The sequence below is a fragment of the Streptomyces sp. NPDC057137 genome (genome assembly GCF_042670825.1).
Classification (GTDB): Bacteria; Actinomycetota; Actinomycetes; order Streptomycetales; family Streptomycetaceae; genus Streptomyces.
The window spans coordinates 1-57,671 of the sequence record NZ_JBHUUW010000036.1; the positions used below are offsets into that span (position 1 = coordinate 1).

38 protein-coding genes (1 of these 38 running past the window's edge) are annotated in these 57,671 nt (G+C 70.9%); 22 read left to right on the forward strand and 16 right to left on the reverse strand.

The window, feature by feature from the left end; all coding sequences use genetic code 11:
- Window positions 1-132 precede the first annotated feature (132 nt).
- The 5 genes from ACFT9I_RS25255 to ACFT9I_RS25275 are packed head-to-tail and all read right to left on the reverse strand — an operon-like array spanning window position 133 to window position 5,659.
- Window positions 133-1,443: a DUF58 domain-containing protein gene (locus ACFT9I_RS25255; protein ID WP_382567725.1), complete on the reverse strand. Its 1,311-nt coding sequence runs from the start codon at window positions 1,441-1,443 to the stop codon at window positions 133-135.
- 11 nt (window positions 1,444-1,454) lie between these two features.
- Complete coding sequence (locus ACFT9I_RS25260; RefSeq protein WP_382567727.1) at window positions 1,455-2,438, reverse strand: AAA family ATPase; 984 nt, start codon at window positions 2,436-2,438, stop codon at window positions 1,455-1,457.
- Window positions 2,435-3,703: a DUF4350 domain-containing protein gene (locus tag ACFT9I_RS25265; RefSeq protein WP_382567729.1), complete on the reverse strand. Its 1,269-nt coding sequence runs from the start codon at window positions 3,701-3,703 to the stop codon at window positions 2,435-2,437. Before ACFT9I_RS25265 ends, ACFT9I_RS25260 begins: the two co-directional genes overlap by 4 nt.
- Entirely contained in the window at window positions 3,700-4,392 is a 693-nt protein-coding gene (locus ACFT9I_RS25270; RefSeq protein WP_382567731.1) for a DUF4129 domain-containing protein, read from the reverse strand. Before ACFT9I_RS25270 ends, ACFT9I_RS25265 begins: the two co-directional genes overlap by 4 nt.
- A gap of 4 nt (window positions 4,393-4,396) precedes the next feature.
- Window positions 4,397-5,659 carry a hypothetical protein gene (locus ACFT9I_RS25275; protein WP_382567733.1) on the reverse strand — a complete coding sequence of 421 codons (1,263 nt, stop codon included), beginning with the start codon at window positions 5,657-5,659 and terminating at the stop codon, window positions 4,397-4,399.
- Between the two features lie 183 nt (window positions 5,660-5,842).
- Between ACFT9I_RS25275 and mtnA the strand changes: the two genes are divergently transcribed.
- From mtnA to ACFT9I_RS25310, 7 genes are all read left to right on the forward strand, one after another.
- Window positions 5,843-6,991 (forward strand): S-methyl-5-thioribose-1-phosphate isomerase, encoded by a 1,149-nt coding sequence (gene mtnA / locus ACFT9I_RS25280; protein ID WP_382567735.1) that lies wholly within the window; start codon window positions 5,843-5,845, stop codon window positions 6,989-6,991.
- 234 nt (window positions 6,992-7,225) lie between these two features.
- On the forward strand, window positions 7,226-7,903 hold the full coding sequence (gene mtrA, locus ACFT9I_RS25285; RefSeq protein WP_005486885.1) for a two-component system response regulator MtrA: 678 nt from the start codon (window positions 7,226-7,228) through the stop codon (window positions 7,901-7,903).
- A gap of 1 nt (window position 7,904) precedes the next feature.
- A complete protein-coding gene (gene mtrB, locus ACFT9I_RS25290) occupies window positions 7,905-9,974 on the forward strand; it encodes an MtrAB system histidine kinase MtrB (RefSeq protein ID WP_382567736.1) in 2,070 nt (689 codons plus the stop codon).
- Entirely contained in the window at window positions 9,964-11,826 is a 1,863-nt protein-coding gene (locus ACFT9I_RS25295) for an LpqB family beta-propeller domain-containing protein (protein ID WP_382567738.1), read from the forward strand. Before mtrB ends, ACFT9I_RS25295 begins: the two co-directional genes overlap by 11 nt.
- A gap of 153 nt (window positions 11,827-11,979) precedes the next feature.
- On the forward strand, window positions 11,980-12,702 hold the full coding sequence (locus tag ACFT9I_RS25300) for a ComF family protein (RefSeq protein ID WP_382567740.1): 723 nt from the start codon (window positions 11,980-11,982) through the stop codon (window positions 12,700-12,702).
- Between the two features lie 315 nt (window positions 12,703-13,017).
- A complete protein-coding gene (hpf, locus tag ACFT9I_RS25305; protein ID WP_382567742.1) occupies window positions 13,018-13,707 on the forward strand; it encodes a ribosome hibernation-promoting factor, HPF/YfiA family in 690 nt (229 codons plus the stop codon).
- Window positions 13,708-13,899: 192 nt separating this feature from the next.
- Complete coding sequence (locus tag ACFT9I_RS25310) at window positions 13,900-14,661, forward strand: response regulator (RefSeq protein WP_382567744.1); 762 nt, start codon at window positions 13,900-13,902, stop codon at window positions 14,659-14,661.
- Here ACFT9I_RS25310 and ACFT9I_RS25315 read toward each other — a convergent pair.
- Window positions 14,654-15,844 (reverse strand): winged helix-turn-helix domain-containing protein, encoded by a 1,191-nt coding sequence (locus ACFT9I_RS25315; protein ID WP_382567746.1) that lies wholly within the window; start codon window positions 15,842-15,844, stop codon window positions 14,654-14,656. The two genes, ACFT9I_RS25310 and ACFT9I_RS25315, sit on opposite strands and share 8 nt — an antisense overlap.
- Window positions 15,845-15,900: 56 nt before the next feature.
- Window positions 15,901-16,506 (reverse strand): GNAT family N-acetyltransferase, encoded by a 606-nt coding sequence (locus ACFT9I_RS25320; RefSeq protein WP_382567748.1) that lies wholly within the window; start codon window positions 16,504-16,506, stop codon window positions 15,901-15,903.
- 239 nt (window positions 16,507-16,745) lie between these two features.
- On the opposite strand from ACFT9I_RS25320, the gene secA reads away from it, so the two are divergent.
- The gene (secA, locus tag ACFT9I_RS25325; RefSeq protein ID WP_382567750.1) at window positions 16,746-19,571 is read left to right on the forward strand and encodes a preprotein translocase subunit SecA; all 2,826 of its coding nucleotides are present in this window, start codon (window positions 16,746-16,748) and stop codon (window positions 19,569-19,571) included.
- A 431-nt stretch (window positions 19,572-20,002) separates the two neighbouring features.
- Here secA and ACFT9I_RS25330 read toward each other — a convergent pair whose 3' ends face one another.
- Entirely contained in the window at window positions 20,003-20,458 is a 456-nt protein-coding gene (locus tag ACFT9I_RS25330) for an Rv3235 family protein (RefSeq protein ID WP_382567752.1), read from the reverse strand.
- Window positions 20,459-20,752: 294 nt separating this feature from the next.
- Here ACFT9I_RS25330 and ACFT9I_RS25335 point away from each other — a divergent pair, with 294 nt between their 5' ends.
- From ACFT9I_RS25335 to ACFT9I_RS25345, 3 genes are all read left to right on the forward strand, one after another.
- Entirely contained in the window at window positions 20,753-21,259 is a 507-nt protein-coding gene (locus ACFT9I_RS25335) for a DUF6912 family protein (RefSeq protein ID WP_382567754.1), read from the forward strand.
- A gap of 89 nt (window positions 21,260-21,348) precedes the next feature.
- A complete protein-coding gene (locus ACFT9I_RS25340) occupies window positions 21,349-22,020 on the forward strand; it encodes an HAD family hydrolase (protein ID WP_382567756.1) in 672 nt (223 codons plus the stop codon).
- A 364-nt stretch (window positions 22,021-22,384) separates the two neighbouring features.
- Window positions 22,385-27,466, forward strand: a complete 5,082-nt coding sequence (locus ACFT9I_RS25345) for an NAD-glutamate dehydrogenase (protein ID WP_382567758.1) — start codon at window positions 22,385-22,387, stop codon at window positions 27,464-27,466.
- A gap of 324 nt (window positions 27,467-27,790) precedes the next feature.
- Here the strand turns inward: ACFT9I_RS25345 and ACFT9I_RS25350 are convergent, their stop codons facing one another.
- A complete protein-coding gene (locus ACFT9I_RS25350; protein WP_382567760.1) occupies window positions 27,791-28,579 on the reverse strand; it encodes an ABC transporter ATP-binding protein in 789 nt (262 codons plus the stop codon).
- The gene (locus tag ACFT9I_RS25355; protein WP_382567762.1) at window positions 28,572-29,516 is read right to left on the reverse strand and encodes an ABC transporter permease; all 945 of its coding nucleotides are present in this window, start codon (window positions 29,514-29,516) and stop codon (window positions 28,572-28,574) included. The genes ACFT9I_RS25350 and ACFT9I_RS25355 overlap by 8 nt, the downstream gene beginning before the upstream one ends.
- A gap of 160 nt (window positions 29,517-29,676) precedes the next feature.
- On the opposite strand from ACFT9I_RS25355, the gene ACFT9I_RS25360 reads away from it, so the two are divergent.
- The 7 genes from ACFT9I_RS25360 to ACFT9I_RS25390 all read left to right on the forward strand — a co-directional run bounded on the left by ACFT9I_RS25360 (window position 29,677) and on the right by ACFT9I_RS25390 (window position 41,717).
- Entirely contained in the window at window positions 29,677-30,306 is a 630-nt protein-coding gene (locus ACFT9I_RS25360; protein WP_382567825.1) for a TetR/AcrR family transcriptional regulator, read from the forward strand.
- Window positions 30,307-30,548: 242 nt separating this feature from the next.
- Window positions 30,549-32,114 carry a glycosyltransferase family 4 protein gene (locus ACFT9I_RS25365; RefSeq protein ID WP_382567764.1) on the forward strand — a complete coding sequence of 522 codons (1,566 nt, stop codon included), beginning with the start codon at window positions 30,549-30,551 and terminating at the stop codon, window positions 32,112-32,114.
- Between the two features lie 125 nt (window positions 32,115-32,239).
- Window positions 32,240-33,028 carry a methyltransferase domain-containing protein gene (locus ACFT9I_RS25370; RefSeq protein ID WP_382567766.1) on the forward strand — a complete coding sequence of 263 codons (789 nt, stop codon included), beginning with the start codon at window positions 32,240-32,242 and terminating at the stop codon, window positions 33,026-33,028.
- A gap of 59 nt (window positions 33,029-33,087) precedes the next feature.
- Window positions 33,088-33,945: a TylF/MycF/NovP-related O-methyltransferase gene (locus ACFT9I_RS25375; protein WP_382567768.1), complete on the forward strand. Its 858-nt coding sequence runs from the start codon at window positions 33,088-33,090 to the stop codon at window positions 33,943-33,945.
- Between the two features lie 61 nt (window positions 33,946-34,006).
- Complete coding sequence (locus ACFT9I_RS25380) at window positions 34,007-37,591, forward strand: CDP-glycerol glycerophosphotransferase family protein (RefSeq protein ID WP_382567771.1); 3,585 nt, start codon at window positions 34,007-34,009, stop codon at window positions 37,589-37,591.
- Window positions 37,588-40,548: a CDP-glycerol glycerophosphotransferase family protein gene (locus ACFT9I_RS25385; protein WP_382567773.1), complete on the forward strand. Its 2,961-nt coding sequence runs from the start codon at window positions 37,588-37,590 to the stop codon at window positions 40,546-40,548. Before ACFT9I_RS25380 ends, ACFT9I_RS25385 begins: the two co-directional genes overlap by 4 nt.
- Complete coding sequence (locus ACFT9I_RS25390; protein WP_382567775.1) at window positions 40,545-41,717, forward strand: glycosyltransferase; 1,173 nt, start codon at window positions 40,545-40,547, stop codon at window positions 41,715-41,717. Before ACFT9I_RS25385 ends, ACFT9I_RS25390 begins: the two co-directional genes overlap by 4 nt.
- Window positions 41,718-41,722: 5 nt before the next feature.
- On the opposite strand, the gene ACFT9I_RS25395 is transcribed toward ACFT9I_RS25390, so the two are convergent.
- Window positions 41,723-42,472, reverse strand: a complete 750-nt coding sequence (locus ACFT9I_RS25395) for a dienelactone hydrolase family protein (RefSeq protein ID WP_382567827.1) — start codon at window positions 42,470-42,472, stop codon at window positions 41,723-41,725.
- Between the two features lie 112 nt (window positions 42,473-42,584).
- Between ACFT9I_RS25395 and ACFT9I_RS25400 the strand changes: the two genes are divergently transcribed.
- Complete coding sequence (locus ACFT9I_RS25400) at window positions 42,585-43,070, forward strand: MarR family winged helix-turn-helix transcriptional regulator (RefSeq protein ID WP_382567778.1); 486 nt, start codon at window positions 42,585-42,587, stop codon at window positions 43,068-43,070.
- 12 nt (window positions 43,071-43,082) lie between these two features.
- Here ACFT9I_RS25400 and ACFT9I_RS25405 read toward each other — a convergent pair whose 3' ends face one another.
- The 5 genes from ACFT9I_RS25405 to ACFT9I_RS25425 all read right to left on the reverse strand — a co-directional run bounded on the left by ACFT9I_RS25405 (window position 43,083) and on the right by ACFT9I_RS25425 (window position 52,936).
- Entirely contained in the window at window positions 43,083-45,326 is a 2,244-nt protein-coding gene (locus ACFT9I_RS25405) for a CDP-glycerol glycerophosphotransferase family protein (RefSeq protein WP_382567780.1), read from the reverse strand.
- Window positions 45,327-45,464: 138 nt separating this feature from the next.
- Window positions 45,465-46,382, reverse strand: a complete 918-nt coding sequence (locus ACFT9I_RS25410) for a carbohydrate ABC transporter permease (protein WP_382567782.1) — start codon at window positions 46,380-46,382, stop codon at window positions 45,465-45,467.
- Window positions 46,379-47,746: a carbohydrate ABC transporter permease gene (locus tag ACFT9I_RS25415; RefSeq protein ID WP_382567784.1), complete on the reverse strand. Its 1,368-nt coding sequence runs from the start codon at window positions 47,744-47,746 to the stop codon at window positions 46,379-46,381. Before ACFT9I_RS25415 ends, ACFT9I_RS25410 begins: the two co-directional genes overlap by 4 nt.
- A 4-nt stretch (window positions 47,747-47,750) precedes the next feature.
- Window positions 47,751-49,151 carry an ABC transporter substrate-binding protein gene (locus tag ACFT9I_RS25420; RefSeq protein WP_382567786.1) on the reverse strand — a complete coding sequence of 467 codons (1,401 nt, stop codon included), beginning with the start codon at window positions 49,149-49,151 and terminating at the stop codon, window positions 47,751-47,753.
- Between the two features lie 365 nt (window positions 49,152-49,516).
- On the reverse strand, window positions 49,517-52,936 hold the full coding sequence (locus ACFT9I_RS25425) for an FHA domain-containing protein (protein WP_382567828.1): 3,420 nt from the start codon (window positions 52,934-52,936) through the stop codon (window positions 49,517-49,519).
- A 415-nt stretch (window positions 52,937-53,351) separates the two neighbouring features.
- On the opposite strand from ACFT9I_RS25425, the gene ACFT9I_RS25430 reads away from it, so the two are divergent.
- From ACFT9I_RS25430 to prfB, 3 genes are all read left to right on the forward strand, one after another.
- Entirely contained in the window at window positions 53,352-55,046 is a 1,695-nt protein-coding gene (locus ACFT9I_RS25430; protein ID WP_382567788.1) for a serine/threonine-protein kinase, read from the forward strand.
- Window positions 55,047-55,246: 200 nt separating this feature from the next.
- Window positions 55,247-56,500: a serine/threonine-protein kinase gene (locus ACFT9I_RS25435; RefSeq protein WP_382567791.1), complete on the forward strand. Its 1,254-nt coding sequence runs from the start codon at window positions 55,247-55,249 to the stop codon at window positions 56,498-56,500.
- A 205-nt stretch (window positions 56,501-56,705) separates the two neighbouring features.
- Window positions 56,706-57,671 carry the 5' portion of a peptide chain release factor 2 gene (prfB, locus tag ACFT9I_RS25440; protein ID WP_382567793.1) on the forward strand. The gene runs 141 nt beyond the window's last position, so the window shows 966 of its 1,107 coding nt (coding positions 1-966); the start codon lies at window positions 56,706-56,708; its stop codon lies beyond the right edge, outside the window.

Consider the following 57,671-nt stretch of genomic DNA (forward strand, 5'->3'; position numbering starts at 1 on the left):
GGGGACCCTGTGGGAGAGTAGGACGCCGCCGAACAATTTTTGGGGAATGCCCCGCACCTTTTGGTGCGGGGCATTTCTGCGTTCAAAACCCTTTCGCGTACGGGGCAGTTCATCTTCCCCGTACGCGTCCGCTCAGAGGCGGCCCGCCGCCTTCAGTGCCAGATAGGCATCCGCCAGTGCCGGCGCCAGTGAGTCAGGAACGGCGTCAACGACTGCGACTCCGTAGCGCTGGAGCTTTTCTGACGTACGGCGTCGTTGGGATTGTGCTTGGGAGCCCGCGGCGGCTTCGTAGACCGCGTCCACCGAACCGCGTGCCGTGGTCATGGTCCGGGCGTGCGGGTCAGCCACCGAGGCGACGAGCACGGTGTGGCGCTGGGTGAGTTGAGGGAGGACGGGCAGGAGCCCTTCCTCCACCGGAGCCGTTTCGAGACTGGTCAGCAGCACGACGAGGGACCGGCGTGGGGCGCTTTTCAGGACGGTGGCGGCCAGGCCGCGTGCGTCCGTCTCCACGAGTTCGGGCTCCAGCGTGGACAGTGCGTTCACCATCGCGGGCAGTACGTCGCTCGCTGAGCGGCCTCGGACCTGGGTGCGTGTCCGGCGGTCGTACGCCAGCAGGTCGACCCGGTCGCCGGCGCGGGTGGCGAGTGCGGTGAGGAGCAGCGTGGCGTCCATCGCGGCGTCGAGGCGAGGGACGTCGCCCACCCGACCGGCCGAGGTACGGCCGGTGTCGAGGACGACGAGGATGTGGCGGTCACGCTCGGGCCGCCACGTACGGATCGCCACCGCCGACTGGCGCGCGGTGGCGCGCCAGTCGATGGACCGGGTGTCGTCTCCCGGTACGTAGGGCCGGAGGCTGTCGAATTCGGTGCCCTCGCCGCGGGTGAGCACGCTTGTCCGGCCGTCGAGTTCGCGCAGGCGCGCGAGTCTGGACGGGAGGTGCTTGCGGCTGGTGAAGGGCGGCAGGACGCGCACCGTCCACGGCACGTCGTGGTTTCCCTGGCGGGCCGCCAGGCCGAGCGGGCCGAAGGAGCGTACGGTCACTCGCTCCGCCCGCCTGTCGCCGCGGCGCGTCGGGCGGAGAAGTGTGGTGAGGCGACGACGCTCTTCGGCCGGGACGGTCAACTCGTGACGGGAGGCGGCTTGTTCGGTGCCGGCCGGCCAGCTGCTCGGGGGCCATGCGTCGCGGATGTGGGCGCGCAGCGTGCGGCGTGCGGGGTTGGTGACCGTGAGCTGGACCTCGGCACTTTCGCCGAGTCGAACTGAGGTATCACCACTTCGAGTGAACTGGAGCTTTCGCACTGGCGCGGCCAGGCAGTAGTCGCACAGAATTGCGAGTGAGAGGGGCGCGTTGACCGCCAGCATCCCCGCCCAACTGGGGGCGAGGAGGCCGACGGGAAGCGAGCCGAGAGCGGCGAGGAGTGCCGCTCGTCCGGTGAGGGCCACGGTTCATCGCCTCATCGGGGTACGGGGACATGGGCGAGGATCGCGGTGATGACGGAGTCCGCGGTGACTCCCTCCATCTCCGCCTCGGGACGGAGCTGGACGCGGTGACGCAGGGTGGGTAGTGCCAGGGCCTTCACGTCGTCCGGCGTGACGTAGTCGCGGCCGGTGAGCCAGGCCCAGGCACGGGCGGTGGAGAGCAGAGCGGTGGCGCCTCGCGGGGAGACGCCGAGGGAGAGCGAGGGGGAATCACGAGTGGCACGGCAGATATCGACGACGTAGCCCGCTATCTCCGGGGAGACAGAGGTCTTGGCGACCGCGGCGCGTGCCGCTTCGAGGTCGGCCGGGCCGGCGACGGGGCGTACCCCGGCCGCCTGGAGGTCGCGAGGGTTGAAGCCGTCCGCGTGGCGGGTCAGGACGCTGATCTCGTCGTCGCGTGACGGGAGGGGGACCGTCAGCTTCAGGAGGAAGCGGTCGAGCTGTGCTTCGGGGAGGGGATAGGTCCCCTCGTACTCGACCGGGTTCTGCGTGGCGGCGACCAGGAAAGGATCGGGGAGCATCCGGGGTGTTCCGTCGATGGTGACCTGGCGCTCCTCCATCGCTTCGAGCAGCGACGACTGGGTCTTGGGCGGAGTGCGGTTGATCTCGTCGGCGAGCAGCAGGTTGGTGAAGACGGGGCCGGGCTGGAAGGAGAACTCCGCTGTTCGCGCGTCGTAGACGAGGGAGCCTGTCACGTCGCTCGGCATCAGGTCTGGGGTGAACTGGACGCGCTTGGTGTCGAGTTCGAGAGAGGCGGCGAGGGCCCGTACCAGGAGTGTCTTCGCGACGCCGGGGACTCCTTCGAGGAGGACGTGGCCCCGGCAGAGCAGGGCGACGACGAGTCCGGTCACGGCGGGGTCCTGGCCGACCACGGCCTTCGCGATCTCGGTGCGCAGGGCCTCCAGGGAGGCGCGTGCGCTGTCCGAGTTCTCAGCGGTCTCGGGGGTCGGGGCACTCATGAGGTGCGTACCTCTCTTTCGAGGGCGTCGAGTTGGTCCGTCAGGCGGATGAGAGCGGCATCGTCGGCCGGCGCCGGGCCGAAGAGCAGCGTGCGGGGATCCCGCGAGTCGTCGGGGAGTTGAGCGGAGACGGCGGGGACGAGGGCCTCCGGGGTGTGGGCCTCGGACGGTGGGACACCGAGGAGGGAAGCGAGGCGGGTGCGGGTCTCCGTACGGAGGACCGAGGCGGCGCGGTCGCGGGCGTTGGCCTTGCGGTAGAGACGGGCGCGGCCTTCGGTGGCCTCGGAGGCGCGGATGACGACCGGGAGCCGTTCGGCCACGACGGGGCCGAGTCGGCGGGAGCGCCACACGGCGGCGAGTACGGCGGCGAGGGCGAGTTGGAGAGTGGCCCAGAGCCAGCCGGAGGGGATCAGGTCGAGGAAGCCTGACTCGTCCCCTTCGCCGTCCTCGCCCTCCTGGCCGCCGGTGCCGTCACCACCACCACTGCCGCTGCCGGATTCGGTGGCGGAGGGATCACTGAGCGAGGGGAGGTACCAGACAACATGAGGCCGGGAGCCGAGGAGTTGAAGGGCCAGCGAGGCGTTGCCCTGTTTGGCGAGGCGCTCGTTGTAGAGGAGATCGGGGGAGCCGAGCAGGACGGTGTCGCCGCCGGCCGGGGTGTCGACCCTGAGGAGGGACGGCAGCCCGTCGGTCGGGTAACAGGCGTCGCTGTTCGGCGAGTCGGTGGCGTAGCGGTACCCGCCGATGTCGACGGAACCGGCGTCGCGGGCGGCAGGAAGGGCGCAGCGGGGGTCTCGCGCGGCCACCGGCGTCTCGGTGGCCGCGGTGACGCCCGGGGCCAGGAGGTCGAGGGAGGGCGGGCCCGGCGACAGGAGGACGGTGCGACCGCCGGAGGGCTCCGTCGCGCTCTGCAGGGTGCGTTGCTGATGGAACGTCAGCAGGTTGGGCGCGGTGACGACCAGGGTGGTGTCCGGGCCTGTCCCCTCGGTCGCTTCGGCGAGCGTGGTGACGACGCGGGTGGAGACGCCGCGGTCCTTGAGCAGTTCGGCGACGGCGCGGCTGCCCAGCGGGTCGGCGGAGCGGGGGTCGAGGCGGCCGTGCTGGTCGCCGGAGCGTACGGCTGCCAGGGCGATGCCGGCCACGAGGAGGATCGCGAGTGCGATCAGCAGTCCTCGGACGCGCGTCCAGACCTGCTGGGCGCTGGGCGACATCGAGGTGGTGCTGGTCGCCGGCCGGGGCGGGGCGCCGGTCTTGGTGGCGGTCATTCGGCAGCTCCCTGGGTGGCGCTGCTGAGTTGGGGTTTGCTGCTCTCCAGGCCGAGGTCCAGTTCGCGAAGCCGCAGGTATGTCTGCCGGTCCGCCGTGCGTCCGCCGTATGTGACGTCGTCGAAGGCCCTGGCGGCGGCGCGCAGGGCCGTCGCGTGCTCGGGAAGTGCCCGGCCGGCGTCGGCGGCGGCTTCGTCGGCGGTACGACCCGGGCGCGGGTCGAGGATCGTGCGCTCCTCCAAGGAGCGGACGACGGCGCGCATCCGTTCCTGGACGGCCTGGTTCCAGCGTTCGGCCGTCGCGTGTTCCTCGGCGTTGGCGCGGTGTTCGGCGGCGCCGCGTGGGCCGGATTCGAAGAGTGCGTCCTTGGGGCGGGTGGTGCGTCGGGGACTGCCGAGCCGCCACCAGAGGGCGGCGGCGAGGGCCACGACGAGCGCCGCGATGACGGCGAGGCCGATCGGGCTCGCCACTCCGGAGCCGGCCACGGAGTTGAAGAGGTCGCCGATCCACTCCCAGAAGCGGTCCATCGCGCGCTCGAGCGGATTCGGGTCGTTCTCGTGGTACATCGGCTTGGACAGTTCGTCCTCGGCCGCCTCACGAGCGGGGACACGCGGGGTGTCCACCGGTATGTCGCCGCTCGTGCGCGCCGTCGTCAGCCACGCCGTTGCCGTGCCCCCCGTGCCGAACACCGCATCAGCCCCTGGGGGCGTCGTTGCCAGGCCGCTCGGAGCCGTAACCCGGTACGCCGGCGGCGCGTGCGAGTTCGAGGTCCAGGGCTTCGCGCCGGATGCGCTGGTCCACGTAGAGGAGTACCGAGACACCCGCGGAGATCGGCAGGGTGATGGAGGTGCTGATCACCGTGCCGATGCCGGTGATGATCAGGAAGGGCCAGCCGAAGTCCGGGCCGGACCCGGAGAACAGACCACTGAGGCCCTCGCCGTCGACTGCCATGGCGACGAGGCTGAACGGCACGGCGATGATCATGGAGACCACGAACGTCAGCAGCATCGTCAGCAGCAGGATGCCGAAGATCCGCCACCAGGTGCCCTTCACGAGCTTGGCGGAGCGGCGCATGGATGCCACGATCCCCTGCCGTTCGAGCATCAGGGCGGGCGAGGCGAGGCTGAAGCTGACCATCAGCCAGATCACCACGACGGCGGCGGCCAGTCCGCCGAGCATCGTCAGCGCGACTCCGGCACCGGAGCCGATCAGCAGTCCCGGCACGATGCCGACGGCCACGATGGCGGCGCCCATGACGGGCAACAGCAGGGTCAGGCCGAGGAGTTGGAGCAGCCGGGGCCGGGCCTCGTTCCAGGCGTCGGACAGCGTGACGCCGCGGCCGAGCACGGAGCGGCTGATGACCACGGTCAGAACGGCCGTGGTGAAGAGCGTGCCGATGATGGTGATGAAGAGGGACGGTGCCAGTGCGAGGAGGGTGGACTGCATCGCGTCGACGGCCTGGTTCAGCGCTTCCGTCGGGCTCGCGTTCGGGTCGACGTCCACCGGATCCGGCAGCAGATAGCGCTGGACGAGTATGTCGCCGATCTGCGAGATCACCGCGACGACGATGGTGACACCGAGGACGGTGCGCCAATGGGCGCGCAGCGTGGACACGGCACCGTCGAGGATCTCCCCCACACCCAGGGGGCGCAGCGGGATGACACCGGGCTTGGCGGCGAGGGGCGGCTGTCCCCAGCCGGGGTGCGGTCCGCCGCCGGGGCCGGGGCCGCCCCAGCCCGGTGCGGGCCTGGGAGCTGGGGGAACGGGGCCGGGACCCGCGCCGGGGGCGCTGGGCGCGGACCACTGTCCGGGCGGCGGCTGGGTCTTGGACCACTTCGAGGGGGAGTCCGAGGGCGTGCCGGCGTCGTCGGCGGGCTGGGCGGGTCGGGGCACGCCCGCGTTCTGGCCGTCGGACGGGGCAGATCCGGGCGAGGCCCAGCCCGGAGTGTCGTTCACGGTTGTCCACCTCGTGGATTGGTTAAGGAGGCAGGCTCGGGGAGCCGGCGCTTCAACGGTGCCTGTCTGCGAAGCAGAGCGGGAGGCTGGCAGCCATCGTGCCACGCGTGGCCCGCCGGTGGGCGTGGTGCTCCATGTCCTTCTCGCCTTCATAGTCCGAGCGGTACCGGGCAGACTGGGCGGATGACTGATCAGTACGCACCATCCCCGCTCCCGGCCGAGCCGCCCATGTCCCCGGCACTGCGCTGGGACGAGCTGCCGGAAGGGCCCGTACTGGTCCTCCTCGACCAGACGAGACTCCCGGTCGAGGAGGCAGAGCTGGTCTGCACCGATGTGCCGGCCCTGGTCCAGTCGATACGGACGCTCGCCGTGCGCGGGGCGCCTCTCCTGGGCATCGCCGGTGCCTACGGGGTCGCTCTCGCCGCCGCACGCGGATACGACGTGGACGAGGCGGCGGCGCTGCTGGAGAGTGCCCGGCCCACCGCCGTGAACCTCGGGTACGGGGTGCGGCGGGCGCTGGAGGTGCACCGGGCGGCCGTCGCCGGGGGCGCAGATCAGGAGCAGGCGGCCGCGGCCACGCTGGCGGAGGCCAGGAAGCTGCACCGCGAGGACGCCGTGGCCAGCGCCCGGATGGCGGCATCCGGGCTGGCTCTTCTCGACGAGTTGCTGCCCGGCGGAAGTCACCGGATCCTGACCCACTGCAACAGCGGGGCACTGGTCTCGGGCGGTGAGGGCACCGCGTTCGCCGTGGCGCTGTCGGCGCACCGGGCGGGGCGGCTCCGGCGGCTGTGGGTGGACGAGACACGTCCGCTGCTCCAGGGGGCGCGGCTGACGGCGTACGAAGCGGCTCGCAACGGGATGGCGTACACGCTGCTCACGGACAATGCCGCCGGTTCGCTGTTCGCGGCGGGCGAGGTGGACGCCGTACTCATCGGGGCGGACCGGATCGCGGCCGACGGCTCGGTGGCGAACAAGGTGGGCAGCTATCCGCTCGCGGTGCAGGCGAAGTACCACCATGTGCCGTTCATCGTGGTCGCGCCGACCACGACGCTCGACCTGGACACCGCGGACGGTGCGTCGATCGAGGTGGAGCAGCGGCCGGGGCAGGAGGTGACCGAGCTGACCGCCCCGCAGGCGGCCGGGGCGGGCGTCGAGGTGGGTGGCGGGATGCCGGTCGCGCCGCTGGGCACGCAGGCGTACAACCCGGCCTTCGACGTGACACCTCCGGAGCTGGTGACGGCGCTGGTCACCGAGTACGGAGCGTTGTCGCCGGTGACCCGGGACGGGATCGCGGAGCTGTGCGCCCAGGCGCGACAGGAGGCGCGGAGCTGACGGGACACGTGCGCGAGGAGTCGGGAGAGGCGCTGTCGGGGTTCGAAGGGCGGGTGGCTCGCTATGGTTCCTGTCGGAGGGCCAGGTCGACGAGACAGGGTGTGACATCTGTGGTTGACGTCAACAGCAACGAACCGCGACGGTCCACGGAGGACACACGTCCACGTCGTCCCAGGTCAGTGAGCTGGATCACGCAAGTCTACGTAACGGAAATGAAAATGGGATGATGTCGATATGAAGGGACGCGTCCTTGTCGTCGATGACGACACCGCACTGGCCGAGATGCTCGGCATCGTGCTGCGAGGTGAAGGGTTCGAGCCGTCGTTCGTAGCGGACGGCGACAAGGCTCTCGCCGCTTTCCGTGAGGCCAAGCCGGATCTGGTGCTGCTGGATCTCATGCTGCCCGGCCGCGACGGTATCGAGGTGTGCCGGCTCATCAGGGCCGAGTCCGGTGTGCCGATCGTCATGCTGACAGCCAAGAGCGACACGGTCGACGTGGTGGTGGGGCTCGAATCGGGCGCCGACGACTACATCGTCAAGCCGTTCAAGCCCAAGGAGCTGGTCGCCAGGATCAGGGCGCGGCTGCGCAGGTCCGAGGAACCGGCGCCGGAGCAGTTGGCCATCGGCGATCTGGTCATCGACGTGGCCGGTCACTCCGTGAAGCGTGAAGGGCAGTCCATCGCCCTGACGCCCCTGGAGTTCGACCTGCTCGTCGCGCTGGCCCGCAAGCCGTGGCAGGTCTTCACCCGTGAGGTACTCCTGGAGCAGGTGTGGGGCTACCGGCACGCGGCGGACACCCGCCTGGTCAATGTGCATGTGCAGCGGCTCCGCTCCAAGGTCGAGAAGGACCCGGAGCGCCCGGAGATCGTCGTGACCGTCCGCGGTGTCGGCTACAAGGCCGGACCGAGCTGACATGTCCAGCGGCAGTACTGCCCCGAAGCCCGGGGAGCCGGGAGTCCGTACGGGGCGGACTGCCGACCAGGGCCGTGGGGCCTCACGCCTCGGCAGGCTCCTGCACCGTGGCCGGCTGCTCCAGGACGGGGCGGCGGGCAGTCCCGCGCTGCGCCTCGTCGTGCGCTGGCTCAGGCGGCCGGTGCTGCCCGCCGTGCGGCTGTGGCGGCGGAACATCCAGCTCAGGGTGGTCACCACCACCCTGCTGATGTCGCTGGGCGTGGTGCTGCTGCTGGGTTTCGTCGTGATCGGCCAGGTCCGTAACGGTCTGTTGGACGCCAAGGAGAAGGCGGCCCAGAGCCAGGCGGCCGGTGGGTTCACCGTCGCCAAGGAGAAGGCCGACGCGCCGGTCGAGCCAGGTGGGCAGGAGGGCGGCGCCGGGGACGGCAGGTCGAGCCGTAACTCCGTCAACTGGCGTTCCGACCTGGTCGTACAGCTGGCCAGTGGGGGACAGAGCGCGTTCAACGTGGTGGCGCTGAGCGCCGACGCGAACGGCGCGGGCTCCAGCAGTCGCTTCCCGCGCGCTTCCGGCGGCGTGGACCACATCGCGAGCGTTCCGGCGAATCTGCGGTCGGACGTCGCCAAGGGCACCGGGACGTTCCAGAAGTACACCCTGATCCAGTACACGGACGGCCGAGAGCCCGAGTCCGGACTGGTGATCGGCAAGCGGCTGACCGATGTCGACGGCAATTCCTACGAGCTGTACTACCTGTTCCCGCTGACCCAGGAAGAACAGTCGCTCAATCTGGTCAAGGGCACGCTCGCCACGGCGGGGCTGTTCGTCGTCGTACTGCTCGGGGCCATCGCCTGGCTCGTCGTACGGCAGGTCGTGACGCCCGTACGGATGGCCGCGGGGATCGCCGAACGGCTCTCCACCGGCCGGCTCCAGGAACGTATGAAGGTCACCGGCGAGGACGACATCGCCCGGCTCGGCGAGGCCTTCAACAAGATGGCCCAGAACCTGCACCTCAAGATCCAGCAGCTGGAGGAGCTCTCCAGGATGCAGCGCCGTTTCGTGTCGGACGTCTCGCACGAGCTGCGCACCCCGCTGACCACCGTCCGGATGGCCGCCGACGTCATCCATGAGGCCCGTGTCGACTTCGACCCCGTCACGGCGCGGTCGGCGGAGCTGCTGGGCGACCAGCTCGACCGTTTCGAGTCCCTGCTCTCGGATCTCCTGGAGATCAGCAGGTTCGACGCCGGTGCCGCGGCGCTGGAGGCCGAACCCATAGACCTGCGGGTGGTCGTACGCCGGGTGATCGGCGGAGCCGAACCGCTCGCCGAGCGCAAGGGCACCCGGATCCGTGTCATGGGGGACGAACAGCCGGTCGTCGCCGAGGCCGATGCCCGGCGCGTGGAGCGGGTGCTGCGCAATCTGGTCGTCAACGCCGTCGAGCACGGCGAGGGGCGCGACGTGGTCGTGCGGATGGCGGTGGCGGGCGGCGCCGTCGCCGTGGCCGTACGCGACTACGGAGTGGGCCTCAAGCCCGGTGAGGCGACCCGGGTCTTCAACCGGTTCTGGCGGGCGGATCCGGCGCGGGCGCGTACCACCGGCGGTACGGGCCTCGGCCTGTCGATCGCCGTCGAGGACGCGCGCCTGCACGGTGGTTGGCTCCAGGCCTGGGGCGAGCCGGGCGGCGGGTCGCAGTTCCGGCTGACGCTGCCGCGTACCGCCGACGAGCCGCTGCGGGGCTCGCCCATACCGCTGGAGCCCGAGGACTCGCGGCGCAGCCGGGAGCGTTCCGCGTTCGGAGACGCGAAGGAGAGCGCCCACCGGTTGGCGAGCGTGCCTTCCCAGTCGGCGACGGGATCGTCGCTTCCGGTGCCGCCCAGGCCGCCGGTCCTGCCGCCCGCGGGCCTGGTCGACCCGACGGCGCTGCCGGGCAACGGCGCCCGGGTGGTGCCGCGTTCCGCCGGGGAGCCCGCGGAACGGGATCCCGGCACCTCATCGACATCGACGTCGTCATCTGCCGCCACGGCCGCCCCCGCGGCTCGGGCACCTGAGCGGGAGGACACAACTCGTGGGCGCTGACCGCCTTCGTCTCGGCCGAGGGCGCGCGGTGCGGCTGCCCGTCGTTTTCGGGTGCGGTGCCCTGCTGCTGGCGGGCTGTGCGTCGATCCCCAACAGCGGCGACGTCGAGCCGGTCAAGGCGTCCCCGCGCGGTGACTCCCAGGTGCGGGTGTATCCCGTCGCTCCCGCCGAGGGCGCCGATCCCAACGAGATCGTCGACGGCTTCCTGGAGGCGATGACCAGCGACGACCCCGACTTCGCGGTGGCCAGGAAGTATCTGACGAAGCAGGCGTCGCAGAGCTGGCAGCCGGCGGACCGTACGACGGTGCTGGCGGCCGCGCCCGACCCGGCCGACCCTCAGGGGCCGTCCGGTCCCGACGGCCCCGGCCTCACCTACCCGCTGTACGGCGAGCAGATCGCCGCGGTCGACGCCGGGCACGCCTATACGCCGGTGGCGCCCGAGCCGTACAACCGCGCCATCCATCTCGTCCAGGAGAAGGTGCTGGACGGCAACGAATGGCGCAAGGAATGGCGGATCGACGACCTCCCCCAGGGGCTGGTGCTCGGCGAGTCCGACTTCCAGCGCAACTACCGCGCGGTGAACAAGTATTACTTCGCCTCCGGACAGGGCTGGCTCGTCGCCGACCCCGTCTACATCCGCCAGCGCATAGACCCCGTGACGCGGATGGACCCGGTCACCCAGGCCGTCAAGGTGCTCCTCGAAGGGCCGACGGACTGGATACGGCCCGTGGTCGACTCGCCCTTCCCGACCGGTACGGAGCTGAAGCGCGGCACCCGGACTCTTGAGTTTGACGACCGCAACTCGCTGAAGGTGCCGCTCAACGCGAAGGTCGACAACGTCGGGCGGGAGCAGTGCCGCAAGATGGCGGCGCAACTTCTCTTCACCCTCCGCGACTTGACCTCCACCCGAGGCGAACAGGTCGAGCTGCTGCGGCAGGACGGCTCCTCGCTGTGCGTGCTGAGCGGCGACCAGGCCGAGGAGTTCGCCGCCGACCGTACGTCGGGCAGCTCGGACAGTCCGTACTTCATCGACGCGAAGGGCCGGCTCTCGCAACTGTCGGCGAGCAGCAAGGAACCGATCGACCCGCCACGTGTGCGGGGCCCGTTCGGCGACGGCACGATGCCGTTGGGCCAGGTCGCCGTGGCGCGTGACGAGAAGCACGCGGCGGGCGTCTCGCAGGACGGCAAGTCCCTGTACGTCGGGTCGATCATCTCGACGGGCGAGGTGGGCGACGCCCTGGTCGTCAGCAAGGCCACGAAGAAGGAGGACCGGCTGTCGGCGCCGAGTTGGGACGGGAACGGCGATCTGTGGATAGCTGATCGCGACCCGAAGCAGTCCCGGCTGCTGCGTCTCGCCGACGGCGCCGACGCGCCCCGCGAGGTCACGGTCGACGGACTCGGCGACGCGCGGATCGAGGCGCTGCGGGTGTCCGCCGACGGCGTACGGGTGGCGCTGCTGCTCTCCGAGGACGGACGGACGACCCTCCAGATCGGCCGGGTGGAGCGTCGGGGACCGGCCGGGGAGCAGACGGTGTCCGTGACGGAGCTGAAGGCCGTGGCGCCGCGTATGGAGACGGTGACCGCCGTGTCGTGGGCCGGGCCGAGCCGGCTCGTCGTGGTCGGCAAGGAGGCCGGCGGGGTGCAGCAGGTGAGCTACATCCAGACGGACGGTTCGACGTCGGCGGCGGGTGTGCTGCCGGGGCTGAACCAGGTCACCGGGATCGCCGCGGCCGACGACGAACGGCAGCCGCTGGTCGCCGACTCGGGCGACGCGGGCATCGTGCGGCTGCCGACCGGCGCGAACTGGCAGACGATGGTGGAAGAGGGCTCCTCGCCGGTCTATCCGGGCTAGGGCCCCTGGATCGGGCCCTCGGTCCTGTCCGGCGGTCAGGACCTGGGCCGACGGGGCCGCGACGTGCCTTGTGCACGTGCATTTGGGCCGGATCTGAATCAGGGTTATCCACAGGGGTGGCCGGAGGTCCGAGTCATTGGCACAGTGGGTGACATGCGGGTGTGGTGGCGAGAAATCACCGGGCTGGTGCTGCCGGTCGCCTGCGGCGGCTGCGGGAGTCCCAGGACGCCGTTGTGCGACGCGTGCGGAAGGGCGTTGTACGGGACGTGGCCGTGCCGGGTGCGGCCGGTTCCCGAGCCCGTCGGGCTGCCCGTGGTGCATGCCGCAGCGCCGTACGAGGACGCCGTACGGGCCGTGCTGCTGGCGCACAAGGAGCGTGGCGCGCTCGGGCTGGCCGCGCCCCTGGGCAGGGCGCTGGCCGGGGCGGTCCAGGCCGCTGTCCCGCCGGGCACCGGTGTCGGCCCGCTGATCCTGGTGCCGGTTCCGTCGACGAGACGCGCCGTCGGTGCGCGCGGACATGACGCCGCCCGGCGTATCGCCCTGGCCGCGGCGGGGGAGCTGCGGGGTGCGGGGCGGTCGGCCCGGGTGCTTCCGGTGCTGCGGCAGCGACGGATGGTGGCCGACCAGTCGGGCCTGGGCGCCCGTCAGAGGCTCGCCAATCTGGCCGGAGCCCTGGAGGTCGCCGTCGGGGGCGCGGGGCTCCTGGAGGGCGGCAGGGTGGTGCTGGTGGACGATCTCATGACGACCGGTGCCTCGCTCGTGGAGGCGTCACGTGCGATGCATGCCGCGATGAAACCGGGGTACCCCGCATTCGTACAGGTGAGTGCGGCTGTGGTGGCCGCGCCTCCGCTCTCTTTCGAAATAAACCGGAACTGATCGCGAGTTTGCTTCGTTGCAGGTGGTGAGGGTCGTAAAACACCGGAACGGACGTACGCGGTGGTAGCGGGTGCCGATACCCGTCCAAGAGAGCTATGTTCGGTTGTGAGGAAAGCGAAAGCTCTACCTCACTGATATGCAGCGGTGCGTTGGAGCGTTTTCCAGAACCTCGAAGTCAGAGGGAATGGGGATCTTGCCCACGGGGGAGGAGGAGGTGAAAGTCGCCAAGTCCGAGGCCTCGGTGCCCATCGAGGTCGGGTGCAAGAGGGAGAAGCTCCGCAACGCGGCGGAGCGAATCCGGGAACGGAGTTCTGCGTGGACATCGTCGTCAAGGGCCGCAAGACAGAGGTACCCGAGCGGTTCCGCAAGCACGTGGCCGAGAAGCTGAAGCTGGAGAAGATCCAGAAGCTCGACGGCAAGGTGATCAGCCTCGACGTCGAGGTGTCCAAGGAGCACAACCCGCGTCAGGCGGACCGTTGCGACCGGGTGGAGATCACACTCCACTCCCGCGGTCCCGTCATCAGGGCGGAAGCCGCTGCCGCCGACCCGTACGCAGCGCTTGACCTGGCCACCGGCAAGCTGGAGGCGCGGCTGCGCAGGCAGCACGAGAAGCGTCACAACCGCCGTGGCACCGGCAGGCTTTCGGCCGCCGAGGTCGTCGATGTCGTTCCTGGCGTCGCCCAGTTGAACGGCGCGGGCCCGGCTCCCGTGACCGAGTCGTCGAACGGCGTTCCCACCACCAGGATCGGCTCGCTCGAGGTGCAGGGCGAAGGACCGCTGGTGGTCCGCGAGAAGACGCACACCGCGGCCCTGATGACCCTCGACCAGGCGCTCTACGAGATGGAGTTGGTCGGACACGACTTCTATCTGTTCGTGGATTCCGAGACCAAGGAGCCCAGCGTCGTCTACCGGCGCCACGCCTACGACTACGGCGTCATTCACCTGAGGACCGACCAACTGGCCGAGTCCGAGGCGGCGGGCGCGGGCGGCGCGCTCGGCGGCTGAGAGAAAAACGACCCCTCGGTGGTGCCCCCGCAGTGCCATATCAGGCCGCGGGGGCACCACCGTGCGGCTACTGGATCACCGCTCTGTCGGCCAGGCATGAAATCATGGCCACGCACGTCAACCCCCGGTCCCCGACCTGGGGTTGGTGTAGCTCGCATGTACTTCGGCCCATGGCCTTCAGGGGGAGGAACGATGGCGGACAGCTTCGGGCCGGTGCATCACGCGCGCGGTGCCGGCGGTACGACCGGCGGTACCGGACCGGACAGCGGCGCGGACCCGGACGACCCCGGCAAGGAACCGATCAGGGTCCTTGTCGTGGACGATCACGCTCTCTTCCGCCGGGGGCTGGAGATCGTCCTCGCCCAGGAGGAGGACATCCAGGTCGTGGGGGAGGCCGGGGACGGCGCGGAGGCCGTCGACAAGGCCGCCGACCTGCTTCCCGACATCGTGCTGATGGATGTCCGGATGCCCAAGCGCGGCGGCATCGAGGCCTGCACCTCCATCAAGGAGGTGGCCCCCAGTGCCAAGATCATCATGCTGACGATCAGCGACGAGGAGGCCGACCTCTACGACGCGATCAAGGCGGGCGCCACCGGCTATCTCCTCAAGGAGATTTCGACGGACGAGGTGGCCACCGCGATTCGCGCCGTCGCCGACGGGCAGTCGCAAATCAGCCCTTCCATGGCCTCCAAGCTTCTGACCGAGTTCAAGTCGATGATTCAGCGCACCGACGAGCGCAGACTCGTGCCGGCGCCGAGGCTCACCGAGCGCGAGCTCGAAGTCCTCAAGCTGGTCGCCACGGGAATGAACAACCGTGATATCGCCAAGGAGTTGTTCATCTCCGAGAACACCGTGAAGAACCATGTCCGCAACATCCTGGAGAAGTTGCAGCTGCACTCCCGGATGGAGGCCGTGGTCTACGCGATGCGGGAGAAGATCCTCGAAATCAGATGACGGCCCGCGTCAGTGCCGCCGCCAGCTCGGGGCGGTCGACGCGCTCGATCCGCACCGAGTCGCAGCCCACCCACTCGGCGGCCTCCCGCAGTGCCCGCGCCATCGGCTCGACAGCGGCGGGCGTGTCCAGCGAGACCTGGCGGGCGACGAGCGTGCTGCCCTCGCGCGCCGGGTCCACACGGCCGAGCAGCTTCCCGCCCGACAGCAGTGGCATCGCGAAGTACCCGTAGATCCGCTTGGGCTTGGGGACGTACGCCTCCAGGCGGTGGGTGAAGCCGAAGATCCGCTCGGTGCGGGCCCGCTCCCAGATGAGTGAGTCGAACGGCGAGAGCAGAGTCGTACGGTGCCGTCCGCGCGGGACGCTCGCCAGCGCCTCGGGGTCGGCCCAGGCGGGCTTCGCCCAGCCCTCGACCGTCACCGGCACCAGCCCGGAGTCCGCGATCACCGCGTCGACCTGCTCGCCCTTGATGCGGTGGTAGTCCCCGATGTCCGAGCGCGTGCCCACCCCGAGCGACTGGCCCGCGAGCCGTACGAGCCGGCGCAGGCACTCGGTGTCGTCCAGGTCGTCGTGCAGCACCTCGTCGGGAATGGCGCGCTCCGCCAGGTCGTACACCCGCTTCCAGCTCCGGCGCTCCGTGCACACCACCTCGCCGTGCATCAGCGCCCGCTCGACCGCGACCTTCGCCTCGGACCAGTCCCACCACTCGCCGCCGTTCTTGGCGCCGCCCAACTCGGTGGCCGTGAGCGGGCCCTCGGCGCGCAACTGCTTGATCACCGCGTCGTACGCCCCGTCGGACAGCTCGTGGTGCCAGTGCGGGCGGGCGCGGTAGGCGCGACGGCGGAAGGCGAAATGCGGCCATTCCTCGACCGGGAGGATGCAGGCGGCGTGCGACCAGTACTCGAAGGCGTGCGGCCGGGGCGGGGCGTCGGCGGTCGCCGCCGGTGTCCAGTACGACTCCTCGACCGTCCGGCGGCCCACCGCGCCCAGCCGCGCGTACGGAATCAGCTCGTGCGAGCGCGCCAGCACCGAGATCGTGTCCAGCTGTACGGCCCCGAGATGGCGCAGCACACCGCGCACGCCGCCCCGGCGGTCGGGGGCGCCGAGGAACCCCTGGGCGCGCAGGGCGATGCGGCGGGCTTCGTCGGCGGACAGCGCGGCGGCGGCGGGCGGCACAGTGGTCATGCCCCGAACGATAGACGGCGGCACTGACAGTCGGCCGGGGCCGGTGATCGCCGCGGTCAGGGACGCGCGGGCAGATACGGGTGCCTGGACGGCAGGCCGAGATCGGACGGCAGGAGCGCGCCGATCCAGGCGTCCCTCGTCGTCTCCCGCATGAGCAGGGCGCCGCGCAGGGTGCCCTCCAGCAGGAAACCGGCCTTCAGCGCGACGGCCCGCGAAGCCTCGTTGCCGGCCTCGGCGCGCCACTCGACGCGGTCGGCGCCCAGCTCGGTGAACATCCAGCGGGTCAGGGCACGCAACGCCTCCGTCGTGTAGCCCCGGCCCCGGTGCTCCTTGACCGTCCAGAAGCCGACCGCCCACACACCGGACTCGCTGTGGGCGTTGACCGAGGCCAGCAGCGGGCCGCCGCCGACCGGCTCGACCGCGAAGACGAAGTTGCTCCCGGCCCGCCACATGTCCGGGACGATCCGCTCGATGAAGTGCTCGGCGTGCTGCCTTTCGTACGGAGAGGGGATCGTGGTCCACCGCTGGACGTCGGGATCCTGGCAGGCCGCGTACACCGCGTCGATGTCGTCCGGGCCAAGGGGGCGCAGCCGCAGACGCTCGGTGATCAAGGAGGTGGTCGAGGCCTCCGGAGGGGCGGACCGGGGGGTGAGTGGCTCCATGGGGGGAGTGTGCTGACCGGGGTTCCCCGGCGCGAGCGCTTTTCGTACCTCACCGGCACCTTCCGCACGTCCCGCGCGTTCTCATTGCGGGTGACAGGAGGCAGGCGTCACGTGGACCTCCCGAGGCGGCCGGGTCCTCGCTTACGATGGCCGTTGCGGTGGGGTCGGCCCGCCGCGCCCGCGCCAGTGTCCGTTACCAGACCCAGTGCCAGGCCCGACCGGCAAGGAGACCAACCTCAGTGTCCGTCTTCAACAAGCTCATGCGTGCAGGCGAAGGCAAGATCCTGCGCAAACTGCACCGCATCGCGGACCAGGTCAACTCCATCGAAGAGGACTTCATCACCCTCTCCGACGCCGAGTTGCAGGCCCTCACCAAGGAGTACAAGCAGCGGTACGCCGACGGTGAGACCCTTGACGACCTGCTCCCCGAGGCCTTCGCGACCGTCCGTGAGGCGGCCAAGCGAGTTCTCGGCCAGCGCCCTTACGACGTCCAGCTGATGGGCGGCGCCGCGCTGCACCTCGGCCATGTCGCCGAGATGAAGACCGGTGAGGGCAAGACCCTCGTCGGCACGCTGCCCTGTTACCTGAACGCGCTGTCCGGCGACGGCGTCCACGTGATCACGGTCAACGACTACCTGGCTGAGCGCGACTCCGAGATGATGGGCCGGGTCCACAAGTTCCTGGGCCTCTCCGTCGGCTGCATCCTCGCCAACATGTCGCCCGCGCAGCGCCGTGAGCAGTACGGCTGCGACATCACGTACGGCACGAACAACGAGTTCGGGTTCGACTACCTCCGCGACAACATGGCGTGGTCCCAGGAGGAGCTCGTCCAGCGCGGTCACAACTTCGCCGTCGTGGACGAGGTCGACTCGATCCTGGTCGACGAGGCCCGTACGCCGCTGATCATCTCCGGTCCCGCCGACCAGGCCACGAAGTGGTACGGCGACTTCGCCAAGCTGGTGACCCGGCTCACCAAGGGCGAGGCGGGCAACCAGCTCAAGGGCATCGAGGAGACCGGCGACTACGAGGTCGACGAGAAGAAGCGCACCGTCGCGATCCACGAGTCCGGGGTCGCGAAGGTCGAGGACTGGCTGGGCATCGACAACCTCTACGAGTCGGTGAACACCCCGCTCGTCGGTTATCTGAACAACGCCATCAAGGCCAAGGAGCTTTTCAAGAACGACAAGGACTACGTCGTCATCGACGGCGAAGTCATGATCGTCGACGAGCACACCGGCCGTATCCTCGCGGGCCGCCGCTACAACGAGGGCATGCACCAGGCGATCGAGGCGAAGGAAGGGGTGGACATCAAGGACGAGAACCAGACGCTCGCCACGATCACCCTGCAGAACTTCTTCCGCCTCTACGACAAGCTGTCCGGCATGACCGGTACGGCCATGACCGAGGCCGCCGAGTTCCAGCAGATCTACAAGCTGGGCGTCGTGCCGATCCCGACGAACCGGCCGATGGTCCGGGTCAACCAGCCCGACCTGATCTACCGCACCGAGGTCGCGAAGTTCGCGGCGGTCGTCGACGACATCGCCGAGAAGCACGAGAAGGGTCAGCCGATCCTGGTCGGCACGACCTCCGTGGAGAAGTCCGAGTACCTGTCGCAGCAGCTCTCGAAGCGGGGTGTGCAGCACGAGGTGCTGAACGCCAAGCAGCACGACCGTGAGGCGCCGATCATCGCCCAGGCCGGGCGCAAGGGCGCGGTGACCGTCGCCACGAACATGGCCGGCCGTGGTACGGACATCAAGCTCGGCGGCAACCCCGACGACCTCGCCGAGGCGGAGCTGCGCCAGCGCGGGCTCGACCCCGTGGAGCACGTCGAGGAGTGGGCCGCCGCGCTGCCCGCGGCGATGGAGAAGGCCGAGCAGGCGGTGCGGGCGGAGTTCGAGGAGGTCGTGGACCTCGGCGGGCTGTACGTCCTCGGTACGGAGCGTCACGAGTCGCGCCGGATCGACAACCAGCTGCGTGGTCGTTCCGGCCGTCAGGGCGACCCGGGCGAGTCCCGGTTCTACCTGTCGCTGGGCGACGACCTGATGCGGCTGTTCAAGGCGCAGATGGTCGAGCGCGTCATGTCGATGGCGAACGTCCCGGACGACGTGCCGATCGAGAACAAGATGGTCACCCGCGCGATCGCCTCGGCGCAGTCGCAGGTGGAGCAGCAGAACTTCGAGACGCGTAAGAACGTCCTGAAGTACGACGAGGTGCTCAACCGGCAGCGTCAGGTCATCTACGGCGAGCGCCGCCGGGTCCTGGAGGGCGAGGACCTCCAGGAGCAGATCCGGCACTTCATGGGCGACACCATCGACGACTACATCGGCCAGGAGACGGCCGAGGGCTTCGCCGAGGAGTGGGACCTGGACCGGCTGTGGGGCGCGTTCAAGCAGCTCTACCCGGTGAAGGTCACCGTCGAGGACCTGGAAGAGGCGACGGGGGACCGCGCGGGCATCACGGCGGAGTTCATCGCCGAGTCCATCAAGGAAGACGCGCACGAGCAGTACAGCGAGCGCGAGAAGTCGCTGGGCCCGGACGTGATGCGTGAGCTGGAGCGGCGCGTCGTGCTGTCCGTGCTGGACCGCAAGTGGCGTGAGCACCTCTACGAGATGGACTATCTCCAGGAGGGCATCGGCCTGCGCGCGATGGCGCAGAAGGACCCGCTGGTCGAGTACCAGCGCGAGGGCTTCGACATGTTCACCGCCATGATGGAGGGCATCAAGGAGGAGTCCGTCGGCTACCTGTTCAACCTGGAGGTTCAGGTCGAGCAGCAGGTCGAGGAGGTCCCGGTGCAGGACGCGGCGGAGCGTACGTCGCTGGAGAAGGCGGACGCGGGCGCCCGTGCGGGCGGTGCGCGTCCGGAGATCCGGGCCAAGGGCCTGGAGGCTCCGCAGCGGCGGGACCGGCTGCACTTCTCCGCGCCGACGGTGGACGGTGAGGGCGGCGTCGTCGAGGGCGACTTCGAGAGCAACGGCGGGGCGGACCGTACGGAGGCGGGTGCGGGGACGACCCGCGCGGAGCGCCGTAAGGCGCAGAAGGGTGGGGGGCGGCGCCGCAAGAAGTAGGCGGGCGCGCGTTTTCCTCGCCGCGTAGCGGATGAGCGGACGAGCGGGTGAACGGCGGCCGGGTTCGGACACGAGGTGTCCGGGCCCGGCCGCCGTTTGCGTGGGCCGGGGCGGGATGCCCGGGTCCGTCCGGTGGCCGGTTCGTCCTCAAACGCCGGACGGGCTGGGGTGTGGTCGGCCGGTGGTGGGGTTGTCCTCAGGCGCCGGACGGGCTGGTGGGGCGCTGGGTGGGTTGGGACGGGTCCCCCGGTGGTCGGGTTGTCCTCAAGCGCCGGAGGGGGTCGGGTGGGTGTCGGGTGGGTTGGAGTGTGGCCGGCCGGTGGGTGGGGTGTCCTCAAGCGCCGGACCGGCTGAGTGCTCGCCCGCTGCCCGGTGGGGGCGTCGGGCGGGTGCACGGAGCCTGCCCGGCGCTTGAGGGCGGAACCGCCCCGTTACGTCGGGCGGCGGCGGGGGGACACCTCCACCGCCGTGCAGCGCCAGCGGAGGTCCGGGGACTGTTCCAGGCGGAACGCCATCGCGCGGACCTGGTCTCCCGCCGCGATGACCGCCCACGCCTCGACCACTCCCGGGCGGGGGTGGAAGCCCCGGCAGGTGCGGATCACCGGGGTTGTGTTGCGGGCGCGGAGTGGGGTTTTCGGGGCCAGGTGGACGAGTTGGTCGTATGCCTCGCCGATCGTCTGGCCCAGCATCGAGTGGACCGGGCGCAGGCCGCTGAGGACGGCGAGCAGTTGTTCCGCGAAGCGCTCGTGCGGTTGGAGCCAGGGTTGGCGGCGCTGGGAGACCACTCGGCCCGGCCTGCGCGGGTCTCGCCTGGCCGGTGGCCGGGTGGTCGCGACCGTCCGCGCCGCCGCCCTGTCGTACGTCCTGCTGGTCTCTGTGTCGCTCACGCAGATCGCCCCCGTTCCACAGGCCCGGCCGCATTCGCGTTACCGGGCGGTAACTTGTGTTGGGGATCTTCTACGGGTCATCCGCGACCCCCGCAAGGGCCGGATTCCGGGATGCCGCGTGTGTCGGGTGTCACCTGTCCGAGTGGCCGGGCAGGCCGGACCAGGGCGGGAGGCGTCACTCTGTGTATTCGAGTGGACGTTGAACGGCTCCGCAGTGTCACCCCGACGAGGGACCGGCCGGATACGGCGCACGTATCCTGGAACCGCTCTCCCGACTACGAAAGCGGTCATCGCATGCGCGTCTACGTCCCTCTGACCCTTCCCGGTCTCGCCGAGGCGCACAAGACGGGCGAGTTGGGTCCTGGGCCGCTGACCGCCTACGCCGTGACGCCCGGCCTGCGCGAGTGGTATCTCTCCGACGACATCGAGGAGTTGGAGTACGCGGCCCTCAACCGCGCCGCCGCCGCCTCGCTCCGGCTGATCGCCGGTGATCCGTCCGCCGCGCGGCGCCGGGTCGTGGTCGCCGTCGACGTACCGGACAAGGACGCCGCCGCCGACCCCGACCGCGGGGTGGACTCCGCCGGGCTCGGCGAGGTGCGGATCGCCGCGGGCGTCCCTCTCGCCAAGGCCGCCGCCGTGCACATCGACGCGGACGACGCCGAGGACGACGTGTCCGCCGCCGCCACGGCGCTGGGCGCCGCCGACCACGGCGACGACGACGCGCAGTTCACGGTGGACGGCGCCGAGGACCACGAGCTGCTCTGGTTCGGGGTCCAGGAGATCCCGGGCATCGTGGCGTAACGCGTCGTCGCGCAAGGCAGCGGCGCGCAAGCCGTCGGCGCGCGGAATTCCGAGGCGCGTTGTCAGACCCGGCCGGTAACGTTTCCGGCATGGGGAAGCACGACGCACATCTGGTCTGGGACTGGAACGGGACTCTGCTCGACGACTTCGGCGCGGTCATCGGGGCGACCAACGCCTGCTTCGCGGAGATCGGTCTGGAGCCGATCACCGCCGAGCGGTACCGGGATCTGTACTGCATGCCGATCCCGGTCTTCTACGAGCGTCTGATGGGCCGCCTCCCCACGGACGCCGAGTGGCTGATCATGGACGAGACCTTCCACCGGCACTACGTCGAGCGGCGCGTCGGGTGCGTGCTGACCGAGGGTGCCGAGGAGCTGCTGGCGCAGTGGACGCTGGCCGGCCGCAGCCAGTCCATTCTCAGCATGTACGCGCACGACCAACTGGTCCCTGTCGTACGGGACTACGGGATCCACCAGCACTTCGTCCGGGTCGACGGGCGGACGGGCCCTTCCGGCGGTACGAAGGCCGTGCACATGGAGCGCCATCTGGCCGCGCTGGCCAAGGAGGGCCGGATAGACCCGGCCCGCACGGTGGTGATCGGTGACGCGGTCGACGACGCCCTGGCCGCCGCTCATGTCGGCGCCCGCGCGGTGCTCTACACCGGCGGATCGCACAGCCGTAAGAGCCTGGAGGAGGTGGGGGTCCCCGTCGTGGACAGTCTCGCCGAGGCCGTCGATCTCGCGCAGAGCATCGCGCGCTGACCGTCGTCTTCCCGGCGCCCCCGCCACGGGCCACTTGTCACTGGCCGGACCGGCAAATTTCTCGCCCTTCTTTTGTACATTTGCGGTTCATGACGGGTCCGGGGTGCGGCGGGATAGCCTGGGGCCGTGATCAGTGCGATATGCCGTGGGAGCAGCGAAGCTCCCGGCCCGCGCCCGGAGTGCCACAGCGCCCCGGGCCTCGCTGATCTCCACAATCCGGCGCGGCCGTCAAGTTTGGCCAATAACGTCCCGGACATCTCTCATCGCGGCATAGCGTCGACTCAGACCGGAGACCCCGCGTCGTGGCGTTGTGTCGCTTCTTTCATCGACGTCACGCAATGGCGCGCGACAGGAGCCAGAGGACATGCAGACCAAGCTGGACGAAGCCAAGGCCGAGCTGCTCGCACGGGCGGCCCGGGTCGCTGAGAACAGCCCAGCCGGGGGGGCTGAGGGTCTGGGGGGCACCTCCCGGAACAACTCGGCCGCGACGGCGACCGACGACGAGACGTACGACGAGAAGCGTCCTGACAAAGAGACGCTGCTCGCCTTCCTCCACAAGTACTACCTGCACACCGCCCCGGACGACCTCGCCGACCGCGATCCGGTCGACATCTACGGTGCGGCGCTCTCCCACTACCGGCTGGCGGAGGACCGTCCGCAGGGCACGGCCAGCGTGCGGGTCCACACGCCGTCCGTCGAGGAGAACGGCTGGACCTGCACCCACACGGTCGTCGAGGTCGTCACCGACGACATGCCGTTCCTGGTCGACTCGGTCACCAACGAACTCTCCCGGCAGAACCGCGGCATCCACGCCGTCATCCACCCGCAGATCCTGGTACGCCGCGATGTCACCGGCAAGCTCATCGAGGTCCTTCCCGAGAGCCGGGTCGACGGCGCCGAGCTGACGCACGACACCCTGATCGAGTCCTGGATCCACGTCGAGATCGACCGCGAGACCGACCGGTCCGATCTCAAGCAGATCACCTCCGACCTGCTGCGCGTCCTGTCCGACGCCCGCGAGGCCGTCGAGGACTGGGACAAGATGCGCGAGTCCGCGCTGCGCATCGCCGACGAGCTGCCCAGCGAGCCGACCGCCGACGACCTGCGCGACCAGGAGGTCGAGGAGGCGCGCGAGCTGCTGCGCTGGCTCGCCGAGAACCACTTCACCTTCCTCGGCTACCGCGAGTACGAGCTGACGGGCGACGACGCCCTGACCGCCGTGCCCGGCACCGGCCTCGGCATCCTGCGCTCCGACCCGCGGCACACCGACGACGAGGCCCACCCGGTGAGTCCGTCGTTCAACCGGCTGCCGGCCGACGCGCGCGCCAAGGCCCGCGAGCACAAGCTGCTCATCCTGACGAAGGCCAACAGCCGCTCCACCGTGCACCGCCCGAGCTATCTCGACTACGTCGGTGTGAAGAAGTTCGACGACAAGGGCAACGTCGTCGGCGAGCGCCGCTTCCTGGGCCTCTTCTCCTCGGCGGCGTACACCGAGTCCGTACGCCGCGTGCCCGTCGTACGCCGCAAGGTCGCCGAGGTCCTGGAGGGCGCCGGCTTCTCGCCGAACAGCCACGACGGCCGCGACCTGATGCAGATCCTGGAGACGTACCCGCGCGACGAGCTGTTCCAGACGCCCGTCGAGCAGCTGCGCTCCATCGTCACCAGCGTCCTGTACCTCCAGGAGCGGCGCCGGCTGCGCCTCTACCTCCGTCAGGACGAGTACGGGCGCTACTACTCCGCCCTCATCTACCTGCCGCGCGACCGCTACACCACCGGCGTCCGGCTGCGGCTGATCGACATCCTCAAGGAGGAACTCGGCGGCACCAGCGTCGACTTCACGGCCTGGAACACCGAATCCATCCTCTCCCGGCTCCACTTCGTCGTACGCGTGCCGCAGGGCACCGAGCTGGCCGGGCTCACCGACCCGGACGTCGACCGCATCGAGGCGCGGCTCGTCGAGGCCGCCCGCTCCTGGGCCGATGGCTTCGGTGAGGCGCTCAACGCCGAGCTGGGCGAGGAGCGCGCCGCCGAACTGCTGCGCCGCTACGGCAACGCCTTCCCCGAGGGCTACAAGGCCGACCACTCGCCGCGCGCCGCCGTCGCCGACCTCGTACGCGTCGAGGAACTGAGCCGCGAGGAGAAGGACTTCGCGCTCTCCCTCTACGAGCCGGTCGGCGCCGGCCCCGGCGAGCGCCGCTTCAAGATCTACCGCACGGGCGAGCAGGTCTCCCTCTCCGCCGTCCTGCCGGTGCTCCAGCAGCTCGGCGTCGAGGTCGTGGACGAGCGCCCGTACGAGCTGCGCTGCGCGGACCGCGCCCACGCCTGGATCTACGACTTCGGACTGCGCATGCCGCGCGGCGAGAACGGCCACACCAAGGACGACCATCTCGCCGAGGACGCCCGCGAGCGCTTCCAGGACGCCTTCGCGGCCGTCTGGACGGGGGAGGCGGAGAACGACGGCTTCAACTCCCTCGTGCTGCGCGCCGGGCTCAACTGGCGCGAGGCGATGGTGCTGCGCGCCTACGCGAAGTATCTGCGCCAGGCCGGGGCGACCTTCAGCCAGGACTACATGGAGGACACCCTCCGTAACAACGTTCACACCACCCGGCTGCTGGTCTCCCTCTTCGAGGCCCGGATGGCGCCCAACCGCCAGCGCGCCGGTACGGAGCTGATCGAAGGGCTCCTCGAAGAGCTGACCGGGGCCCTGGACCAGGTCGCCAGCCTCGACGAGGACCGCATCCTGCGGTCGTTCCTCACCGTCATCAGGGCCACGCTGCGGACGAACTTCTTCCAGAGCGCCGGCGAGGGAAGGGCCACGAGGGGCCGGAGCGCGGGCAAGGGGCACGACCGGAAGGTCGGGACGGGCCGGGAGAGCACGGTCGACAAGCACCACAGCTACGTGTCGATGAAGTTCGACCCGCAGGCCATCCCCGACCTGCCCGCGCCCCGCCCGGCGTACGAGATCTGGGTCTACTCGCCGCAGGTCGAGGGCGTGCACCTGCGCTTCGGCAAGGTCGCGCGCGGCGGTCTGCGCTGGTCCGACCGGCGCGAGGACTTCCGTACGGAGATCCTCGGCCTGGTCAAGGCGCAGATGGTCAAGAACACGGTGATCGTGCCCGTCGGCGCCAAGGGCGGCTTCGTCGCCAAGCACCTCCCGGACCCGGCCGTCGACCGTGACGCCTGGCTCGCCGAGGGCATCGCCTCCTACAAGACGTTCATCTCGGCCCTGCTCGACATCACCGACAACATGGTGGCGGGCGAGGTCGTGCACCCGGCGGACGTGGTGCGGCACGACGAGGACGACACGTACCTGGTCGTCGCCGCCGACAAGGGCACCGCCAGCTTCTCCGACATCGCCAACGAGGTCGCGATCGCCTACGACTTCTGGCTCGGCGACGCCTTCGCCTCCGGCGGCTCCGCCGGTTACGACCACAAGGGCATGGGCATCACGGCGCGCGGCGCCTGGGAGTCCGTCAAGCGGCACTTCCGCGAGCTGGGCCACGACACCCAGACCGAGGACTTCACGGTCGCCGGGGTCGGCGACATGTCGGGCGACGTCTTCGGCAACGGCATGCTGCTCTCCGAGCACATCCGGCTGGTCGCCGCCTTCGACCACCGGCACATCTTCATCGACCCGGACCCGGACGCGGCCACCTCGTTCGCCGAGCGCCGCCGCCTCTTCGACCTGCCGCGCAGCTCCTGGGCCGACTACGACAAGTCGCTGCTGTCCCAGGGCGGCGGGATCCATCCCCGTAGCGCGAAGTCGATCCCGGTCAACGCGCACGTGCGCCAGGCGCTGGGGATCGACGCGGGCGTGGCCAAGCTGACGCCGGCCGATCTGATGCGGGCGATCCTCAAGGCCCCGGTCGACCTGATGTGGAACGGCGGCATCGGTACGTACATCAAGTCGTCCGGCGAGTCGAACGCGGACGTGGGCGACAAGGCCAACGACGCCATCCGTATCAACGGCGAGGACCTGCGGGCCAAGGTCGTCGGCGAGGGCGGAAACCTGGGCGCGACGCAGCTCGGCCGTATCGAGTTCGCGCGGCGCGGGGCCGACGGCCAGGGCGGCAAGATCAACACCGACGCCATCGACAACAGCGCCGGCGTGGACACCTCCGACCACGAGGTGAACATCAAGATCCTGCTCAACAGCCTGGTGAAGGAAGGCGACATGACCGTCAAGCAGCGCAACAAGCTGCTGGCGGCCATGACCGACGAGATCGGCACGCTGGTCCTGCGCAACAACTACGCGCAGAACACCGCACTCGCCAACGCGGTCCTCCAGGCCCCCTCCCTGCTCCACGCCCACCAGCGGTTCATGCGCCGCCTGGAGCGGGACGGCAACCTCGACAGGGCGCTCGAATTCCTGCCGACCGACCGCCAGATCCGGGAGCTGCTCAACTCGGGCAAGGGGCTGTCACAGCCCGAACTCGCCGTCCTGCTCGCGTACACGAAGATCACCGTCGCCGACGAGCTGATCTCCACCGAGCTGCCCGACGACCCGTATCTGCGCAAGCTGCTGTACGCGTACTTCCCCGCACAGCTCCGCGAGAAGTTCGCCGAGCAGATCGAGGGGCACGCGCTGCGCCGCGAGATCATCACGACGGTGCTGGTCAACGACACCGTGAACGCGGGAGGTTCGACCTTCCTGCACCGGCTGCGCGAGGAGACCGGGGCGTCGATCGAGGAGATCGTACGGGCGCAGACGGCCGCCCGGGAGATCTTCGGTCTCGGCGCGGTCTGGGACGCGGTCGAGGCGCTGGACAACACCGTCGGCGCCGACGTCCAGACCCGGATCCGGCTCCACTCGCGTCGCCTGGTCGAGCGCGGCACCCGCTGGCTGCTCGGCAACCGGCCGCAGCCGGTGGAGATCGCGGGGACGGTCGAGTTCTTCGCCGAAGGCGTGGAGCAGGTGTGGCAGCAACTGCCGCAACTGCTGCGCGGCGCGGACCTGGAGTGGTACCAGAACATCGTGGAGGAGCTCTCCGCGGTGGGCGTGCCCGATGTGCTGGCGCTGCGGGTCGCCGGATTCTCCGCGGCGTTCCCGGCGCTCGACATCGTGCAGATCGCCGACCGTACGGGCAAGGAGCCGCTGGCCGTCGCCGAGGTGTACTACGACCTCGGGGACCGGCTGCGGATCACGCAGCTGATGGACCGGATCATCGAGCTGCCGAGGGCCGACCGCTGGCAGTCCATGGCCCGCGCGTCGATCCGCGAGGACCTGTACGCGGCGCACGCCGCCCTGACGTCGGACGTGCTGTCCGTCGGCAACGGCACGTCGACGCCGGAGGAGCGCTTCAAGGCGTGGGAGCAGAAGAACGCGGCGATTCTGGGGCGTTCACGGGCCACGCTGGAGGAGATCCAGAGCTCGGACTCCTTCGACCTGGCGAATCTGTCGGTGGCGATGCGGACGATGCGGACGCTGCTGCGGACGCACGCGTAGGCCGTCCCCGGCGGGGGCTGTCCTCAAGCGCCGGACGGGCTTGAGTGGGCCGGCCCGGTCGGAAGGGCGGGTCCTGGTGGTGAGGCCGGGGCGGTTGGCCGGGGTTCGTCCGGCGGCCGGTTCGTCCTCAAGCGCCGGACGGGCTGGAAATGCCCGCCGGGCGGGCTGAAGGTGCCGGGCGGGCGGGCTGAACGTGCCGGGCGGGCTGCGTATGCGGCCCGCCCGGCGGGGTCCGGACAACCCGTCCTGGTGCTGTGGCGGATTGGTTTCACCGGGTCCGTCCGGCAGCCGGTTCGTCCACAGACACCGGACGGGCTGAATCGCCTAGCCCTTGCGCTTCTTCGGGGCCGCCGTGAACTCCTCGTATGCCGCTACTACTTCCGCCGCCGGGCCGTCCATGCGGAGCGTTCCCGACTCCAGCCAGATCGCCCGGTCGCAGGTCTCGGTGATCGTCTTGTTGCTGTGGCTGACCAGGAAGACCGTGCCCGCCTCCTCGCGCAGCTCGGCGATGCGTTCCTTGCTGCGTTTCTGGAACTTCGCGTCCCCCGTGGACAGCGCCTCGTCGATGAGCAGCACGTCGTGCGTCTTGGCCGCCGCGATCGAGAAGCGGAGCCGTGCGCCCATGCCGGAGGAGTACGTGCGCATCGGCAGGGTGATGAAGTCGCCCTTCTCGTTGATCCCGGAGAACTCCACGATGTCGGCGTAACGGCTCTTGACCTGCGCGCGCGTCATGCCCATCGCGAGCCCGCCGAGTATCACGTTGCGCTCGCCGGTCAGATCGCTCATCAGCGCCGCGTTGACGCCGAGGAGCGAGGGCTGGCCCCGTGTGTAGACCTTGCCCTCGCTCGGCGGCAGCAGTCCGGCGACCGCCTTGAGCAGCGTCGACTTCCCGGAGCCGTTGGAGCCGATGAGACCGATGGCCTCGCCCTTGTACGCGACGAAGCTCACGCCCCGTACGGCGTGCACCTCGCGCACGCCGGGGCTCTGCCGGCGCGAGACGATCCGGCTGAGCGCCGAGGTGGCGCTGCCTTTGCCGCCCTTGGTGCCGTGCACCTTGTAGGTGATGTGGACGCCGTCGACGACGACGGTCGGAACACTCTCGGTCTCAGCCACGGCCGTACTTCTCCTCCGCCTGCCAGAAGAACAGGAATCCGCCGGCCCCGACGAGTACCGCCCAGCCGGTGGCGACCAGCCAGGCGTGGGGCGGGAGTTGACCGGCGGTGAAGCTGTCGATGAGCGCGAAGCGCATCAGGTCGATGTAGACGGCCGCCGGATTGCATTCGAGCGCCAGCCGGACCAGGTGCGGGACGTCCTGGTTCTTGAAGACCGTGTCGAGGCTCCACATCACGCCGGACGCGTACATCCAGGTGCGGAGCAGGAACGGCATCAGCTGCGCGATGTCCGGCGTCGACGCGGTCAGCCTCGCGACGATCATCGCGAGCCCGGTGTTGAACACGGTCTGGAGCGCGAGGGCGGGCACGGCCAGCAGCCAGGCCGGCCTCGGGTACTGCTCGAAGACGGCCAGGATCACGGCCAGCGCGCCCAGGGAGAACAGCAGCTGTTGCAGCTGCTGGAGGGCGAAGGCGAGCGGCAGCGAGGCGCGCGGGAAGTGCAGGGCGCGTACGAGGCCGAGATTGCCGGAGATGGCACGGGTCCCGGCGTTGATGGTCCCGGCGGTGAACGTCCAGATGAAGACGCCGGTGACCAGGAACGGTACGAAGTCCGGCACCCCGTGCTTGGTGTTGAGCAGGACGCCGAAGATGAAGTAGTAGACCGTCGCGTTGAGCAGCGGCGTCATGATCTGCCAGAGCTGGCCGAGCTTCGCCTTGCTGTACTGCGAGGTGAGCCGGGCGGTGGCGAAGGCCGTGACGAAGTGGCGGCGGGAGTGCAGCCCGCGCAGATACGCGGGGAGCGAGGGCCGGGCGCCGCTCTCGGTCAGACCGTGCCGGGCGGCGAAGGCGCGCAGGTCCTGCGGGAGGGGGGCCGGCCGGACCGAGGGGGCTGTTTCGGGGGCCCGGACCGGGGCGGGGGGTGCGGTCGTCTGGCTCACAGAGGTCGCTTTCGACGAGGGACATCGAACGGAGGCGGCGGGGAGGCGGCGAGGCGGGTGAGGCGGATGAGCGACGGAACGGGACCGTTTCGTCGTAACGAAGAGGTTAGAACGGAAGTACGTCGCAACGCAACCGTTTCGTCGTGACGTGCATGACGCTATGCTCGGCGCCATGCCCACGGACCCCCGCCTCTCACGCCGCGCCCCAGCGGGAGCCGCAGTGCTCCGTGAGGACGTGACCGACGCCATCCGCTCCGCCGTCTTCGAGGAACTGGCCGCCGTCGGCTTCGCGCGGATGTCCATCGAGGGCATCGCCCGCCGGGCCGGTGTCGGCAAGACCGCCGTCTACCGGCGCTGGAAGTCCAAACTGGCGCTGGTGCTCGACCTGGTCTCCGCCGTCGCGGCCCAGGGGCTGCCCGTACCGGCGACCGGTTCGCTGTACGGAGACGTACGCGCCCTGCTCGAAGTGGCGTCGCACGCCCTGCGCCACCCGCTGGCCTCCCGCGTCATCCCCGACCTGCTGGTGGAGGCCGCCCGGCACCCGGAGATCTCCGAGGCGATCAAGTCCGCGCTGCTGGACCGGGAGCACGGCATCGCGGCCGTGGTCGTACGCGAGGCCGTCGCCCGCGGCGAACTGCCCGAGGGCACCGACCCCGACCGGGCGCTCGACCTCATCGCGGGCCCGCTCTACTGGCGTCTCGTCGTCGTACGGGGCGACCTGCCCGCCGGCTATCTCGACGACCTCGCCGCCACGGCGGTCACCGCGCTGACCCGCGACCGCACCGCCTGACCTGACCTGACCCGGCCGACCGTCCCTCGTATCCACGGGCACCGTCCCGGCATCTCGCAGCCGCCGTACGGGTGACATGACCCCGGTCTCCGTAGCCCTGGTGGATGAATCTTCGTTGCCCGTGTGGGGGAGACCAGGGCAGGTCCTTCCGCGAAGACGAGCCAAAGGACGGGCGCCCCATGAGTGTCGCTTCCACACCAGATTCAGGGCGGCACCCAGGACGCGGCCGAGGCCGGGTCGTCATGCTGGTCGACAACGCCGTCAACGGCGACTCCCGCGTACAGAAGGCCGCCCGCTCCATGGCCGACGCCGGCTGGGACGTGGTGCTGCTGGGCCAGTCCCCGGACCGCGACCGGCACCGCTGGACCATCGGCGACGCCGAAGTCCGGCTGGTCCCCGTCGTGATGACCCTCGCCAAACGCCGCCGGGACTACCGCAGAGTCGTCCTGCCGCGCCTCTTCGCCTACCGGCGCGGCGGCATCGCGCACCATCGCAAGCAGTGGGTGAAGGCCTGGCGCGCCGATCTGCTGGCCCGCAGGTCCGCCGAGGGCCGGCGGTTCCTGATCCGGCGTACGGCGGCTCGCATCCTGGCCCGCTGGGTCGGCTTCCGGCACCGCCAACTCGCCCTCGTGGAGGGCAGACGCAATCCGGACTCGCTGCCCGAGCGACTCCGTACGGCCATGTGGCGCGCCCTGCTCGGCGACCGCTGCTGGCGCAGGCTGGAGCCGTACCTGTGGGACTACGAGTTCGCCTTCGGCCCCGTCGTCGACGCCCTCGAACCTGATCTCATCCACGCCAACGACTTCCGGATGATCGGCGTCGGCGCCCGCGCCGTGCACCGCGCGCGGGGCAAGGGCCGGAGCGTGAAGCTGGTCTGGGACGCCCACGAGTATCTGCCGGGCATCAAGCCCCGTGCCGGGTACCGGCGTTGGATGCCCGCCCATGTCGCGCACGAACGGGAGTACGGGCGGTGTGCGGACGCCGTCGTCACGGTCTCCCAGACCCTGGCCGAGCTGCTGCACAAGGAGCACCGGCTGCCCCGGGTGCCCGCCGTCGTGCTCAACGCCCCCGGCGGTGGCCCGCCCGCCGACCGCGCCCATGAACCCGTGCCGGATCTGCGGCAGTTGTGCGGCATCGACGCCGCCACGCCGCTCCTCGTCTACAGCGGCGCCCTCGCCCCGCAGCGCGGGCTCGCCACGCTCATCGAGTCGCTGCCCCAACTGCCGGGCGCGCACGCGGCGCTGGTCGTCCCCGCGCCCGACGGATGGGTCGTACGCAGGGTGCTCGACCACGCCGCCGAACTCGGGGTCGCCGACCGCGTCCACCCGCTGCCGTACGTCCCGCACTGGCAGATCGTGCCCTTCCTGGCCGCCGCCGACATCGGCGTCATCCCGATCCACCACTGGCCGAACCATGAACTCGCCCTGATCACCAAGTTCATGGAGTACGCGCACGCCAAGCTGCCCATCGTCGTCAGCGACGTGCGCACCATGGCGGCGAAGGTGCGCGAGACCGGGCAGGGCGAGGTGTTCCGCGCGGAGGACACTGCCGACTTCGTACGGGCGGCGCGTGCCGTGCTCGCCGATCCGGCCGCCTACCGCAAGGCGTACGACAGCCCCGGACTGCTGGAGCAGTGGACCTGGGACGCACAGGCCGACATCCTCGACTCGGTCTATCAGGGGCTGTTGGCGGTCCCGGCGGAGGCGACCGCAACCGCGACCGCCGCCGCGACGGTCCCCCAGGGCGAACCGGCCACCGAGGACGAGGAGCCGGAGCCGGGCGACCCGGCGGGTGCCACGGCCACCTGACCGGAGGCGCGGGTGACCACGTGACCATACGGCCGTACGGGCGTTGATGTCCTCGAACGTCGGGAGACGTCACCGGCGTCGGGGGAGCGCCGCACCCAACGAGCCGGATTGGAAAGTGAGTCACCGTGCACAGGTCCGCGTACGAGCAGATGGAGCTCTGCGTCAAGGAGTACATGCCCGCGTCCGGCCGCCACCGGGTGGTCGACCTGGGGTCGCGCGTCTCGCCCAAGCAGTCCCTCACCCACCGCGGTCTGCTCGACGGTCGCGATGTCGAGTACATCGGCGTCGACGTGCTCGACGGTCCGAACGTCGACATCGTGATGCCCAAGCCGTACCGCATTCCGGTACGGTCGCGCACCGCCGACTTCGTGCTGTCGGGGCAGGCGTTCGAGCACATCCCGTTCTTCTGGGCGTCGATGATGGAGATCGCCCGCGTCCTGCGGCCCGGCGGCCTGGCGTTCGTCACCGCCCCCTCGCGCGGCCATGTGCACGACGCGCAGGACTGCTGGCGGTACTACCCCGACGGGTTCCGGGCCATGGCCGCCTTCACCGGGCTCGAACTGGCCGAGGCGTACACGGACTTCCCGCCGATGAAGGGGATCCGCTTCGACTACGCCGCCATCGACGGCAAGCGCGCCTACTGGGGCGACTCGGTCGGCGTGTTCCGCAGGCCGAGTCGGCCGAGGCGGCGGCTGTGGGAGTACGCCGTACGGGAGTTGACCGTCCGTTACGCGAACCGGGTGGGCGGCGTCGAGGGCATTCCGCTGCCCGAGCCGGTCGAAGGGCGTGACGGGTGCGGCAGAGGGGCACCCGTCACCGCGCCCGCCGCCCCTGTCGTGCCTGCTCCGGCCACGGAGGCACAGCCCGGAGCCGTACAGCCCGTAACGGCTGAGTTGCACACGAAAGAGGCATAAACCAACGTGAGTTGACGAAAGGTGACATCGGCGGAGTTCTCCGCGTACCGTCCGTCGGCATGGCATGGCGAAGCGCAGTGAACGGCGCACTCGAAAAGCTCACCGGATATCAGCTCAGGCGGATCCCCGTCCCCGCCCCGCGGTCGGCGACGCCGACAACGCCGGCGCCCCCCGTCGTACCGACGCCGGAACCGCCGGCCGCGGAGCCGACGCCCAAGCCCAAGCCGAAACCGAAGCCGGCGGCGCTCCCCGCCGACTACGACGACGAGGCGAAGGAGATCATCCGCGTGGTCAAGCCGTTCACGATGACCTCCCCGGAGCGGCTCAACGCCTTCATCCTGGCGACCCGCCATGTCGTACGGCACAACATCCCCGGTGACATCGTCGAGTGCGGAGTCTGGCGCGGCGGCTCGATGCAGGCCTGCGCCAAGACGCTGCTCGCGCTCGGCGAGACCGACCGCGACCTGCACCTCTTCGACACCTTCGAGGGCATGCCGCCGCCCACCGCCGAGGACCTGCGGCGCGACGGCAAGTCCGCCGAGGACCTGCTCGCGGCGCAGGGCAAGGACCGGCCGATCTGGGCGATCGCCTCGCTGGAGGACGTACAGGCGGGCTTCGAGCAGGTGCCGTACCCCGGCGAGCGGGTGCACTACGTGCAGGGCATGGTCGAGGACACCGTGCCGCAGCAGGCGCCCGAGCAGATCTCCATCCTGCGCCTCGACACCGACTGGTACGCCTCCACCAAGCACGAACTGGAGTTCCTCTACCCCCGGTTGGTGAGCGGCGGTGTGCTGCTCATCGACGACTACGGCTACTGGCAGGGCTCCCGCCAGGCCGTGGACGAGTTCCTGGAGAAGACGGGCGAACGGCTGCTCATGCTGCGCATGGACGAGGGCCGGATCGCGGTCAAGCCCTGAATCCACCCCCGCTGTTCAGTAGTTCAGAAGTTCAGAAGTTCGGAAGGACCGTGCACCGCGCATGACCCCCCGCCTCACCGTCGTCGTGCCCATCTACAACGTGGAGGACTATCTCGACGACTGCCTACGCTCACTGGCCGGACAGACCATGGCCGACTCCGAGATCGTCATGGTGAACGACGGTTCCACGGACGGGAGCGCACGGATCGCGAGACGGTTCGCCGAACGGGACGAACGGTTCCGGCTGGTCGAGCAGGAGAACGCCGGGCTCGGCGCGGCGCGCAACACCGGAGTCCGTTACGCCCGGGGGGAGTTCCTCACCTTCGTCGACAGCGACGACGTGGTGCCGGACGACGCGTACGAGCGGATGCTCGCCGCGCTCGACGCCTCGGGCTCCGACTTCGCCACCGGCAATGTGCTCAGGCTCGGTCCCGGCGGCGCGCTCGTGCAGGCGCCGATGTTCCGCAAGCCGATGGCGACGGAGCGCTCCGGGACCAGGATCACCCGCGACTGGGTGCTGCTCGGGGACCGTATCGCCTGCAACAAGGTCTTCCGGAAGGCCTTCTGGGACCGGCACTCCTTCGCCTTCCCGTCCGGGGTGCTGTACGAGGACATCGCCGTCGTGCTGCCCGCGTACTTCCTGGCGGGCGGCGTGGACGTGCTGTCCGGCCCCGTCTACCACTGGCGGACCAGGGACGGCTCGATCACCGCGAAGCGCGCCGTGCCGAAGGGGATCCGGGACCGGGTCACCGCCGTGTCGTCCGTCAGCGACTTCCTCACCGAGAAGCAGCGGGAGCGACAGCAAGGGCAGGCGCGTGCGGGCGGCGACAGCGATGTCAACTGGGCCGACGCGCAACGCCGTTACCACCAGCACGTCCTGTCCGGCGATCTGTGGCTGTTCATCGAGGCGCTGCCCGACGGGGACGCCGACTTCCACGCCGCCTTCCTCGACCACGCCAACACCTTCGCCACGACGGTCGACCAGAGCGTCTTCGACGCCCTGCCGCTGCATCTGCGCGTCAAGTGGCATCTGATCCGTGAGCGCCGGATGCCCGAACTCCTCGCGCTGCTCGCCCACGAGAAGGCCGACCCCGGCGCCTTCGGCGTCCGTGGACTGCGCAGGTCCCGCGCCGAGTACCCGGTGCTCACCGGCGGTCTGCCCCGGGCCGTCGCCACCCTCAAGCCCAAGGAACTGCCGGTGACCTCGCATCTCACCGAGGCCGTATGGCGCGACGGGCGACTGCACCTCAAGGGCTACGCGTACGTACGCAACGTGCCGGCCGACGCGCGCCGCAGGTCCGTCAAGGCGGCATGGCTGCGCACCGGGAAGCGGCGCGTGCTGCCGCTGCGGACGCGCACCGTGCGGATGCCGGCGGCGACGTACGAGTCCAAGCAGGGCCTGCACATCTACGACTGGGCCGGGTTCGAGACCGTCGTCGACCCGCGTCGGCTGGTGAAGGCGCGGGCCGCCGGCTCCGTCCGTACCGTCTGGAAACTGGAGATGGGGGTGTTCGGAGCGGGACGGCTGCGCCGGGCGCCGCTGCGGCTGACGGGCGCGGCCGCGGCACCCGCCGTGCCCGCCGTGCACTACGTGGACGACACCACGCGCGTCGTCCCCACGCTCTCCGGCAACAAGCTCGAACTGCGCGTCGAGCCCGTACGCGCGCTGCTCACCGGCCACTTGGGGACCGAGGGCGCCGTGCGGACCGACGGCGCCGTGCGGACCGAGGGCGCCGTACGGATCGAGGGTCTGCTCCATGCCACGGGCAGCTCCACGAGCAGCCCGCCGAGCGCGCTGGCCGTCCAGAACTGGTACACCAAGGACGTCCACGAGGTCCCTCTGAAGCTCGTGGACGGCACGTTCAGCGCCGACATCCCGCTCGCCGTCTTCGACGACCCCACGGCGCGCCGGCGATCCACCGTGCCGTGGGGTGTCCATCTCGTACGGGCCAACGGCAGCCGCTTCGCCGTGGCGGCCCGTGGTGCGGTCCGGCCGGGACACTACGGCCTGGGCGACGGGCGGGAGTTGTACGTCACCGCCAACGCGGCGGGCGATCTGGTCCTCAGCGACCAGACCGAGCAGCCGGTGGTCGACGCGCTCGACTGGACGGCGGACGGCGAGCTGATCCTGGAGGGCAGCCAACCCGCCCTCCAGGCGACCGAGTTGGTGTTGCAGCACAGCGGCCACCGGGAGGAGAACGTCTTTCCGGTCGTCACGCTCGCCGACGGCCGGTTCCGTACGGCCCTGCTGCCCGCCGCCGTCGAGGGACTGAACGGCACCCGCCAACTCGCCGAGGGCCGCTGGCTGTTGTACGTCCGTGAGCCGGGGGAGACCGACCCGGAGCGCTACACCGCCGTACGCGTCCAGCCCTCGCGGCACCAGACGCTGCCGCTCGTACGGACCCTGGACGGACGGGAGTTCACCCTCGACCGGCACCGCCAGGACATGCTCCAGCTGCACTCCGGATCCGTGCTCCCGGAGCACGACCGCGGCGCCTACCGGCAACAGCGCCTGCGCCGCGTCTACGCGAGCGCCCGCACCGCCGGGCCGCTGCGCGACGCCGTGCTCTACAACAGCTTCGACGGCAGGCAGTACTCCGACTCGCCGCGCGCCGTCCACGAGGAACTGGTGCGCCGCCAGGCCCCGGTGGAGCATCTGTGGGTCGTGCGCGACCGGCAGGTGACGCTGCCGCGCGGCGTCCGAGCCGTCGAACTGCACAGCGCCGACTGGTACGAGGCACTGGCCCGCAGCCGATGCGTCGTCAGCAACACACATCTGCCGGAGTGGTTCGAGCGCGCGGACGGTCAGTACGTCGTCCAGACCTGGCACGGCACCCCGCTCAAGCGCATCGGCCGCGACCTGACGGGCAGCGCCCACGCGGACGAGGCGTACATCGCGACCCTGCCCGGCCGGGCCGCGCAGTGGAGCGTCCTCGTCTCGCCCAACAGCTTCTCCACACCGATCATGCGCCGCGCCTTCGGCTACGAGGGCACGGTCCTGGAGTCCGGCTATCCGCGCAACGACCTGCTGCACGCGCCCGACCGGGACAAGGTCGCCGACGCGCTGCGCGAACACCTGGAGATTCCCGAGGGCAAGCGCGTGATCCTGTACGCGCCGACCTGGCGCGAGGACCAGCCCAAGAAGGGCGGCAGGTACGGGCTCGACCTCCAACTCGACCTGGAACAGGCGGCGGAGGAGCTGGCGGACGACCATGTCCTGCTGGTCCGTCGGCACTACCTGGTCGGCGGTACGGTCCCGGGCGCCGGGCGCGGCGCGACCGGCTTCGTACGGGACGTGTCCCGCTACCCGGACGTCGCCGAGCTGATGCTGATCAGCGACGCCCTGGTCACGGACTACTCGTCGCTGATGTTCGACTTCGCGCAGACGGGCCGCCCGATGTACTTCCACGCGTACGACCTGGAGCACTACCGGGACACGCTGCGCGGCTTCTACTTCGACTTCGAGTCGGCGGCGCCCGGGCCGCTCGTCGCCGACACCGCCGCGCTGGTGGCGGCGCTGCGGGCGCCGAGATCCCGGGTGCCCAGCCCTGCGTACGACCGATTCCGGGAGAGTTTCTGCGACCTGGACGACGGCACCGCCGCCGGCCGGGTCGCGGACCTCATGCCCGTGGGGGGCGGCGCATGAGCGCGGTGGAGATCAGCTGCGTCGTCACCGCGGGACCGGATCCCCAGGCGCTGCGCAGGTCCGTCGAGTCCGTCGTCGCGCAGACCATGCGCGCCACCGAGGCGGTGGTGGTGCTCGGCCTGACCGTCACGAAGCCGGTCAGCGGCGCGGAGGTCGTCACGGGACCGGCGGCCGAGGGCGGGCGGGCCGAGGAGGGCTCCGCCGACGAGGGCTCCGCCGACGCCGAGTCGGCCGCCGACGACGTACGCGCCGTGGCCGACGAACTCGCCGCGCTCGATCCGGCGCGCGTCAGGATCGTCACGTCGGGCGCCGAGACCCCCACCACGGCCGTGCTGCGCAACCACGGCCTGGACCAGGCGCGCGGCCGGTACGTCATCGTGCTCGGCGAGGGCGAACGTCTCCAGCGGGACGCCTGCCGCAATCTGTGGGAGGCCGCCGAACGCTCCGGCGCCGAACTCGCCGCGGGCCGCTGGACCCGGCGCGTCGGCCGCCGCGCCAAGGAGCAGCCCCCGGCCCGGCTCGTCGAGACCGAGTTGTACGCGCGCTCCCGCACCCTCGACGAGCCGGCCGACGCCCCCGAACTCGTCGTCGCCGACGCCCTGGTGACCGGATTCTGTGTACGCACCGCCCTCCTTGAGCGGGTGGGTCTGCGCTACGCCGAGGACCTGGACCGCAGCGAGATCCTGTTCGGCGCCGAAGTGGCCGCCGCCGCACACCGGATCGCGCTCGTCCCCAACCTGATCGTCAGCGGCCGGGCAGCCGACGACCCGGCCGGCACGCTGGAGGGGCAGCTCGCCGCACACGTACGGGTCGCCGAACTGCCGCTGTTCCAGAGCGATACGGCGCTGCGCGCGGCCCGCGACCGCGCGTTGCTGTCCGACCAACTCGTGCCACTCGCGCGGCAGTTTCCGAAGCTGGACCCGGACGAGCGCGCCCGCGCCGCCGCCCTGGTCGCCGCGCTGCCCGCCGCCCGGACCGACCTGGACCTACGGCTCGACCTGCCGCCCCTGGAACGGGTCTGCCTCCAACTCCTCGCGGACGGCGACGCGGAGGGCGTACTGGCCGCCGGTTACGCGCTCGGCAGGCCGGGCACCGTCGCCTCGGCGCTGAGCGAGCGGGACGGCCGGGTGTACTGGCGGGCGACGCTGTCCGACGACCCGAGGGAACGGGTGGCGCTCGACGTCACGGAGCTGGGCCACCAGTACCAGTCGCCGGCGGACACCCCGTTGCTCAACCACCTCACCCACTGCGGGCAGGAGGGCGACCGGCTCGTCCTCGAAGGACGGCTCCCCGCGCCTCTCCAACTGCACGACCCCGAAGCTCCGTTGACGGCCACCCTGGAGTTCCTGGCACGCGGCAGCGACGGGCGGCTCGTCTTCCGTACCCCCGTGGACGAGGTGTGGCGCGAGGCGGACACCGTCCGCTGGCGCGCCTCCGTCGAGATCGGCGCGCTGCTGCGCGTCGGCGGCGCCCGGGACCGCGTGTGCGACCCCCGCTTCGCCCTGCACACCCCGACCGGCACCACCACCGGACCGCTGTTCCTGGAGCGGCACCGGGTCGACGCGGCGGGCAGCTACCCGGCGCGTCCGCGCCGGGGCCGGCTGTTCGGCGACAGCTGGAAGCCGTACGTCACGGTGAAGCACCACCTGGCGCTGCAACTTGAGGCGCGGCGCCGCCCCGGCCGCCTCGCGGCGGCGGCCGTCCACTACCTCACCCACTTCCGTCCGGCCCGCAAGGCGAAGAGGCTGGCCAAGGGCCTGCGCCGGCGCTTCGACCGGCTCTCCGCCCGCTCCGTCAAGACGCGCGTCTACAACCGGCTGCTCATCCGGCTTCCCGTCCGCAAGGGCTCGGTGGTCTTCGAGAGCCACATGGGCAAGTGCTACGGCGACAGCCCCCGCGCCATCCACGAGGAACTGCGCGCGCAGGGCCGGCGTATCGGCCGCCGCAGGGTGCGCAGCACCTGGTCGTACGCGACGTCCGCCGACGGCTTCCCGGCGGACGCGCGGCTGGTCCGGCGGCTGTCCTGGCGCTATCTGTGGGCGCTGGCCCGCGCCCAGTACTGGGTCGACAACCAGGGTTTCCCGCTGGACCTGAAGAAGCCCCCCGGCACCACCTACCTCCAGACCTGGCACGGCTCCGCGTACAAGCGCATGGGCTTCGCCGAGAGCCGGATCAAGGCACAGAACGCCCCCGAGCGCGACAAGTTGAGCGCCGCACTCGCCCGCTTCGACCACTTCCTCGTACGGTCCGAACACGACGTGCGGACCCTGGCACGGGACTACCGGCAGCCCGCTCAGTCCCTCGTGGCCAGCGGCTATCCGCGCAACGACCGGCTCGTGCGCGCCCGCGCCACCGACGAGAGCCAGGGGCGCTTCCCGCGCCCGGCGCTCGCGGCGGACCTCGGGATTCCCGACCACCGCAAGGTGGTGCTGTACGCGCCGACCTTCCGGGGGATGCCGAAGAAGGGCCGTACGACGCGACTGCCGCTCGACGTACGGCAGTTCGCGGAGCGGTTCGGCGACGAGTACGTCCTGCTCGTACGGGCCCACTATCTGGAGTCCGCCGTCCTGCCCGTGTGCCCGCCCGGCACGGTGATCGATGTGTCCGGCCACCACGACGTCAGCGAACTGCTCTGCCTCGCCGACGCGTTGATCACGGACTACTCCTCCATCATGTTCGACTACGCCCTGCTGGACCGGCCGATGGTCTTCTTCGCACCGGACCTGGACGCGTACGTGGCGGAGCGCGGCAGCTACTTCGACCTGCGTGCGGAGGCACCCGGCCCGGTGGTCGAGACGGAGGACGAACTCCTGCGTGCGCTCGATGAGTTGAAGCTGTCCGACACCGCGCACCGGGCAGACCGCGCCCGCTTCGCCGAGAGGTTCGGCGGCTACGAGAGCGGCCAGGCCGCACGCACCGCCGTGGACGTGCTCTTCGCAGGAAGGCCCCGCCGATGACCACTGCCACCATGACCACTGCCACCATTCCCCGAGAACTGATCCTGCTCGCCAACGCCACCGACGTCCTCGGCGGCGTCACCGCCTGGACGCACCAGATGGCCCGCCTCTTCGGCGACCACGGCCACCGCGTCCAGGTCGTCGGCATCCACGAGGCCGAGCTGAAGCTCACCCTCCCCGAGCCGCCCGCCTACCCGGTGACCGCGCTCTACCCCTCCCACCCGCCGACCCCCTGGCGGGCGCGCCCGCCCTTCGGCTACTTCGACCTCGCCGCGCGCCGCCGCGAGGCGGTCAGGGTCAAGGACAAGCGGCTGGCCGTCGCCCGCCTCTCGGAGATCTTCCGGGCGGCCGGGCCCGGCGCGCTGGTGATCGTCACCCAGGTGTGGCCCATGGAGTGGGTCCTGGAGGCCGACACCACAGGTCTGCGCCTGATCGGGATGAGCCATGAGTCGTACGAGTACAGCAAGCGGTGCCACCGCTTCCGCTGGATCAAGAACAGCTATCCGCTGGTCGACCGCTGGCTCACCCTCACCCAGGAGGACGCGGACGCCTGGATCGCCGAGGGCTTCGACAACGTCGGCGCCATGCCCAACGCGCTCGGCGCCCTGCCCGAACTCCCCTCCCCCCGCACGGAGAAGACCGTCGCCAGCATCGGCCGCCTGGACGACCAGAAAGGCATCGACCTGCTCCTGGAGACCTGGTCCCTGATGACCGGTGAACGCCCCGACTGGCGACTGCGGATCTACGGCGCCGGCCAGGACGGCGCCGCCCTGAAGAAGCGGTGCACCGCGCTGGGACTGGACGGCTCGGTCGAGTGGATGGGCAGCACCGACGACGTGGCGGGCGCGCTGGCCGACAGCTCGGTCTTCGTCCAGTCCTCGCGGGGCGAAGGGTTCCCGCTGGCCCTCATGGAGGCCATGGCGAGCGGCGTACCGTGCGCCGCGTTCGACTGCGCGCCGGGCGTCCGGGAGATCGTCACGGACGGCGAGGACGGCCTCCTCGCACCCCCGGGCGACACGGACGCGCTCGCTGACCGGCTGCTGCGGCTGACGGGCAACCCCCGGCTGCGGGACACCCTGGGGGACCGGGCGCGGGTGAACGTCCAGCGGTACTCGGAGGCCGAGATCCTGCGCCGCTGGCACGAGTTGTTCGCGCTGCTGGACCGCTGAGGGCGTCAGCCGTCGGCCAGGGCGCCGTCGAGCAGAGGGATCAGACGGTCCCAGTGGCGCCGCAGCCCGGGGGCGCTGAACGCGTCGGTGTCGGTCATGGTGAAGCCGTGGACCGTGCCGGGGTAGATCTCGGTGGTGTAGCCGACACCCGCCGCGTCCAGGGCCCGGTTGAGTTCGCCGATGTCCTCGGGTGGCATGTCGTTCTCGGAGAGGCCGACATGTACGTGGGCCGTGAGCGCGTCGAAGTGGCGGTGCGGGCTGTCGGGCGCGTCGGTGACCAGGAAGCCGGGGTGGAAGACGGCGACGGCGGCCACCCGGTCGGGGTGGGCCGTCGCGGTGCGCATCGCCCAGAGGCCGCCCATGCAGTAGCCGGTCACGGCGACCGGTCCCGCGGCGACCTCGGGCCGGGCGGTGAGGAACGCGAGGTAGGCGTCGGCGTCGCGCAGGACCCGTTCGGTGGTGTGCGCGAGCATGAAGGGCATCAACCGCTCGATGATCGCGGGCCGGACGTCCTCCCCGATGTGCGCGGGGAGTTCGACCACCGGTCCCGGGCCGTGCCGGTAGTAGACGTTGGGGACGAGTACGTAGTACCCGTGCCCGGCCAGTTCGCGGGCCATCTCCTCCAGCACGGGCCGCATGCCGAAAGCGTCCATGTACAGCAGCACCCCCGGGTGCCGCTCGCCGCCGTCGGGGAAGGCGGCGAAAGCGTCGGCGTGGCCGTCCGGGGTGGGAATCTGCACTGACGTGGTGGGAATGGCGGATCTTCCTTCCGTGGAGTTCACTCAACTGGTGTTGGTGGCGCTAACGTTTTCGGCGCGAGTGAACGTACATCGTTAGTTGGACTAACGCAACGACAGGATGGGCGCCATGACCGGAGCCGAAGCCGTGGACATGCCCGACGACGGCGCGACCGGGACGCCCGACAGACTGCGCCGACGAGCGAGCCGGCTGTTGTCGCAGGTGTCCACGCGGTCGGACCGGCTGATCAACGAAGGGCTGGCCCGGTCCGACGCCCGCAAGTGGCACTACGCCGTGCTCGCCTCGCTGGAGGACCGCGGACCGGCCAGCCAGTCGACGCTGAGCAGGCGCACCGGCATCTACCGCAGCGACATGGTCGGCGTGCTCAACGAACTGACCGGGCGTCACCTCGTCGAGCGGGCGCCGGACCCCGACGACCAGCGCCGCAACATCATCACGATCTCCGCCGACGGCCGCCGTCAACTACGCCGCCTGGACAAGGTCCTGGACGTCCTCCACGACGAACTGCTCGCACCACTGAGCCCGGCCGAACGCGACCAACTCGTGCGGCTGCTCACCCGCCTGCTCGACCACCACGACTCGCCGGGGAGCTGAAGGCCGGCCCGCTCAGCGCCCCACCTCCGACATGTTCCGCCCGTGCCGCTGCTGTGGCAGCGTCAGTGGGGACGGTGCCGGGGTGCGGTCCTCCAGGGGGACCGGGGTCGGGAGGCCCGTCGTTTCGCCCAGGAAGACGCGGCGGACCACACGCTCGGCCGCCAGGCCGTCGTCGTACGGGCAGAAGCGTGCCCGGAAGGCCGCGCGGAGTTGGGCCGAGCGGGAGCCGCGCCAGTGGTCCGTCGTGAAGATGTCGATCAGGTCGTCCTCGTCGCGCGCCACCGCGCCCGGGGGGAAGGCGCGGACGTCGAAGTAGGTGCCGCGGGCCGCCTCGTACGCGTCCCAGTCGTCGATGTGGATGACCACGGGCCGGTCCAGATTCACGTAGTCGAACATCAGCGACGAGTAGTCCGTGATGAGCGCGTCGGCGGCCAGGCACAGCGACTCGACCCGGTGGTGGCCCGAGACGTCGATGATGCGCGGGTGCGGGGTGTGCGGCAGGGGGGCCTCGTACGTGTGGTGGGCGCGGGTCAGCACCACGAAGCGCGGGCCCAGCGCCTGGGCGAGCCGTTCCAGGTCCAGCGGGACGTACGGGGTGCGCCGGTAGTCGCGCTGGGTGGGCGCGTACAGCACGGCCGTGAAGCCCTCGGGGATGCCCAGGGACTCCCGCAGCCGGGCGACGTCGGCCGAAGTGGCGCGCTGGAAAACGTCGTTGCGCGGATAGCCGTATTCGAGCGCCGTGTGGCCGGCCGGGTAGGCCTTCTCCCAGACGAGGGTGGAGTGCCGGTTCGCGGAGAGGGAGAAGTCCCACTGGTCGACGCCCGCGAGGAGCCGGTCGAACTCGGTGCGGCGGGCGGCGGCCGGGTGGTCCTGGCGGTCGAGGCCCATGGACTTGAGCGGGGTGCCGTGGTGCGTCTGGAGGAGGATCTGCTGGGGGCGCTTGACCAGGCGCCGGTCGAAGTTGACGTTGTTCACGAGGTACTTGTCGCGGGCGAGCGCCGTCCAGTAGCCGAAGCTGCCGGGGCGCAGCTTGCGGGTGGCGGTGGGCACGGTGTGGTGGTACTCGGCGCGGCCGATCCACGACGTGCCGATGTGCGGGGCGAGTTCGCGCACCTTCTCCTCGATGGCCGCCGGGTTGCAGGCGTAACCCCGGCCGTCGTACGCCGCGAAGACCGCCCTGTTCTCCCGTACCGGCAGGCACCGTTGGATCCGGTAGTGCAGCTGCAGCGCCCCGGCGCGCACGGCCCGGCCCAGGGCGGTGGCGACCCGGCGGGCGCCGATCTGCGCGCGCTGCGCCGTCCACAGGGCGCGGTACGTGCGGTGGGCGCCGAACCGCAGCAGGGTGTGGCGCAGCCGGGCCCGCAGCAGCGGCGCGGAGCCCGGGGTGCGGTGGCGGCGGTGGTGGGCGCGGGCCCGGCGGAAGAACTCGGGGCGGCTGCGGCGCGGCAACCGCCCCCGTACGGCGACGAGTTTGGAGAAGTGGTCGAGCATCCGCCGGAACAGCACGGGCCGCCAGTCGTCCAGGGCGGGCCGTGAGTCGATGAACGCGAAGACCCGGTCGTACTGGTCGAAGATGTCGAAGTGCTTGCGGCTGGTGGTGGAGAGGATGTTGCCCTGGCGCCGCTGCCGGTAGTGCACACAGACGCGGTCGAGCGTCGTGATCGAGTCCGCGGCCATCAGGACGGGGAAGGTCCAGGGCGTGTCCTCGTAGTAGCCGGGCGGGAAGGTGAAGTCCTGGCGGGCGATGTACTCGCGGCTGTACGCCTTGTTCCAGACGACCATCAGCACCCTCAACAGGTCCGGCCTGTCGGTGAGTCGGAAGGACGCGGGGCCGCTCTCGTCGAGCAGGTCGGCGAGGATGTTCCGTACGACCTCGCCGGACCAGTACGTACGGGCGTAGTCGTAGACCAGGACGTCGGGGCCGTCCGTCTCCTTGAGCCGGTCGGCGATGGTCTGGAGCGCGCCGGGGGTGAGGGTGTCGTCGCCGTCGAGGAAGATCAGGTAGTCACCGGTGGCTCGGGCCATTCCGGCGTTACGGGCGGGGCCGAGGCCCTCGTTCTCCGCCAGGTGCACGGCGACCACGCGCCGGTCGGTCGCGGCGACTTCGTCGATGATCGTCCCGCAGGCGTCGGGTGATCCGTCGTCCACGGCGATGAGTTCGAAATCCTCGTAGGTCTGGTCGAGCACCGACCGCAGACACTCCTGCAAGTACGCCTGGACCTTGTACGCGGGGACGATGATGCTGAACCGGGCCATGGCTCGGGAACGGCCGATGGAGTGACCTGGTTACGCCAGACGTGGCATACGGGGGACAAATGCGCCGGGCGGGCCGGTAGTTGAACCGGCCCGCCCCTTTTGGCGTACTTTCCCGTCGAACGGGTGCCCGAAACGGCCCTACTTGACCGCCCCCGCCATGACCCCCGTGACGAACTGCCGCTGGAACAGGAAGAAGACGGCCAGCGGGATGATCATCGACAGGAAGGCGCCGGGCGCCAGCACATCGATGTTGTTGCCGAACTGCCGTACCTGCTGCTGGAGCGCGACCGTGATCGGTGGATTCTCGGAGTCCGCGAAGATCAGGGCCACCAGCATGTCGTTCCAGACCCAGAGGAACTGGAAGATGCCGAGCGAGGCGATCGCGGGACCGCCGAGCGGCATCACGACCCGGGTGAACAGCCGGATCTCGCCCGCGCCGTCGAGCCGGGCCGCCTCCAGGAGCTCCCGTGGGATCTCCGCGAAGAAGTTCCTGAGAAGGAAGATCGCGAAGGGGAGTCCGAAGGCGACGTGGAACATGACCACGCCGAAGGTCGTCTCGAAGATCCCGATCTCACCGAAGAGTTCGGAGACCGGGATGAGCGCGACCTGGACCGGGACCACCAGCAGACCGACGACGAGCATGAACCACCAGTCGCGACCGGGGAAGTCCATCCACGCGAAGGCATAACCGGCGAGCGAGCCGATCACCACGACCAGCACGGTCGACGGGACCGTGATCATCACCGTGGACCAGAGGGAGTTGGTGATGATGTCGTTGGAGAGCAGCTCCGAGTAGTTCTCGGTGGTGAGCTGCGCCGGCTTGGTGAAGACCTCCCACCAGCCGCTCGCCGCGATGTCCGCCCCGCCGCGCAGCGAGGAGATCAGCAGACCGATCGTCGGCATCATCCAGAACAGGGCGACCAGGATGAGGAAGACCTGGACGACACCGCTACTGGCCTTCGCCGCGATCCGGGCCGGCAGGGACTGCTTCGCCTTGACCGTCGTGTCGGCCGGCGGCGGCTGCTTCGCCTTGACCGCTGTGTCGGTGGTACTCATCGGCGGTTCTCCTTCTGCATCCGGCGAATGTTGAAGAGCATCACCGGGATCACGAGCAGCAGGAGGAATACGGCGATCGCGCTGCCCACGCCGACGTTGGCGTCCGTGCCGAACGACGAGCGGTAGAGCTGGAGCGCCAGCACGTTCGCGTCGTCCTGGGACGAGCCTGGCGCGATGATCAGTACCAGGTCGAAGATCTTCAGCACATTGATCATCAGGGTGACCATGACGACGGCCAGGACCGGTGCGAGCAGCGGGACGGTGATCCGGCGGAACACGTCCCACTCGTTCGCGCCGTCGACCCGCGCGGCCTCCAGGAGTTCGCGCGGCATGCTCGCCAGACCGGCGCCGATCAGCACCATCGCGAAGCCCGCCCACATCCACAGATAGCTGCCGATGATCGCGGGGGTGACGAGGGACGGGCCGAGCCAGTCCACGCCGTTGTACGGCTCCTTGAAGTTGCTCTCGGGCAGCTGGAGTACGGCTCCGTCGGCCGAGGCCGGCAGGGTGAACGTACCGTCGGAGGCGGCGCTGGCCGAGGCGACGACCTTGCCGTCCTTGACCGCCTCGATCTTGAGGCCGCCGAGGCCCAGTTCCTTGGCGTCGACGACGTTGGGCTTGCCGCCGCCGCCCTTGGTGAAGTCCAGCCACGCGGTGCCGGTGATCTCGTCGCCGCCGCTCGGGGCCGCCTTCGCCGGCTCGGCGTCGGACGGCATCTTCCCCGGCGGTACGCCGACCAGCGGCAGCAGCACCGGAGTGCCCGCCGAGACCGGCGCCTTGGTGACGAACGAGCCCTTGGCGTCGCCCGCCTTCAGCGGATGCACCGGCAGCGGGCGTGCCTTCGGGTATCCGGCCGACTCGGAGAACGTGTCGTGCACGCCCACGGCGACGGCGTTGGCGATGCCGCGCTCCGGGGCCTGCTCGTACACGAGCCGGAAGATGATGCCCGACGCGAGCATCGAGATCGCCATCGGCATGAAGACGATCAGCTTGAACGCCGTTCCCCAGCGCACCCGTTCGGTGAGTACGGCGAAGATCAGACCGAGCGCGGTGGCGACCGTCGGGGCCACCACCACCCAGATCAAGTTGTTCTTGATCGCGGTCCGGATGGTGTCCTCGGTGAATATCTCCACGTAGTTGTCGAAGCCCGCGAAGTTGTCGCCGGACTGGTCGAGGAACGACCTGTAGACGGAGAACCCGATCGGGTAGACCACGAGCGCGCCCAGCAGGACCAGCGCGGGCAGCAGGAACGCCACCGCGAGGCCCTTACGTGTGCCCGTCACGCTCTTGCGCTTCTTCCCCTTGGCGGGGGGCGGGGGCGCCGACACCTTGGTGCCGGTACCCCCTGTTGTCGCCGACGTCACCGCGTCAGCTCTTGTAAGCCTTGGCGGCGTCCGACTCCAGCTGCTGCTGGGCGCCCTTGACGTCCTTCGGGTTCTTCAGGAAGTCCTGAAGGGCCTTCCACTCGCCCTTGCCGGGCGTACCGCCGAACGACTGCGGCATCTGGTCCGACATGTCGAAGCGGAAGTCGTCACCGGCGTCGATGAGCGCCTTGGCGATGTCACGCTGCACGTCGCTCGGGTACGCCTTGCCGTCCAGGGACTTGTTCGGCGAGATGAAGCCGCCGGCCTCCGCCCAGATCTGCGCGGCGTCCGTGGACGCCAGGAAGGTCAGCAGCGCCTGCGCGCCCTTGCTGTCCGTGAGCGCCACGGCGGCGTCGCCGCCGGTCACCACGGGGGAGTCGGCGCCAACGGCCGGGAAGGGGAAGATCTTCGCGTCCGTGCCGACCTTGGCACCGGCCTCGGTGACGTTCACGCCGGCGAAGTCCGCGGCGAACACCATGGCGGCCTTCGGGACGTCACCACCGGTGAAGGTCTGGGTGACGGAGGCGGGGAACTCGGTCTGGAGCGCGCCGTCCGCGCCGCCGGCGACCAGGGTGGGCTTGCCCCACAGCTCGGCGAGCGTCGTCAGGGCGGTGGCCACCGACGGGTCGGTCCACTTGATCTCGTGCTTGGCCAGCTGGTCGTACTTCTCCGGACCGGCCTGCGACAGATAGACGTTCTCGAACCAGTCGGTGAGCGTCCAGCCGTCGGCGCCGCCGACGGAGACCGGGACGACGCCCGACGCCGAGATCGTCTCGGCGGTCGTCAGCAGGTCCTTCCAGGTCTTGGGCTCGGCCGCGCCCGCGTTCTCGAAGGCCGTGTTGTTGTACCAGACCAGCGACTTGTTGGCGGCCTTGAAGTACACGCCGTACTGCTCGCCGTCGACCGCGCCGAGGTCCTGCCAGCCCTTGCCGTAGTTCTTCGACAGCTGGGCCTTCGCCTCGGCGCCGACGGGCTTGGCCCACTTCTTCTCCACGGCCTGCGTGATCGCGCCGACCTGCGGGAGCATCGCCACGTCGGGCGGGCTGCCGCCGGCGATCTTCGTGCCGAGGAAGTTGACGATCGGGTCCTGCGCGGGGACGAACGTGACCGTCGCACCGGTCCGCTTCTCGAACTCGTCGAGGACCTTGGTGAAGTTGGCCTGCTCGGGGCCGGTCCACACCGCGGCGACCTGGATCTTCTCGCCGTCCAATTTGGGCAGTTCGACCGTGGTCGCGGGCTTCTGGCTCTCGCTCCCACCGTCCGACTTGTCCTCGGAGTCGCCACCACAGCCGGTGAGCACCACGGCGCCGACGACCACCGCCGCCACCGCCGCTCTGTGTGACCCTCGTGCCGCTGAACGTGCTCCGGCTCCAAATGCCCTGCGGCCATTAAGAGTTGTACGCATGACTGCCCCGTCTCTCCATCGAGCGTGCGGATCTTGACGCATGTTTACGCATGCGGACCGGCGCCCCGAGCGAGCTGACGACGCCGTCCTTGTCCCGTGCGGTAAGTCCTACGCGCAGTGACCGTAGGTCGCAATACTGTCTTGGGCTTCAATTCGAAGATCGTGATGGGCTCGTGACGTCGTTTACGGACGTAGGGGTAATTTCAGAGATGTGAAGGCATGGCGACCTGCCGAGGTCTGGACCAGAACACGCTCCGACCTCAGGATGTCCGCTTTCGGCCACGAGGCGGCCACCGGTGACTACCCGGCGATCGACCGGCGGCCGGCCGGAGATCACCCGGCGGCCGACCGGGCGACGGTTACCGTCAGACACGACCCAGGGGTCCCACGGGCATCGCGGACACCGAACGGGCCGCCCTTTCCAGGGCACTTGCGAGCAGGGCCAGATCCGTCGGCCCGTTGCCCAGCTCGCGCACCGGCCGACGGGCCGGCGGATCGCCCATGCGCTCCCACTCCAGCGGGACGACCGTGGGGCGCAGCGTCGCCGTACGCGGGATCCGGCCGGTCACCCGGCCGCCCTGGAACGGCGTCACCCGGCCGTCCGGATGCCCGAGCCTGCCGCGGCCCGGCAGCGGATCGTCCGGGGCGGGCGCGACCGGCGGCATGTCCAGCACCACCCGGAGGCGGGTCCGGCCCGCCAGCTCCGTCTCCGACGTCCGCTCGGGGCGGGCGGACGTGGCGACCAGATGGACACCGAGCCGCTCGCCGTCGCGCGCGATCGCCTCCAGGGCCCGTACGACCGAACCGGCCGCCGGGCGGCCCGGACTGCCCAGCGCGGGCGCGACCAGGGCGTCGTAGTCGTCGACGAGGACGATGAGGCGCGGGAGGACGGGTCCTGGGCCGGGCTCGCCGCGTGTACGGGCGGAGGTCTGGCGCAGCCTGAGGGTGCTGCCGCCCGACGTGCCGCCCGCGCCCGTGCTGTTCGAGCCCGCGCTGTTCGCGCCTGCGCTGCCCGTGCCGCCACCGGTGGGCGGTTGCTGCGGGGCGTCCGCGCCCTGCGCGGTCCCCGGTCCCGCCACCTGCTGCCCGGCGCGCTCACGCCGCGCGCCACGCTGCTCGGCGGGGCTCGGCGCGCGCTGGCCCACCATCCGCTCCGCGACCTCACGTCTGTTGTGCCACTCGGCGAAGTCCAGCCGCCCCAGCACCTCCGCGCGCCGCTTCAGCTCCGCCCCCAGCGCCTGCGCGAACTCCCGCATCCGGATCGGGTCCGACGCCACCAAGTGCTCGGTCACATGCGGCAGTTCCGTACAGGCCAGCAGCCCCTCGCCGCGCTCACCGCCCGCGCCGTCCACCAGGAGCAGGCCCAGCCTGTCCGGGCGTCCGTCGGCCGCCAGGGAGGCCGCGACCGCGCGCAGCAGCTCCGAACGGCCGCTGCCCGGCGGCCCCTCGATCAGCAGATGCGGGCCCTCCTCCACCAGATCCACCGTCACCGGGCCGTGCGGCCCCGTGCCGAGAACCGTGGTGCTGCCGCCCGCCGCCGACGCCCAGCGGGCCATCAGCGACGCGGGAGTCGCCCGCGCCAGCCCCAACTCGTCCAGCAGCCTGGCCGAACGCGGCAGCGCCACGGCCTGCCTGCTCCGGCCCGAGGAGGCCGCGCTGCCCGCTTCTGTACGGAGAGGGGCCAGCGCCCGGCCGAAACGGTCGGCCCACGCCGGGGACACCGCGTCCACCGTCGCGACCGTGCCGTGCCCGGCGGGCTGTCCCACCGCCGTACGGAGCAGCCGCAGCGCCGTCGCCACATCGCCGCTCAACAGGGCCACCGCCCCGCACTCCCGGAAGGCGACCGAGGCGGCGCACGCCGTCTCGTACGTCGCGGCGACCGGCGAGACGGGCGAGGCCGCCTCCGTCTCGGCGAGACAGATCACATGGACTCCGGCCACGGAACCGGCGCCCGCCAGCCGCGCGGTGGTCTCGCGCAGCGCCGCCGAGCCGGGATCGCCGTCCACGACCACCAGGGTGGCCGCCCCCTCGTACCGCGCGGCGGCCTCGGCGACGGACCTGCTGTCGGCCGACGCCCACCCCGTGCCGAGCGGCCCGTCGTCCAGCCGGCGCGTCAGCTCGCCCAGCCGGGCGGTGGCCTGGTCCCGGTCGTAGGCGAGGAGCAGCCGGCAGTCCTGGCCGTGGGCCGGCCGCACATGCGGCAGCCAGCCGAGCCAGCCCCACTCGCGCGTGCGCTGCTCCACGCTTCTGTTCCGGTCGGCGCTGACCAGCACGATCTCCAGATCGGCGGGGGAGTGCAGCGCGGCGAGCTGCGCCACGGCCGACCTGGCGAGGCCGGTCAGCCGCTCCCTGGGGCCCGCGAGACCCAGCGAACCGGCCTCGCGCAGGCTCACGGTCACGGGGACCGACGGCAGCGGACCGGATCCGTCGGGCGACGGGCGCTCCGTCGTGCCCAGCCGCAGGACGAGCGATTCGGGGTGGCCGGGGCCGCGCTCCCAGAGCCGGGGGCCGGGGCCGAGCGCCGTCATCAGTACGGAGGCGGGGTCGGGCCAGGTCTCGTCGCGGGGCGCGTGGCTCCGGGGGCGCGAGGAGGCCGCCGGGACGCCCTCGTCGCCGTCGGGGAACTCCTCGTCGCGCGTGCCGGCCAGCCGGCGGGCCCAGGCTCCTATGCCACCGCGCCGTCTGCCGGGTCCTTCGGGCAGCTCCGTGCCGCGCATGGGCGTGCCCTGGCGGCGGGAGCCCGGCGTACGGCTGTGTCCCTGCGGGCCGTCGTCGGCCGCGCCGTGTGCTTCGTCACTGTCGGCCCGGTCGTGCGCGGGACGCCCGCCGACGCCGGGCACCGGCGTGTACAGGGCGTCGCCGTACCGGGTGTCGGCGTCCGAGCGGGGGGTGCGCGGGTCGGGCACGCGCGGCGTGACGGCGGGGCCGCCGTGTCCGCCCTGCGTGTACGCGTGGACCGTCCGGCCGCCGGGGGTGCCCGACCCGTACGCCCCGGAGTCCTGGCCGGACCGCGGGCCGCTGTACGTCCCCGGTCCCGCCGCGCCGGATGCCGCGTTCGTACCCGTGCCCTCGCCCGCGGCGGGCCTGCCGCTTCCCGCTCTGCCGCTGCCGGCCGTTCCGCTTCCCGCCGCTCCGCCCGCACCGTCTCCGCGCGTGATCCGCAGATGCCCCTCGCCGTCCGGCGCGGTCGCCAGGGTCTCCGTCCGGCCGCCGGAGGTGAGCCGCAGCGCGGACTCGCCCAGCCGCAGCAGGGCGCCCGCCGGGAGCGGGACCGGCCGGGACCCGACCCGTACGCCTTCGAGCGTCGTGCCGTTCGTGGAATGCAGGTCCGCCACCGAGACATGACCGTCGTCGGCCACCGTCACCGAGCAGTGCAGCCGTGAGACGTCCGGATCGTCGAGCGGTACGTCGGCGTCGGCCGAGCGGCCGATCCTGACCTGTCCGCCGTGCAGCAGATGCACCCCGCCCGCGTCCGGACCCGCCACCACATGGAGCTGGGCCGGGACGTCGTCGGTGGGCGCGTCGTCCTCGCCGGGGACCTGGAGGGAGAGCACGGCACCGTCCACCAGCGGTGGCTCGCCCAGGGTGCGGCGCTGCGCGTCCAGCCGCTCCCGTCCCGCGTACAGCACGACGGCGCCCGAGACGTCGGGGCCGGCGACGGCCGTGGCCAGCGCGGAGGCGACGGTGGCGAGCGCCGTCCCCGCCGGGGCGGTGACGAGCACGTCGCACGCGCGCCCCACGGGATGGCCGCTGCGCGGCGCGAGGACGGTCAGCCGGATCTGCATCGCCGTCAGCGGTCCCTTCTGCGCGGGGTGCCCGGCAGGGGTGCTGCCCTGTGTCAATCCCCCCACCCGGCACCGACACATCGTCCGGTACAGGTCGGCACGGACGGTGAGCGAACGACCCCACACACCGAGTGCTGGATGGCATCTTCGCACCTGCCACCGACAACACGCCCACGGACCACGGGTAAGTGATCTTGAATGGTCGGCTGTGGGTGCAAAAGTGCATGGTTGGGAGCGCGTTGGGATCATCCGTGGACCCCGTGGGTACACGTGGTTGGCAACCATCCGTAGGAGGCGCGCGTCTTCCTCTCGAACATGACCGCGACGGGAACTCACGCGCGGCCTCTAAAGTAGGTCGGACACCCGGGCAGTCCCGGGGCCATGCAAGGACCACCAGCAGCAGGGAGCGCATGACGTGCGGCCGGTAGGCAGCAAGTACCTCCTGGAGGAGCCCATCGGGCGCGGTGCCACGGGCACCGTCTGGCGCGCCCGTCAGCGGGAGACCGCCGGTGCCGAGGCCGCGGTGGCCGGGCAGCCCGGCGAGACCGTCGCGATCAAGGTCCTCAAGGAGGAGCTGGCGAACGACGCGGACGTCGTGATGCGCTTCCTGCGCGAGCGCTCCGTCCTGCTCCGGCTGACGCACCCCAACATCGTGCGGACCCGTGACCTGGTCGTCGAGGGTGACCTCCTCGCCCTCGTCATGGATCTCGTCGAGGGCCCCGACCTGCACCACTACCTGCGGCAGAACGGCCCCTTCAGCCCGGTCGCGGCCTCGCTGCTCACGGCCCAGATCGCGGACGCGCTGGCCGCCAGCCACGCCGACGGCGTCGTACACCGTGACCTGAAGCCCGCCAACGTCCTGCTGAAGGACGACGGCGACCAGCTGCACCCGATGCTGACCGACTTCGGCATCGCCCGGCTCGCCGACTCCCCGGGACTGACGCGGACGCACGAGTTCGTCGGCACGCCCGCCTACGTCGCGCCGGAGTCCGCCGAAGGCCGTCCGCAGACCTCCGCCGTCGACATCTACGGCGCCGGCATCTTGCTGTACGAGCTGGTCACCGGCCGCCCGCCGTTCGCGGGTGGAACGGCCCTCGAAGTGCTCCACCGCCACCTCAGCGAGGAGCCCCGCCGCCCGTCCAACGTCCCCGAACCGCTGTGGACGGTCATAGAGCGCTGCCTCCGTAAGGAGCCGGCCGAGCGGCCCAGCGCCGTGAATCTCGCCCGCGGCCTGCGCACCGTCGCCTCCGGCATCGGCGTGCACTCGAACTCCGCCCAGGTCAACGCGGCGATGGGCGTGGGCGCCCTGCTGGCGCCCGATCCGTCGCCCACCACCGTGCCCGGTGAGCCCGGCGCCGCCGACCCGACCCAGGTCCTGCCGAGCAACGCGGGATCGTACGACCCGGGCGCCGCCACCAGCGTCCTGCCGACGAACGCGCCGCACCCGCCCGGCTCGGCCGACCCGACGTCGGTCATGCCGGTCGGCGCGGGTGGCCAAGGTCCCGACGGCGGTCCCCGGCCCGAGGACCCGCACCCCTGGCAGAACCAGCTCAGGGCCGCGCGCGACCGCAACGAGCAGACCCAGGTCCAGTATCTGGACCCGAGCCAGGACCCGCTCAGGCGCAGGCCCCAGCGGCCCCAGGGCCAGCAGCCCCCGCCGCACCAGCAGCAGCGCCGGCAGCAGGCCCCGCCGCCGCAGCCGTACCCGCCGCAGCCCCACCAGCCCCAGCAGCAGCGGTACGCACCGCCCCCGCAGCAGCAACAGCAGCGGTACGCGCCGCCGCACCAGCCGGCACCTCAGCAGCCGCAGCAGCCCCAGCCGCCCGCACCGCGTCAGCCCCGGCAGGGCCGTCAGGGCCGTCAGGGCAGCGCCAACCCGATGCGGATCCCCGGCCTCGGCTGTCTCAAGGGCTGTCTGTTCACGATCGTCCTGCTCGTCGTCGCCAGCTGGCTCATCTGGGAGCTGACCCCGCTCCAGGACTGGATCGGCGAGGGCAAGAGCTACTGGAGCGCGATCAAGGACACGTACAACACCGTGACGGACTGGGTCTCGGACCTCGGCGGTTCGGACTCCGGAACCAACCCCGGATCCGACACCGGAACCAACTGACACCGACTGACGCCGACGCCGGTGGGGTCTCCCACCGGCGCCGGTGCTGATCAGTCGCTTCTGTCGCCATGTTCTGTCGCTATGTCGATTCCTGCGGGATCAATTCCCCCGTAGAAGTGAACGTTGCCGCGGTATCGGGCATTGAACACCCCGATACGCGCGTACTTTGATGGGCAAAGCCAGCCGCTGAGGGAGCAGTCTTGGCACGGAATATCGGCAGCCGGTACACCGCCCATCAGATCCTGGGGCGGGGCAGCGCCGGCACGGTGTGGCTCGGCGAGGGACCCGACGGGCCCGTCGCCATCAAGCTGCTGCGCGAGGACCTCGCCTCCGACCAGGAACTGGTCGGGCGCTTCGTGCAGGAACGCACCGCACTGCTCGGACTCGACCACCCGCGGGTGGTCGCCGTCCGCGACCTCGTCGTGGACGGCAACGACCTGGCGCTCGTCATGGAGCTGGTGCGCGGCACCGACCTGCGGACCCGTCTCGACCGCGAACGCCGGCTCGCCCCCGAGGCCGCGGTCGCCGTCGTCGCCGATGTCGCCGACGGCCTCGCCGCCGCGCACGCCGCCGGAGTCGTCCACCGCGACGTCAAGCCGGAGAACATCCTGCTCGACATGGAGGGCCCGATCGGCCCCGGCGGCTCGCACCCCGCGCTGCTCACCGACTTCGGCGTCGCCAAGCTGATCGACACCCCCCGCCGTACGAAGGCGACCAGGATCATCGGCACCCCCGACTACCTGGCGCCCGAGATCGTCGAGGGCCTGCCGCCGCGCGCCGCCGTCGACATCTACGCGCTCGCGACGGTCCTGTACGAGCTGCTCGCCGGCTTCACGCCCTTCGGCGGCGGCCACCCCGGAGCCGTCCTGCGCCGCCATGTCACCGAGACCGTCGTGCCGCTGCCCGGCATCCCCGACGAGCTGTGGCAGCTCCTCGTCCAGTGCCTGGCCAAGGCCCCGGCCTCCCGGCTGCGCGCCTCCGAGCTGGCCGCCCGGCTCCGCGAGCAGCTTCCGCAGCTCGCCGGCATCCCCTCCCTGGAGGTGGACGAGCCCGACGCGGAGGTCACCGAGGAGGAGCGGTCGTACGGCGACGCCGACGCCCCGCAGTCGCAGGAGGCCGAGCAGCCGCGCCGCCGGGGCGCCGTCCCGCTCGTCCCCGGAGCGGCCCCCGACTCCAACCGCGACACCCACACGAGCATGCGCGTCCCGGCCCCCGACGAACTGGCGGGCGGTGCGCGCGGCACGGCCAGGGCCCCCCGCGCGGCCGGCCAGCGCAGGCCCGGATCGGCCCGGCACAAGGCGGAGGCGGTGCGTAAACGCCGTATCACGCTGGGTGTGACGGCCGCCCTGCTGATCGCCGTCCTCGGCGTCGGCGGCTGGCTGGCGACGAGCAGCGACGGCGCGGAGGTGGCCCCCGGGGGCGGCACGACGCGATCGGCTCCGCCGGTTCCGTAGGCCGGGTCGGTTTCACCGGGTCGGCCCGGTGGCCGGTTCGTCCTCAATCGCCGGACGGGCTTGAGAGGTCCGCCGCAACCGGCTGTGTCCTCAAACGCGGCGCACGAGCCGCGCGACTCGGCCGACGCTCCCGCCGCCCTCGCGTCAGCCGCCGGCCGGCAACCGCGGCGGCGGGGTTTCACCGGTCAGCCGTTAGGCTGGGTCCGTGGCAGTCGTCGATGTATCCGAAGAGCTGAAGTCCCTTTCCTCGACCATGGGGTCGATCGAGGCCGTCCTTGACCTCGACAAGATGAGGGCCGAGATCGTCGTCCTGGAGGACCAGGCAGCGGCACCGTCCCTCTGGGACGACCCGGAGGCGGCGCAGAAGATCACCAGCAAGCTGTCGCACCTCCAGGCCGAGCTGCGCAAGACCGAGGCGCTCAGGGGCCGGATCGACGACGTCGAGGTGATGTTCGAACTGGCCGAGAGCGAGGACGACGCCGACGCCCGTCACGAGGCCGAGGCCGAACTCGTCGCGGTGAAGAAGGCACTGGACGAGATGGAGGTCCGTACCCTCCTCTCCGGTGAGTACGACGAGCGGCAGGCGCTCGTCAACATCCGGGCCGAGGCCGGCGGCGTGGACGCGGCGGACTTCGCCGAGCAGCTCCAGCGCATGTACATCCGCTGGGCCGAGCGGCACAACTACCCGACCGAGGTCTACGAGACGTCGTACGCGGAAGAGGCCGGCATCAAGTCGACCACCTTCGTCGTCAAGGCGCCGTACGCCTACGGCACGCTCTCCGTCGAGCAGGGCACCCACCGGCTGGTCCGTATCTCGCCGTTCGACAACCAGGGGCGCCGCCAGACCTCGTTCGCGGGTGTCGAGGTGCTTCCCGTCGTCGAGTCCAGCGACCACGTCGAGATCGACGAGACCGAGCTGCGCGTGGACGTCTACCGCGCGTCGGGCCCCGGCGGTCAGGGCGTCAACACCACGGACTCCGCGGTCCGGATCACGCACATTCCCACCGGCATCGTCGTCTCGTGCCAGAACGAACGCTCGCAGATCCAGAACAAGGCGAGCGCCATGAACGTGCTTCAGGCGAAGCTGCTCGAACGCCGCCGCCAGGAGGAGCAGGCCAAGATGGACGCCCTCAAGGGCGACGGCGGCAACTCGTGGGGCAATCAGATGCGT

Bases quoted from the DNA above. Each gene is read 5' to 3' on its own strand.
- ACFT9I_RS25385 (WP_382567773.1), top strand. From the start codon at position 37,588: ATGAGCGCGGTGGAGATCAGCTGCGTCGTCACCGCGGGACCGGATCCC.
- ACFT9I_RS25405 (WP_382567780.1), bottom strand. From the start codon at position 45,326: ATGGCCCGGTTCAGCATCATCGTCCCCGCGTACAAGGTCCAGGCGTAC.
- mtrA (WP_005486885.1), top strand. From the start codon at position 7,226: ATGAAGGGACGCGTCCTTGTCGTCGATGACGACACCGCACTGGCCGAG.
- ACFT9I_RS25340 (WP_382567756.1), top strand. From the start codon at position 21,349: ATGGGGAAGCACGACGCACATCTGGTCTGGGACTGGAACGGGACTCTG.
- ACFT9I_RS25410 (WP_382567782.1), bottom strand. From the start codon at position 46,382: ATGAGTACCACCGACACAGCGGTCAAGGCGAAGCAGCCGCCGCCGGCC.
- ACFT9I_RS25265 (WP_382567729.1), bottom strand. From the start codon at position 3,703: ATGACCGCCACCAAGACCGGCGCCCCGCCCCGGCCGGCGACCAGCACC.
- ACFT9I_RS25420 (WP_382567786.1), bottom strand. From the start codon at position 49,151: ATGCGTACAACTCTTAATGGCCGCAGGGCATTTGGAGCCGGAGCACGT.
- mtrB (WP_382567736.1), top strand. From the start codon at position 7,905: ATGTCCAGCGGCAGTACTGCCCCGAAGCCCGGGGAGCCGGGAGTCCGT.
- ACFT9I_RS25380 (WP_382567771.1), top strand. From the start codon at position 34,007: ATGACCCCCCGCCTCACCGTCGTCGTGCCCATCTACAACGTGGAGGAC.
- ACFT9I_RS25315 (WP_382567746.1), bottom strand. From the start codon at position 15,844: ATGACCACTGTGCCGCCCGCCGCCGCCGCGCTGTCCGCCGACGAAGCC.
- ACFT9I_RS25310 (WP_382567744.1), top strand. From the start codon at position 13,900: ATGGCGGACAGCTTCGGGCCGGTGCATCACGCGCGCGGTGCCGGCGGT.
- ACFT9I_RS25365 (WP_382567764.1), top strand. From the start codon at position 30,549: ATGCTGGTCGACAACGCCGTCAACGGCGACTCCCGCGTACAGAAGGCC.
- ACFT9I_RS25375 (WP_382567768.1), top strand. From the start codon at position 33,088: ATGGCATGGCGAAGCGCAGTGAACGGCGCACTCGAAAAGCTCACCGGA.
- ACFT9I_RS25400 (WP_382567778.1), top strand. From the start codon at position 42,585: ATGACCGGAGCCGAAGCCGTGGACATGCCCGACGACGGCGCGACCGGG.
- ACFT9I_RS25335 (WP_382567754.1), top strand. From the start codon at position 20,753: ATGCGCGTCTACGTCCCTCTGACCCTTCCCGGTCTCGCCGAGGCGCAC.
- ACFT9I_RS25345 (WP_382567758.1), top strand. From the start codon at position 22,385: ATGCAGACCAAGCTGGACGAAGCCAAGGCCGAGCTGCTCGCACGGGCG.
- ACFT9I_RS25260 (WP_382567727.1), bottom strand. From the start codon at position 2,438: ATGAGTGCCCCGACCCCCGAGACCGCTGAGAACTCGGACAGCGCACGC.
- ACFT9I_RS25360 (WP_382567825.1), top strand. From the start codon at position 29,677: ATGCTCGGCGCCATGCCCACGGACCCCCGCCTCTCACGCCGCGCCCCA.
- ACFT9I_RS25320 (WP_382567748.1), bottom strand. From the start codon at position 16,506: ATGGAGCCACTCACCCCCCGGTCCGCCCCTCCGGAGGCCTCGACCACC.
- ACFT9I_RS25390 (WP_382567775.1), top strand. From the start codon at position 40,545: ATGACCACTGCCACCATGACCACTGCCACCATTCCCCGAGAACTGATC.
- mtnA (WP_382567735.1), top strand. From the start codon at position 5,843: ATGACTGATCAGTACGCACCATCCCCGCTCCCGGCCGAGCCGCCCATG.
- ACFT9I_RS25425 (WP_382567828.1), bottom strand. From the start codon at position 52,936: ATGCAGATCCGGCTGACCGTCCTCGCGCCGCGCAGCGGCCATCCCGTG.
- ACFT9I_RS25300 (WP_382567740.1), top strand. From the start codon at position 11,980: ATGCGGGTGTGGTGGCGAGAAATCACCGGGCTGGTGCTGCCGGTCGCC.